Source organism: Myxococcus sp. CA056 (genome assembly GCF_013336715.1).
In the GTDB taxonomy this organism is placed as follows: Bacteria; Myxococcota; Myxococcia; order Myxococcales; family Myxococcaceae; genus Myxococcus; species Myxococcus llanfairpwllgwyngyllgogerychwyrndrobwllllantysiliogogogochensis.
In genome coordinates, this window is record NZ_JABUMT010000023.1 from 56,953 (window position 1) to 98,941 (window position 41,989).

Annotated in this window: 31 protein-coding genes and 1 pseudogene (1 of these 32 cut by a window edge); 17 read left to right on the top strand and 15 right to left on the bottom strand. The window is 69.2% G+C overall.

Annotated features, from left to right (window positions below):
* A pseudogene (locus tag HUA76_RS43340) lies at nt 1-839 on the top strand (response regulator) (it extends 39 nt beyond the left edge of the window).
* Nucleotides 840-954: 115 nt separating this feature from the next.
* Here HUA76_RS43340 and HUA76_RS43345 read toward each other — a convergent pair.
* A complete protein-coding gene (locus HUA76_RS43345) occupies nt 955-2,256 on the bottom strand; it encodes a radical SAM protein (protein WP_174456659.1) in 1,302 nt (433 codons plus the stop codon).
* A gap of 200 nt (nt 2,257-2,456) precedes the next feature.
* Here HUA76_RS43345 and ald point away from each other — a divergent pair, with 200 nt between their 5' ends.
* The 4 genes from ald to HUA76_RS43365 all read left to right on the top strand — a co-directional run bounded on the left by ald (nt 2,457) and on the right by HUA76_RS43365 (nt 7,351).
* Entirely contained in the window at nt 2,457-3,581 is a 1,125-nt protein-coding gene (gene ald, locus HUA76_RS43350) for an alanine dehydrogenase (protein WP_174464240.1), read from the top strand.
* 244 nt (nt 3,582-3,825) lie between these two features.
* The gene (locus HUA76_RS43355; RefSeq protein ID WP_174464241.1) at nt 3,826-4,467 is read left to right on the top strand and encodes a sigma-70 family RNA polymerase sigma factor; all 642 of its coding nucleotides are present in this window, start codon (nt 3,826-3,828) and stop codon (nt 4,465-4,467) included.
* A gap of 23 nt (nt 4,468-4,490) precedes the next feature.
* Complete coding sequence (locus HUA76_RS43360; protein ID WP_141648078.1) at nt 4,491-5,372, top strand: anti-sigma factor; 882 nt, start codon at nt 4,491-4,493, stop codon at nt 5,370-5,372.
* A gap of 212 nt (nt 5,373-5,584) precedes the next feature.
* Nucleotides 5,585-7,351, top strand: a complete 1,767-nt coding sequence (locus HUA76_RS43365) for a response regulator (RefSeq protein WP_174464242.1) — start codon at nt 5,585-5,587, stop codon at nt 7,349-7,351.
* A gap of 84 nt (nt 7,352-7,435) precedes the next feature.
* On the opposite strand, the gene HUA76_RS43370 is transcribed toward HUA76_RS43365, so the two are convergent.
* From HUA76_RS43370 to HUA76_RS43395, 6 genes are all read right to left on the bottom strand, one after another.
* Nucleotides 7,436-8,578, bottom strand: coding sequence for a hypothetical protein (locus tag HUA76_RS43370; protein ID WP_174464243.1), 1,143 nt, complete (start codon nt 8,576-8,578; stop codon nt 7,436-7,438).
* Entirely contained in the window at nt 8,575-9,345 is a 771-nt protein-coding gene (locus HUA76_RS43375) for a type III pantothenate kinase (protein WP_141648083.1), read from the bottom strand. Before HUA76_RS43375 ends, HUA76_RS43370 begins: the two co-directional genes overlap by 4 nt.
* Nucleotides 9,346-9,400: 55 nt before the next feature.
* Nucleotides 9,401-10,420 (bottom strand): biotin--[acetyl-CoA-carboxylase] ligase, encoded by a 1,020-nt coding sequence (locus tag HUA76_RS43380; protein WP_174464244.1) that lies wholly within the window; start codon nt 10,418-10,420, stop codon nt 9,401-9,403.
* Between the two features lie 98 nt (nt 10,421-10,518).
* On the bottom strand, nt 10,519-11,169 hold the full coding sequence (locus tag HUA76_RS43385; RefSeq protein ID WP_371745625.1) for a hypothetical protein: 651 nt from the start codon (nt 11,167-11,169) through the stop codon (nt 10,519-10,521).
* Nucleotides 11,147-12,061 carry a HEAT repeat domain-containing protein gene (locus HUA76_RS43390; RefSeq protein ID WP_141648073.1) on the bottom strand — a complete coding sequence of 305 codons (915 nt, stop codon included), beginning with the start codon at nt 12,059-12,061 and terminating at the stop codon, nt 11,147-11,149. The genes HUA76_RS43385 and HUA76_RS43390 overlap by 23 nt, the downstream gene beginning before the upstream one ends.
* Before the next feature lie 67 nt (nt 12,062-12,128).
* Nucleotides 12,129-14,297: an HTH domain-containing protein gene (locus HUA76_RS43395; RefSeq protein ID WP_254614878.1), complete on the bottom strand. Its 2,169-nt coding sequence runs from the start codon at nt 14,295-14,297 to the stop codon at nt 12,129-12,131.
* 98 nt (nt 14,298-14,395) lie between these two features.
* On the opposite strand from HUA76_RS43395, the gene HUA76_RS43400 reads away from it, so the two are divergent.
* Nucleotides 14,396-16,594, top strand: a complete 2,199-nt coding sequence (locus HUA76_RS43400; RefSeq protein WP_174464245.1) for a PQQ-binding-like beta-propeller repeat protein — start codon at nt 14,396-14,398, stop codon at nt 16,592-16,594.
* A gap of 40 nt (nt 16,595-16,634) precedes the next feature.
* Here HUA76_RS43400 and HUA76_RS43405 read toward each other — a convergent pair whose 3' ends face one another.
* Entirely contained in the window at nt 16,635-17,549 is a 915-nt protein-coding gene (locus HUA76_RS43405) for a hypothetical protein (RefSeq protein ID WP_174456665.1), read from the bottom strand.
* A 51-nt stretch (nt 17,550-17,600) separates the two neighbouring features.
* Here HUA76_RS43405 and HUA76_RS43410 point away from each other — a divergent pair, with 51 nt between their 5' ends.
* On the top strand, nt 17,601-18,635 hold the full coding sequence (locus tag HUA76_RS43410) for an alpha/beta fold hydrolase (RefSeq protein ID WP_174456666.1): 1,035 nt from the start codon (nt 17,601-17,603) through the stop codon (nt 18,633-18,635).
* Between the two features lie 13 nt (nt 18,636-18,648).
* On the opposite strand, the gene udk is transcribed toward HUA76_RS43410, so the two are convergent.
* From udk to HUA76_RS43430, 4 genes are read right to left on the bottom strand one after another with little or no spacing between them, the layout of a single operon-like run.
* On the bottom strand, nt 18,649-19,287 hold the full coding sequence (gene udk, locus HUA76_RS43415) for a uridine kinase (protein WP_141643739.1): 639 nt from the start codon (nt 19,285-19,287) through the stop codon (nt 18,649-18,651).
* An 11-nt stretch (nt 19,288-19,298) separates the two neighbouring features.
* Entirely contained in the window at nt 19,299-20,996 is a 1,698-nt protein-coding gene (locus HUA76_RS43420) for a DUF692 family multinuclear iron-containing protein (RefSeq protein WP_174464246.1), read from the bottom strand.
* Between the two features lie 22 nt (nt 20,997-21,018).
* Nucleotides 21,019-21,909 (bottom strand): protein tyrosine phosphatase, encoded by an 891-nt coding sequence (locus HUA76_RS43425; RefSeq protein ID WP_174464247.1) that lies wholly within the window; start codon nt 21,907-21,909, stop codon nt 21,019-21,021.
* Nucleotides 21,910-21,916: 7 nt separating this feature from the next.
* On the bottom strand, nt 21,917-24,004 hold the full coding sequence (locus HUA76_RS43430) for a hypothetical protein (protein WP_174464248.1): 2,088 nt from the start codon (nt 24,002-24,004) through the stop codon (nt 21,917-21,919).
* A gap of 648 nt (nt 24,005-24,652) precedes the next feature.
* Here HUA76_RS43430 and HUA76_RS43435 point away from each other — a divergent pair.
* Together HUA76_RS43435 and HUA76_RS43440 are read left to right on the top strand one after the other, a co-directional pair.
* Complete coding sequence (locus tag HUA76_RS43435) at nt 24,653-26,083, top strand: von Willebrand factor type A domain-containing protein (RefSeq protein WP_141643771.1); 1,431 nt, start codon at nt 24,653-24,655, stop codon at nt 26,081-26,083.
* Nucleotides 26,084-26,172: 89 nt separating this feature from the next.
* Nucleotides 26,173-26,988 carry a GNAT family N-acetyltransferase gene (locus HUA76_RS43440; RefSeq protein WP_174464249.1) on the top strand — a complete coding sequence of 272 codons (816 nt, stop codon included), beginning with the start codon at nt 26,173-26,175 and terminating at the stop codon, nt 26,986-26,988.
* Nucleotides 26,989-26,997: 9 nt separating this feature from the next.
* Here HUA76_RS43440 and HUA76_RS43445 read toward each other — a convergent pair whose 3' ends face one another.
* Nucleotides 26,998-27,669: an RNA polymerase sigma factor gene (locus HUA76_RS43445; protein WP_254614888.1), complete on the bottom strand. Its 672-nt coding sequence runs from the start codon at nt 27,667-27,669 to the stop codon at nt 26,998-27,000.
* A 66-nt stretch (nt 27,670-27,735) separates the two neighbouring features.
* The gene (locus tag HUA76_RS43450) at nt 27,736-31,782 is read right to left on the bottom strand and encodes a protein kinase (protein ID WP_174464250.1); all 4,047 of its coding nucleotides are present in this window, start codon (nt 31,780-31,782) and stop codon (nt 27,736-27,738) included.
* 195 nt (nt 31,783-31,977) lie between these two features.
* On the opposite strand from HUA76_RS43450, the gene HUA76_RS43455 reads away from it, so the two are divergent.
* From HUA76_RS43455 to HUA76_RS43475, 5 genes are all read left to right on the top strand, one after another.
* On the top strand, nt 31,978-33,564 hold the full coding sequence (locus HUA76_RS43455; protein ID WP_174464251.1) for a hypothetical protein: 1,587 nt from the start codon (nt 31,978-31,980) through the stop codon (nt 33,562-33,564).
* A gap of 13 nt (nt 33,565-33,577) precedes the next feature.
* Nucleotides 33,578-35,083 carry a Dyp-type peroxidase domain-containing protein gene (locus HUA76_RS43460; protein WP_174464252.1) on the top strand — a complete coding sequence of 502 codons (1,506 nt, stop codon included), beginning with the start codon at nt 33,578-33,580 and terminating at the stop codon, nt 35,081-35,083.
* 79 nt (nt 35,084-35,162) lie between these two features.
* Nucleotides 35,163-35,987, top strand: coding sequence for a hypothetical protein (locus HUA76_RS43465; RefSeq protein WP_174456674.1), 825 nt, complete (start codon nt 35,163-35,165; stop codon nt 35,985-35,987).
* 146 nt (nt 35,988-36,133) lie between these two features.
* Complete coding sequence (locus HUA76_RS43470) at nt 36,134-36,769, top strand: hypothetical protein (protein ID WP_254614879.1); 636 nt, start codon at nt 36,134-36,136, stop codon at nt 36,767-36,769.
* 32 nt (nt 36,770-36,801) lie between these two features.
* A complete protein-coding gene (locus HUA76_RS43475; RefSeq protein WP_174464254.1) occupies nt 36,802-36,978 on the top strand; it encodes a hypothetical protein in 177 nt (58 codons plus the stop codon).
* Between the two features lie 81 nt (nt 36,979-37,059).
* Here HUA76_RS43475 and HUA76_RS43480 read toward each other — a convergent pair whose 3' ends face one another.
* Nucleotides 37,060-38,070: an Ig-like domain-containing protein gene (locus HUA76_RS43480; protein WP_174464255.1), complete on the bottom strand. Its 1,011-nt coding sequence runs from the start codon at nt 38,068-38,070 to the stop codon at nt 37,060-37,062.
* Nucleotides 38,071-38,406: 336 nt separating this feature from the next.
* Here HUA76_RS43480 and HUA76_RS43485 point away from each other — a divergent pair, with 336 nt between their 5' ends.
* The 3 genes from HUA76_RS43485 to HUA76_RS43495 are packed head-to-tail and all read left to right on the top strand — an operon-like array spanning nt 38,407 to nt 41,866.
* Nucleotides 38,407-38,928, top strand: coding sequence for a hypothetical protein (locus HUA76_RS43485; RefSeq protein ID WP_141643750.1), 522 nt, complete (start codon nt 38,407-38,409; stop codon nt 38,926-38,928).
* Nucleotides 38,922-40,133 (top strand): hypothetical protein, encoded by a 1,212-nt coding sequence (locus HUA76_RS43490; RefSeq protein WP_174464256.1) that lies wholly within the window; start codon nt 38,922-38,924, stop codon nt 40,131-40,133. Before HUA76_RS43485 ends, HUA76_RS43490 begins: the two co-directional genes overlap by 7 nt.
* Nucleotides 40,134-40,177: 44 nt before the next feature.
* The gene (locus HUA76_RS43495; RefSeq protein WP_174464257.1) at nt 40,178-41,866 is read left to right on the top strand and encodes a hypothetical protein; all 1,689 of its coding nucleotides are present in this window, start codon (nt 40,178-40,180) and stop codon (nt 41,864-41,866) included.
* The last annotated feature ends 123 nt before the right edge of the window (nt 41,867-41,989 follow it).

Here is a 41,989-nt window from a genome sequence, read left to right on the forward strand (position 1 = left end):
GTGGAGCTCACCGTTCGGGCCCTCACCGCCGCCGGCTACCAGGCGAGCGGGGCCCAGGACCTGGCGAGCCTCGACCAGAAGCTCACCGAGGGACCGTTCGCGCTCATCCTCATGGACGTGAACATGCCGGAGATGTTTGGCGACGATGTCGTCGAATACCTGCGGCGTCAGAAGAAAGTCACCGCGAAGCTGGTCCTCTACTCCGACATCTCGGAAGCGGAGCTGGCCGGCAAGACGAAGGCGTCCGGCGCGGACGGCTACATCCTCAAGAGCGGTGGCCTGGAGGCCGTGCTCGGAGGAGTGATGGGGCTCATCGGGGCTCCGGCCCTGGGCGTCCCCGCCGCCGTCCCCCCTTCCCCGGCCACGTCGGATGCCCCCCAGGCAGCCGCCCCGGCCGCCGCCCCTGTCGCCTCGACGGGGCTCAAGGCCGCCCCCAGCACCGGTGGGCGCAAGCCGCGCATCCTCATTGTCGACGACAGCGAGATGACCGCCCGAATCATCGAGGCGGATCTGGTGGCGAAGGGCTTCGAGGTCCATGTCGCGGACACCGCCGACAAGGCCACGAAGATCATCCTCAAGAAGCAGACGCGTCCGGACCTGGTGCTGCTGGACGTGCGGATGCCCAACGTGAACGGCGAGCAGTTCTGCCGCTTCATCAAGAGCAACAGCCTCTTCAAGGGCATTTCAAGGGCATCAAGGTGCTCTTGTGCTCCGGCGAAAACGTCGAGGAGCTCCAGCGCATCTGTCGTGAGGCCGGCGCCGATGGCTACATCCCCAAGGATGCCGTCATGGGGAACCTGGTCGCCAAGGAGCTGATGCCGCCTGGCGGCGGCGAGTAGCCGACACGAGGGCCCCACCCGGCCCGCGCGCGTCCGTTCTCGACGAAGCCCGCCAGGAGACACACGGGCCCGCCTCACGCGGGCCCGTCCCGTCCCGTTCGGCGAGCTCCGGGCTTCACCGTCCCGCGGCGTTCTCCCGCTCTTCCAGCCCGCGCGCGAAGTTGCCGATGATGAGCCCCGGCCGCGCTGCCTTCAGGCGCTGGAGCAGCTCGCGGATGCCCACCGGCTCTCCGCCCGCGCCCACGTCCCGCGCCGCATCCAGGTACTGGAGCGGGTCGATGGCCAGCGAGCGCGTCTGCACCTGGTCCACCTTGTACTTCTTCACCAGTCGCTCCAGGGCCTTCACCTCGCCCTCGCGGTCGGTGACGCCGGGGAACAGGAGCAGGTTGAGCGCCAGGTACGCGCCGCGCTCGCGCGCGAGGGCAATCGACGCCTCGACGTCCTCCCAGCCGTACTTCACCGGCTTGTAATAGGCCTCGTACAGCCCCTTCGACGCCGCGTTGAGCGACACGCGCACCGCGTCCAGTCCCGCGTCGAGCAGGGCCTCCAGGCCGCGCGTGAGGCTCGCGTTGGTGTTGATGTTGATGGAGCCCTTGTCCGTGCGCGCGCGCATGTAGCGGATGGACTCCGCGATCTGCTTCCAGCGCGTGAGCGGCTCGCCCTCGCAGCCCTGGCCAAAGCTCACCATGGTGCGGCCGGGCGCGTTCTCCAGATGGAACAGGCCAATGGCGCCCATCTCCTCGGCGGTGGGGCCGTCATCCATCCGCTCGTGCGACGCGGGTGGGCCGCCCGCCGGCTGGTCGGAGATGCAGCCCACGCAGCGCGCGTTGCACATGACAGACGCGGGGATGGCCGCCTCGTCGCGGACATAGAAGGTGTTCTGCGACGTGAAGCACCGGTACAACATCGCGCACGTCTTCAGCTGCTTGAGCACGCGGTTGTCCGGGAAGCGCGCCAGGTGCTTGTCCACCAGCGCCTTCATGTCCGGCGTCGAGTAGCGCTCCGGATCCCAATGCGAGCGGCGGTCCGTGTGGATGGCCCACGCCACCGGTCCGTCCTTGCCCCACGCCGCCGCCGTATAGGCCCACTGCGGCAGCACCGGCCCGTTGCCCTTCACCTCGCCCGGCAAGAACGTGCGCGTGTAGCCCGGCGGCAGGAGCGCGCCCACCGCGTTGGGCGTGAACGTCTTGCCGCCCACGTTGATCTCCCGCACCAGCTCCAGCTCCCCCGTCCGGGGGTCCTGGCCCACGGGGAGCCTGCCCGGCAGGTGGACCAGCCGCCCGGCGGACGGCAGGGGGATGGGCTTGTCCTGCGGAGGAACGAGTTCCTCGCCGCTGCGCAGCGTGGCCAGCAGGTAGGGGTGCTCCATCACCTTCCCCTTGGGGTCGGCGAACAGCAGCTTGGGCGCGGACGTCATGTGACGCTAACTACCACCAGCCCCCCTTCTCTTTCGACGTCGAAGCGCGATGAGACGCGTTGCATTCAACGCCACGCGTCATCCCTCCGAGGTAACAAAGGCTCACCGGTGACATGTGTCCGGCTTCGGCGGATGCCTTGATTCCCTCGGGAGGGCTCGTTAGGGTCCGCGCGCTTTTTCAGTCCCTTTCGGAGGCAGTCGTGATCGTCGGAGTTCCCAAGGAGATCAAAACCCGTGAGTACCGCGTCGGCATGGTGCCTGCGGGCGTGCGCGCGCTCACGAGCGCGGGCCACACGGTGTTGGTCGAAACGAACGCCGGCGTCGGCTCAGGCATCCCCGACTCGGAGTACCAGCGCGTCGGCGCGCAGCTCATCGCCAGCGCGGACGAGGTGTGGAAGCGCGCGGAGATGATCGTCAAGGTGAAGGAGCCCATCGCGCCGGAGTACGAGCGCATCCAGCCCGGGCAGATCATCTACACGTACTTCCACCTGGCCGGCGTGGACCCGGAGCTGACCAAGACGCTGGTGAAGAAGAAGGCGGCGGCCGTCGCGTACGAGACGCTGCAGTTGGATGACGGCAGCCTGCCGCTGCTCAAGCCCATGAGCGAGGTGGCCGGAAAGATGGCCATCCAGGTCGGCGCGGCCTCGCTGGAGAAGGCCCACGGCGGCAAGGGCATCCTGCTGGGCGGCGTGCCCGGCGTGCGCCGCGGTCGCGTCACCATCATCGGCGGCGGCGTCGTCGGTCTGTGCGCCGCCAAGGTGGCGGTGGGCATGGGCGCCGAGGTCACCATCCTCGACGTCAACCTGGAGCGCCTCACCTACCTGGATGACGTGTTCCTCGGCCGCGTCAGCGTGCTGGCCTCCGACACGGAGAGCATCGCGACGTCCGTGCGCGAGGCGGACCTCGTCGTCGGCGCGGTCCTCATCCCCGGCGGCAAGGCCCCCAAGCTCGTCTCCGAGGCCCTCATCTCCGAGATGACCCCCGGCGCGGTCGTCGTCGACGTCGCCGTGGACCAGGGCGGCTGCATTGAAACGTGCAAGCCCACCACCCACGACAACCCCACGTTCGTCGTGCACGGCGTCGTCCACTACTGCGTCGCCAACATGCCCGGCGCGGTGCCCCAGACGTCCACCTACGCCCTCACCAACACCACCCGCCCCTACTCGCGGAAGATCGCCGACCTGGGCCTGGTGGAGGCCGTGAAGGCCGACCGCGCCCTCGCGCGTGCGATGAACACCTACAACGGCCACGTCACCTACGAGGCCGTCGCCAAGGACCTGGGGTACGACTACCGCCCCATCCTGGACGCGATCAGCGGCAAGTAGCCTGTAGAGCGGCCTGACAGTCAGGGCCCCACCCGGAGGGGAGGCGCGGATGGCGACATCCCGTCTCCCCTTCGTTATTGAAAGTGGGGAATAAAGTGCCCCGTCCGGAGTCTGGCGTACCCGAAGCGACCGGACGGGCGGGTGTGACTGGGAAGCCGTTGTTGCGACTTCTGTTCCCATGCATACATTGATGGGCAGGCGACAACTCATTCCCCAATTGTTTCGGGCCTTTGGAAGGCGGGACATGTTGGATTTCAGACAACCCAACCGGACGAAGCAGGAATTCGAGGAACTGGCGCTGGCCCACCTGGACCCGCTGTACTCGGCGGCCCTGCGCCTGACGAAGAACGAAAGGGATGCAGAGGACCTGGTTCAGGACACCTGCATGCGGGCCTACCGGTTCTTCGACAAGTTCGAGCGGGGCACCAACATCAAGGCCTGGCTCTTCAAGATCCTCACCAACACGTTCATCAACCGCTACCGGCGGAAGGTGAAGGAGCGCACGGTGGTGGAGGGCGTGGAGCGCGAGGCGGTCCATGAGCGCTTCGTCAGCCGGGACGCGACGGACTTCGCGGCCAACCCGGAGCAGTACTTCTTCGACAGGCTCCTGTCGGACGACGTGCTGCGCGCCATCGACTCGTTGCCCATCGACTTCCGACTGGTGGTCATCCTCGCGGACCTGCAGGAGTTCTCCTACAAGGAGATCGCCGAGATTCTCGAGTGCCCCGTGGGCACGGTGATGAGCCGGCTGTTCCGCGGCCGCAAGCTCCTGCAGAAGACGCTGCGCGAGTACGCGGTGGGCCAGGGTGTCTTCCGACACGAGGGCGATGGCACCGATACGCCGGCGAACCTCGAAGAGTATCGTCAAAGGAAGAAGACGGGGTAGAAACAGGTTCCTACCGCGCGCCCATGAACTGCCAGGAACTCGAACGGCTTCTGTACCCGTATCTCGACGGCGAATTTCAGCCGGAGGAGCGGGTCGACCTCGAATCCCACCTCACCACGTGCGCCGCTTGCCAGGGGCGCGTCGAGGATGAGCGGAACATGCAGTTGGCCCTTCGCAGGGCCGCCCGTCACTCCGTGAAGCAGATGCGAGCGCCGGACTCCCTGCGCGCGGGTATCGCCCGGGGGCTCCACCAGGAACACCGTCGCGCCCAGTACGGCGTCTGGTTGCGCGCGGGCGCCGTCGCGCTGGTGGTGGTGACGGTGACGGGGGGCTGGTCCACGTATCAAGCCGGGCAGCGGCAGCGGCAGGCCCGGGAAGAGATCATCAAGCGCCACTCGCGCGGACTTCCGTTTGAAATCGCCTCGTCCGCGCCCGAGCAGTTGGAGACCTGGTTCAAGGGCAAGGTGGACGCACGCGTCGCCCTTCCCCAGCTCCCCAAGGCGAAGCCCCTGGGTGGCCGCATCTCCATCCTCAACGGCCGGGAAGTCGCGTACATCAGTTACGAGACGCTCCCCGACGACGGCGAGCCCACGCGCCGGCTGGGCGTCTTCGTCCTCCCCGACGAGGACGGCCCCCGGCCCCAGGCGCTGCCCGCGGTGGAAGTCGACTCCGCGCAAGGCTTCAACATCGTCACCTGGCGGGACCACGAAATCGTCTACGAGATGGTCACCGACATGGACGAGCGCGACATCCTCCGCATGCTGGATGAGCGCGAGCACGGCACCACGGTGGCGAGCACGCCTCGGACGCTCGAATCCGCTGACGGGAATTACTCGTATCAAACACTCCCGCGGCCCCAGCGCTCCCGTCCCGCCGTCTCCGCCGAGCCCGCTTCGTATCCCTGAGCAGAAGCGCGCGGCATCCCCTCGTGTTCGAAGCGCCTCACGTGAGTCGCGCTGGAAGCGGCCGCCCGGCTGCCCGGCGAGCGGAATTCCGTGCGGCCCGAACATTTGACGGTCCCTGACATGGCCGATAGCCTCGATGGCACTTCTTTCCTCGCGTGCCACCGTCACTCGTGGCGCCCGCGCGCGCCGCACCCAGGTCGGGCCGTTCCTACATGTCCAAGAAAATCCTGATCGTCGAAAAGAGCGACACCGCCCTCGCCGCCACCCTGCGGCCCGTCCTGGAAGGACGGGGCTTCACGGTGGACGACACCGCCGACGGCAAGGGCAGCGTGGAGCAGATTCGCCGGGACCGGCCCGACCTCGTCGTGCTGGCCGTGGAGCTGTCCGCCGGGCAGAACGGCTACCTCATCTGCGGCAAGCTGAAGAAGGACGATGACCTCAAGAACGTCCCCATCGTCATCATCGGCAACCCGGATGGTTTCGCGCAGCACCGCAAGCTGAAGGCGCACGCGGACGAGTACGTGGCCATGCCGGTGGACGCGCAGCTCCTCACGGACCGCGTGGGTGCGCTGATTGGCTTCCCGGAGCTGCCCGTCTCCGAGGACGTCGTGGACGAGAGCCTCACCCTGGACGCGCTCGGCGATGAGCCGATGACGGCGGACTTCGGCGAGGAGATCTCCGTGGACACGGGCGAAGAGGAGCCCGCTGTCGCCGGCGAGGAGCTGGACCTGGACGCGGCCTTCAACGACATGTCCTCGCCCGAGCCGGAGCCCGCCGCGCTCGTGGAGGAGGAGCCCGTCGAGGCGCCTCCCGACGCCGTCGTGGAGGGCGTGGAGGAGGACTTCTCCACCCTGGACTCGCTCGGCTCGGACGCGGATGACGCCCTGGACGCGCTGGATGACTCGGAGAAGACGGTGGTGGGCTTCATGCCCGTCCCCGCCGCCGCGCCGCCGCCCCCGCTGAGGGTCATCGAGCCGGCCCGGCCCGCCACCCCGCCTCCCGCGCGCACCCCGCCGCCCGCGCCTTTCCGCCCCACCACTCCGCCCGTGGCCGCCACTCCGGCCGCCCCCGTCACGTCCGCCGCCGACGCCGTCGAGCTGCGCAACCTGCGCGCGAAGGTCGCCGAGCTCCAGGCGTCGCTCGAGGACTCGCGTGGCGTGGCCGCGCAGGCCGAGGACCGGGTGCGTGAGCTGGAGTCCGAGCTGGAAGGCAAGGCCACCGAGTTGGAGACCGCGCGCGCGTCCGTCGGGAAGAACGACAAGGACACCTTCGCCCTGCGCGACGCCGTCAACAAGCGCGACAAGGAAATCCTGCGCCTGAAGACGGAGCTGAACCAGAAGGACCAGGAGATCGTCGAGCTGAAGGACCAGCACCTGGAGCTGGAGCAGAAGTCCAGCACGGCCGAGTCGGAGATGGCCCGGCGCGACGCGCAGATCAAGACGCTCACCACGCGCGCGGACACGCTCGCCGCGGAGCGCAAGCGCGTGGACCAGCAGCTCGCCACCTCCAAGGACGAGGCACGCGGCGCCACCGCCAGGCTGGCCACCGTCCAGGAGGAGCTGGATCAGCAGGCCGCGCAGGTCGCCGGACTCAACGCGGAGCTGGAAGAGCTGCGCAACCGCACCGGCCAGCTCGAGGCGGATGTGCAGGCCGCGCACGAGGAGGCCGAGGGCCTTCGCGCCCAGGTGGACACGGCGCAGCGCGAGGCCGAGGAGCTGCGGGGCCAGTTGGAGCAGACCCAGTCCGAGCTGTCCGAGCAGGGCACCCGCGCGGCGGACGAGGCGGAGGAGCTGCGCAAGCGCATCTCCGAGCTGGAGGCCACCGCGGTCCGCAACGAGGAGCGCGTGACGAAGCTCTACGCGCGCATCAAGAACGACGAGAAGCTGCGCGAGAAGACGAAGAAGGCGCTCGTCATCGCCCAGCAGCTCCTGGAGGAGCCCGCCTCCGCCGTGGCCGACGCCGACGAAGCGGCGGCCTGAAGCAGCTGAACGCCCCGGGACCACCCGGGGCGGTTGAACCTCGGGGGTCGAGCCTCCCGTCTGGAAGGCTCCCCCACCCCGCGCCTACTTGTCCTCGGTCTTCTTGGGCGTGGTCTTCTTCTCCAAGAGCTTCTTGGCGAACGCCTGCACCGCCGCGGGCACGTTCTTGTCGCGGCTCAGGTCCTTGATTTCGTTGTCGCGCAGCGAGTTGAGGAACTTCATGGTGACGGTGAGCGGCACCTTGGGGTTCTTCACCAGGGCCAGCCGCACCTTCATGTTCTTCGTCCACTCGCGGTTGTTGTAGATGACGCGCAGGACGTCATCCATCATCGCGCGGTTGGCCGCGAAGGACAGCACCTCGCCGTCGGTGATGCGCGGGCTGCGGACGACGGCCACGGCCACCAGCTTGTTCGTCTCGCGGATGAGCGCCGTGCGGGCTTCCTTGTTGCCCAGCGTCGCCAGCTTGATCTTCTCCGCGATGGACATCTTCATCAGCCGCTGCGCCAGCGTCAGCCGCTTGCCCTCCTCCAGCGGCGCGGCGTTCTCGTCCGCCACCTCGCCCCCCATCTCCTGGAGGAGCTGATCCGCGGTGGGGCCCGGGTCCGGCGGAGCCTCGGCGGCCTCCGGGCCGAACAGGCGCACTCGCGCGGCCTTCATCTGCGGCACGTCCGCCAGCACCAGGCCACTGCGCACGGCGAAGTCACAGACGCTGTCGATGAGCGACACCTGCGCCTGCGCGTTGGAGCAGAGGCCTCGCAGGATGTCCTCGTGACGAAGCAAGCGAAGCTGGTTCTGGCCGATGATCTCCGCCAGCTTCGCGCCACAGTCGCGCGCCACCACCGCGACGGCGTCGTCGGGCGTGCTGGCGTTGAGGATGAGCATCTCCGCGTAGGCGGCCTTCTCCTTCAGGAGGCCCAGGAAGAAGCCCAGCACCTGCGGCTGCACCTCCTCGTCGCGCAGCGCGGAGCCGAGAATCCTGTCCGGAAGGCCCGCGGACGTCTTCGCCGCCGTCTCCCGCACGGCCTCGTCCGGGTCGAACGTCAGCATGAACAACGCGCCCAGCATGTCCGACGGGCTGAGCGGAACCAGCGACTTGGCGGCCATCATCCGCAGCGGCACCGGCGCGGCAGGGTCCACGTGCTTGCGCAGGTTGGGCGGCAGGAACTCCGCGTTGAAGGGGCAGCCCGGAGGCGGTGCTGGGATGCTGCTGGGGGCGGCGGTGGTCATGTCGCGTGGTTCCTTCCGTAGATGATGCGAAGGCCCTCGAGCGTGAGGAGCTCGTCCACTTCGTGGATGGCCTTGGATTCACTGGCCACCAGGGGAGCCAGGCCCCCGGTGGCGACGACCTTCACGGGCTGGCCCAGGTCGGCCTGCATGCGCGCGCAGATGCCGTCCACCAGCCCGACGTAGCCGTACACGAGGCCCGACTGCATGGAGTGCACCGTGTTGCGGCCAATGACGTGCGGCGGCCGGGCGAACTCCACGCGCGGCAGCTTGGAGGCGTTCTGGAACAGGGCCTCCATGGAGATGTTGATGCCGGGGCAGATGCAGCCGCCCAGGTACTCGCCCCGCGCCGACACCGCGTCGAACGTCGTGGCGGTGCCGAAGTCCACGACGATGACGGCGGAGCGGTGCTTCTCGTACGCGGCCACCGCGTTGACGATGCGGTCCGCGCCCACCTCGCGGGGGTTGTCGTAGAGGATGGGCATGCCCGTCTTCACGCCCGGCCCGACGAACATGGGCCGCATCCGGAAGTAGCGCTCGCTCATCTTCTCCATGCTGAACTGGAGCGGCGGCACCACGCTGGACACTGCCACCGCGCCGACCTTCGTCGCGTCGATGCCGCTGTGGGAGAAGAGCTGGCGCACCAGGATGCCGTACTCGTCCGAGGTGCGCCGGGTGCTCGTCTCCACGCGCCAGTGGTCGAGCAGCTTGCGGCCGTCGAACACGCCGAGGACGGTGTTGGTGTTACCCACGTCGATGGCCAGGAGAATCACGGCCCGCACTCTACTCCGAAGGTGACTTGTCGAGGACCGCCTTGCCCCGCGCCTACTTCGAGCGCGGCGACTGCCGGGGCCGCAGTTGCTCCACGTCGCCCGCCAGCACGCGCTCGACCTGCCCGGACTCCGTGCGCACCAGCAGCGCCCCCGACGGGTCGATGTCCACCGCCAGCCCCCGCAGCTCGTTGCGGTCCGTACGAACCAGCACGTCCTGCCCCAGGGTGGAGGACAGCTCCTTCCAGCGGGTCCGCACCGCGTCGAAGCCCGTCTCCAGATAGAGGTCCAGCCACTCCTCCATGCGCGTCCAGAGCCGGGCGGCGAACTGGGCGCGGTTCACCCGCTCTCCCCGGGCCAGCGACAGCGAGGTGGCCGTCTCCCGCAGCTCCTCCGGGAAGTGCTCGGACTGGCAGTTGAGGTTGACCCCCACCCCGACGATGACGAAGTGGACCCGCTCCGGCTCGGCCGACAGCTCGGTGAGGATGCCCGCGACCTTGCGCCCCGAAATCTGGACGTCGTTGGGCCACTTGATGGCGGCGTCGGTACCGGCCTCGCGCAGCGTCTCCGCCAGCGCCACGGCGGCCACCAGCGTCAGCTCCGGGGCCCGCTGGGGCGGCAGCTCCGGACGGAGGATGGCGGAGAAGTACAGGTTGAGCCCCGGCGGGGACACCCAGACCCGTCCCCGGCGGCCCTTGCCCGAGGTCTGCTGCTCGGCGACGACGACTTCGCCGTGCTCGGCCCCGTCCTGGGCCAGGCGGAAGGCCACCTCATTGGTGGAGCCCAGGACCGCGTGGTGGTGGAGGGTACGACCCAGGTCATGGGTCTCCAGCAGCGGCGCCACCTCCAGCGAGGTGAGTCGGTCTGGCACTTCCACCAACCGGTAGCCCCGGGCGGGGATGGCCTCGATGCGGTAGCCCTTGGTGCGAAGGGCTTCCACGCGTTTCCAGACGGCCGTGCGGGAAAGGCCCAGCTTGCCCGACAGGGCCTCGCCAGAGGTGTAGTCGTCACCACTCTCGGAGAGGAACCCCAGGATGAGTTCCTCTTGCGTCTGCTCAGTCGATTCCACGGGCACGGCGGCACCTCGCACGAGGCGCAAGGGTACGGACCGGCGGACGGGCTTTCAACTCGCCCGCCCCAACGCCTGCCCCTCCCTGTTCACCAGCCCGGCGGTCAGCCGGCGGGCGGGGTGCTCGCTCCAGAGGGACGGCTGCCCTCCAGTTCGTACTTCGTCAGCTCCAGGCGCGTCTGGGGGATGCGCTGGCTCGCCGTCTCAAGCGCGGTCTCCAGGAGCACCATGCCCACCCCCGGGGCGAACGTCATGGTGTTGATGAGCGTGGCCTGGGCATCCACCCGGTTGCGCCCCTCCACCTGGATGCAGGACGGGAAGCTGCCCGCGGGCGTGTCACACGAGCCCCCAGCCTGGACAATCTGGTAGCGCTCCGTGGAGGACACCGACACCACGTTCGTCCACGCGTGGCCCGTCTCCAGGGGCCCCCGCAGCAGGTAGCGCTTGGGGTCTCTCAGGCCATAGGCGTCCACGGCCAGCTGCCCACCCTGGTTGTCGTGGAAGTAACCCTCCTCCTGCTTGAGGATCTCCACGGTGACGAGCTTGTCGGCGCGACCGTTGACCCGGTACGTCCACCGGTTGCCCACCGCGAGCGGGTAGTAGTCCGAGACGTCGCCAGACGCGGACTGCTTCTCCGGCTCCGCCTCCACCCGCTTGGAGCAGCCGCTCCCCAGCATCAGGGCGGCCAGAAGGACGGCGCCACCCACTCCGAACGAACGCGTCATCTCGATGTCAGTCCGCGTGGTCCCGACCACGCGCCTCCGCGGTGATGTGCTTGCGTGATGCGTAGAGCGTCTCCAGGGCCTGCTGCGCCGCGGCTTGCACGGCGGGCGCGTCATGCCCCTGGGCCACCGTATACAGGTACGCCTCCGCCTCGGGGCCACCAATCTCCCCCACGGCGAAGACCAGCTCCTGCACGAAGCCGTTGTCGCGCCCCCGCGCCAGGTCAATCAGCGCCGGCACGGCGACGCGCGCCTTCATCTCCACCAGCGCGCCAATCGTCTTGCGCAGGACGTCCCCGTCGGAGGACTCCTTCAGCCGATCCATGAGCAGCGGCGCGGCGGCGGGGTGCTGACGCTCGGCCAGCGTGCGCAGGGCGAACTCGCGCACGCGCGTGTCATCCGCGCGCAGCTCCTGCACCAGCACCTCATCGGTGCGATCCAGCGCGGACAGCTGCATCACCGCCGAGTCCGTCACCTGCCGCAGCACGGACTCCAGCGCGGTGCGCATGGCGGCCTGTCGTCCGGAGGGAGAGTCCTCCAGCACCGGCGCCTCGCCCAGGCCCACCACTTCGTAGTGCTGCGGCAGCTCACCGCCGAAGCGCTCCAGCACGAGGTTGGCGCCCACCTCCGCGTAGCTGCGAGGGTCCCCGTCCTTCAGCACCTCGCGCGTGAAGGGGACATCCAGCGTCAGGCGCCAGGGACGCACCTCGCGGGGCCCCTCCTCGCCCTTCAGCTCGAAGCGACGGGAGGACCTCAACGCCTGGGTGAACAACGTCGCGACACCCTCGGGCGCGAGTCCCAGCAGGGCGTTGTCCCGCACCGTGGCGCCGGACACATCCACCGGCGCCACCGGGTAGCTTGGCGCCTGCGACCGGCAGGCGCCAAGGAGGACGACGCAGATGGCGAGCATCAAGGCCGGCTTCATCGCTCCCCCAGGCTAACACCCGGGGACAGCCCGTGCCGGCCAATCCCACCCTCCGCGACGAACCGTGTCAGCCCTCTCCCCCTTCGGACGGACTCCGAGCCGGAAGAGGCGCAGCCTCTCGCACCTCGTGCGACTCACCCGCCTGCGTCGACTCGGTGGCCGGCGGGGGCGGAGGAACATCCCGATGAGACTCCGTGGGCGAGGCCTCGGCGGCGGGAGCAATGCGCCCCTCCTCCGTGGACTCGACGCCAACCTGGGGCGCGGCGACAGCCTCCTCTTCGGAGACCCGCGCCGGAGCGGCGACGGTCTCGCCCTGGGTGTCGGCTCCCGCCTCGCCCTGAGGCGCGGCGGTGGCTTCGCCCGAAGGCGCGGCCTCGCCCGGAGCGACGGCCCCTGCTTCGCCCTGGGGCGCGGCACCGGCCTCACCCGTAGGCGCGGCACCGGCCTCACCCGTAGGCGTGGCACCCGCCTCGGTGCCCCGATTGCCACGGCCGCGGCGACCCCGACGACGGCGGCGGCGGCGCTTGCGGTCACCCTGCGAGGCATCGCCGCCTTCCGCGGCTCCGCCCTCGGGACGCGCACCCACGAAGGCGCTCGCGGCCTCGAGGTCGTCGTCCTCGTCGTCATCCCCGTCATCGCCCTCCTCGTCCTCGGCCCCCGTGGACTGCGGCGGGGACACGGGCGCGGCGGGGAAGCTCTCACGGCCCTCGGCGGCGGACTCTCCGCCTCCGCGTGCCTCGGCTCCCTCGGAGGAGACCTCGACCTCGTCACTCGGGCGGGCCTCGCGCTGCTTGTCGCGGTCTCGCTCGCGCTCCCGGCGACGCTTCTCGCGGGGAGGACGCTCCGGCCGCTCCGACGAAGCAGCGGCGGCGGCGACCTCCGGGGACTCGTCGTCGCGCGTCTGCTTCTCGCGCTGACGCTCCTCGCGGCGCTTCTGGGCCTCCTCGGCGTCCAGCTTCGCGGCCTCGAAGAAGGTCTCGTCGACCTCGTACAGCTCCACCCGGGTGATGGTGACGGCGGTCTCGGCCTCCAGGAACTTCTCACCCAGCGCGTCGCCACACCACAACATCACCAGCGAGCCGCTGGCCTGGGCCTCCGTGCGCGCATCCCCGCGCACGTCACCCGCGCTCACCAGCAGACCCACCTGCGCCGAGTAGTGGCTCAGGTCGCGACGCAGCTCCTGCACCGACTTGCGGTCGATGGCGGGCGCGCCCTTCAGCATGCGCACCGCGTAGCGAAGCTCCACGCTGCCCTCGCGCTTGCGCGCCGTGAGCAGGGGGCCTTCCTTGGAGCGCTTGGCCACCTTCAGCTCGCGGAAGCCCAGCCCGTGCATCATCTTCACCACGGACTTCTCGAAGGTGCCCACGTCCGCTTCGCCCAGGCGCTTGCGCAGCCCGCGCGCCACGGCACGGCGTGCATCCTTGAGCGACGTGCGCAGCGTGGCGAGCAGCGCGGCGTCGACCACCGGCTCTCCCGCCGCCGCCGTGGCCGCCGTACGGGCCAGCACCGGACGCCCGGCCTCCAGGGGAATGCCCAGCGCCTGCGCGAACGCGGCCTGCAGCTCCAGCGACGGAGCCTCGCTCGGCGAACCCGCGCGCTCCAGCGTCACCTCTCCGGAGTCCTTGTTGAACGCGTACTGCGGACGCCGACCCGCGTCGATGCGACGCTGGTTGTCCTCCAACAGCGCCGTGAGCACCGCCTCCACCGTGAGGTCCTCGGCGCACAGCTCCTTGCTCCGAGCGCGCTCGATGATGACCTCCGTGCGCAGCCCGGCTTCGGCGTCGCTGAGGATTTCGAACACCACCTCGGGCAGCGGCGGGAAGCGCTTGCGCTTTCCACCCCGCTCCTCGTCCTCGTCCCTCCGGCGCTTGCGCTCGCTGCCTCTGCCCGCCGCACGCACATTGTCCGTGCGCGGCTCCGGATGCCGCTCCGCTGGACGCAGCGGCGGCAAGTCCTCTTCCGGATTCGGCTCGATTACGCCAGTCTGCGCCAGGGCCTCCACATCCTCGGGAATCGACCAATCCACCAGCGCGAAGGTGTCCTTCGCGGTCACAATCACCTTGCGGTCCCTCGTGCGACGCGCCATGGCGGCGAGACGCGAGAGCATCGTCACCTCAGGCGTCTTGCCGACGTGGGAGAGCAGGCTTTGTTGGATGGACTTCTCGGTGATTTCAAGGAAGTGGAGGGGACGACCTTCGCTCTCCAGGATTCGGAGCGCGGCCTCGTAAAATGTCATCGAGTATTCCCCAAGAATTCCGAACGGTTACAAAAATGTAGGTCCGTATGGGCGGCGGATGCTAGCCATCGGTAAACTGGCTTGTCAACGAACCGAAGATGACCCGCATACGCATCGGACAGCGTTGGAAACGCGAACCCTCGGCCTCCCCGCTGGATTCCATCGCACTGGAACTGGATGGAGTGGACCTGCTGTCCGGCGCGGTGGAGGAGTCCTTAGCAGAAGTCGTTCCCGCTTTGGTGCGCGCCGTGGCCTCCTTGCATACAGGGGGGCGTGGGCTGGCCCAGGTTTCCCTGGCGGAGGCCCACCTGGAGCTGGTGCTCCGGAGGGTCGGCGCGGAGGTGGAGCTCCTCGTGGCGAGCCTCGCCCGCCCCGCCCGGCTGATGCGCCCCCCCGTGCGGGTGGACGCCGAGGAGCTGACGGAGGCGGTCCGGGGCACCGGCGCGCGATTCCTGTCGGACGTCACCCGGGTGGCGCCCCGAGCAGTGTCCGGGCCCCTGGCCCAGGCCCTGGCGGAGCCCCTGAAACAGCTCGGTCGCCCGGCGAGGCCCCCGGAGGAAGAGCCCGCCCGCCCGTCGGTGAAGCGGGTGGAGCCGCCTGAAACACCCGGTTTCGGCTTCGAGCTGAAGGACGCCGGCGCGCGAGCCAGTCGCGAGGGCGGCAAGCGGGGCGCATCCGGAACCCTGGCCTCCCTGTTGGGCGCTGGTGAGGTGTGGCTGGCGCTGCCCGGCCGGCCGGACGCGTGGAAGGTGCAGGCCCCGCCGTTCCTCACCGTGCTGGAGCTGTCGCGGCAGGCGGTGGAGCTGACCCGGGCGGTGGAGCTGGGGGAGGCGCGCTTCGAATTGGAGCCCGCGGGCGCCCGGACTCCACTGTTTCTGGACCTTCAAACGGGCAAGGCCCGGACGGGGCGCACCGGAGCGCCCTTCGCGCTCACCGGCGGCACCCTGGCCACCGCCCTCTTCCACCTGGGTGAGGCGCTCGCCGCCGCGTTCGCGGAGGAAGACCGCGCACAGGTGAGCAACCCCTATCTGGTGGAGCTGGCGGACCGGTGCCGGGAGGGCCTGTCCCACCTGCGCGGCGCGGTGGAGCCCCCGGAGCAGACCGGCGCGGCCCGCGAGAAGCGGACGAGGACGGCGGAGAGCGTGTCGAAGCCACTCAAGGTGCCCGGTCGACTGCGGCGGCTGCGGTTCGACCGCTTGTGGGAACAGCGCGGGCTGGAGGACGCGGAGGAGTCCCGCCTGTTGCTGGGGCGTCATGGGCCCGTGTGCTGCGCGCCCCAGGCGGCGGTGGCCTTCTCGCGCAAGGACGGCTCGCGACTGTGGAAGCGGGCGGCGGCGCTGGGCGTGGCCGCGTCGGCGGATGGGCACGCGGTGGCGGCGGACCTGTCGCGCGTGTACGGCTTCACGGGCCGGGGCACGGGTGCGCGCTGGCTACATGACCACGACGGCATCCCCCTGGGGCCGTTGCTGCTGCGCAAGGATGGGCTGCTGCTCACCCTCTCCGAGGACCGCACCGTGGTGGCCTTCGCGGAGGCGACCGGACGCGAGGTGTGGCGGCTGGCGCCTCCCCGCACGCAGCGAAGCTGGCTGACGACACAGGGACACCGGGCCCTGGTGACGACGGACTCCGGCTACGTCTACGGGTTGGATTTGGAGGACGGCCAGGTGCGCTACCGCATGCGCGCGCCCATGCCCTTCCATGGCGCCCCCGTGCCGTGGGGACGGCGCTTCCTGGCGCTGCTGGGACGCGGCTCGCACTGGGCCCTGCTGCTGGCGGACGCGCACACGGGCGAGGCGGCGTGGACGCACGAGCCCAACCTCACCCACCCCTCCGCGCCGCTGCCCGTGGGCTCGCGGGTGTTCATCGCGGGAGAGCGCGAGCGCGAGGGCATGTTGCTGTGCCTGGACGCCAAGGGACAGCGGGTGTGGGAACGGCCGCTGAACCTGGGGCCGGGCCCCTATGCGCTGTCACCCCTGCCGCGCGCGGTGGTGGTGACGAGCGCCTCTGGCGCGGCGGCACGGGTGGCCGCGTCGGGCACGGTGGACTGGCGCGTGGGGGCCGCGGGAGAGCCCCTCATCGGCGCGCTGCCGGCACGCACCGCGCGAGGCGTCACGCTCTTGGCCGGCGAGAAGGTGCGCGCGGTGGACCCTCGCGGGGGCCAGGTGCTGGCGGAGGTCCGCGCCGGGCTGGGGCTCGTCGCGCTCCAGGCGGACGTGCGCCTCAACCTCTACTTCCTGGACGACACCGGCACGCTGTCCGCGTACCGGCTCGGCTCCCACTTCACCGTCGTGGAGTGAGGGCGCGAAGTCCCACCGCGCCCCCTCCTCCCCAAGGCCGCTAGTTCGCGGCGGCCTTCTTGCTCGGGTCGATCTCGTCCTCGGGGCGCTCTTCCTGCGTGGCGCCTTCCCACGTCTCGCCCGCACCCAGCTTCCACTCGGAGGGCACGTCCAGCTTCCACACGTAGGAGGCCGTGGCGTCACCGCCCGAGGCCGCGCGCGAGGAGATGTTGATGGTCATGTCCATCTTCGCCACCTCGATGGGCATCAGGTCCAGGTCGTAGTGGCCCAGCACCATCTGCGGAGGGAACTCCGCGATGAAGCGCTCCGGGTGGTCGACCTTCATCGACGGGTCGCTCCCGCGCATCTCGCCCAGGAGCTTCCCCTTCGCGTCGGTCAGCTTCCACACCGTGTCGAACGAGGCGCTGGTGATCATCTTCCGCACCTTGCCCTCGTCCTTCAGCGTCCGCTGCGCGCCCCACAGCGCGAGCTGCAAGCGCACCTGGGGCTTGCCCATCACCATGATGACGTCCGAGGACACGACATCCAGCCGCATGCCCTTGTCCGTGGCCGTCCACACCGGGCGGTAGCGCCCCTCGCGCAGACTGTCGAAGACCTTGCGCGTGTAGTCGTAGAACGCCTTGCGATCTCCGGCGCGCTCGTCCTTGCCGCTGTCGGCGCGCTTCTCCAGCTCCTGCAGGTAGTTGTCGAAGTTCTTGTTGCCGTTGAACGCCTTCAGGTGGTCGTCCACCTGCTCAAAGTAGCTCTTGAAGAAGGGCTTCAACTCCTCGCGATACGCGTTGTCGTCAGGGTTGACCCGTATCCAGGAGACGCGCTCCAGATAGTCGGCGTGGATGCGCTGGATGTCCGCCTCACGCTGCGCCTCCTTGGTGCGGGCACTGGCGCTGCGGTAGCTCATGATGGCGCCCAGCAGCACACCAGCGACGAGGACAATGACTCCGAAATAGCGCTTCAAGCGGCAGTCTCCTGTGCGGTGGAGCAGGCAGTGATATGAAAATTCCCCAACGTGATCCAGGCCACCGGCACCCACCTGTTCAACTCGCTGCTTCCTCTGGAGGAGGGAGAGCTGTTGCGCAACCCCCAGGTGGCTTGGGAGGCCTACGGGGAACCGTGCGACGGCAAAGCGGTGGTGCTGCTGCACGACTTATCTCACTCGCACCGGGCGCTCGGGCCCGTGGAGGACTCCGCGTACCAGTCGTCGGGATGGGCGCGGGAGGTGGTGGGGCCGGGGCGGCCGTTGGACCCGGGCATCATGCCCATCGTCGTCCCGGGGCTCCTGGGCAGTCCCTTCGGGAGCACGTCACCGGCGACGGTGGACGTGGAGACGGGCGAGCGGCTGGGGCTCAACCTGCCGCCGCTCACCGTGCTCGACATGGCGCGCGGGGTGTCCGCGCTCTTGAGGGCCCGCGGGCTGAACCGCGTCCGGGGCCTGGTGGGCGTGGGGCTGGGAGGCCAGGTAGCGCTGCGACTGGCGGCCCTGTTCCCAGAGCTGTCGGACTCGGTGGTCGTCATCGGCGCGGCGCGGGCGCTGCCCGAGGGCGTGCGCGAGAAGCTGGGGCTGGCGTGGCAGTTGCTCCGCGCGGACCCGGACTTCCGCGAGGGCCTGTACGAGCCGGACGCTCAGCCTCGCAAGACGATGCGGCGACTGCGGCTGGACTTCCAGAAGCTGCTGTACGGACGGGAGTACCTGTCCCGCACCTTCCCTGACGTCGACACGGCGAAAGCCGCCCTGGACGCGGAGGCGGAGGACTTCGCCGACCGCTTCGATGCCACGTCGTGGGCCACGCTGTGCTCGGCCTACGCGGGCTGCGACGTGGCGGACTGCTTCTCGCAGATTCGCGCGCGGGTGCTGCTGCTGGCGGGGAGCTCGGACGTGCTGGCGCCGGTGAACCGGGTGCGGGACACGTACCATCTGCTGAGCGCCGCGGGCGTGAGCGCGCGGATGGTGGAGCTGCCCGGCCCCGGAGACCATGGGGCCCTGCTGACGGAGCCGGAGCGACTGCACGCGCCGCTGGGGGATTTCCTCCGGCGCGTGGGCTGAAGACGGCCCTCCGCTACTCGCGGGGCTGCGGCGCGGAGAGCTTCCCGCGCAACGCGCCCACCAGCATGCTGATGGCGATCTCGTTGTTGCCGCCGTGCGGAATGATGATGTCCGCGAAGTGCTTGGACGGCTCCACGAAGCCCATGTGCATGGGGCGCACGTGGCGCAGGTACTGGCTGACGACGTGGTCGAAGTCGCGGCCCCGGTCCTTGATGTCGCGGGTGAGGCGCCGGAGGATGCGCAGGTCATCGTCCGCGTCGACGTAGATCTTCACGTCCATCTCGTCGCGCACTTCCTTCATGTGCAGGACGAGGATGCCCTCGATGAGGATGATGTCCCCCGGGTCCACGCCCATGGTGCGGGGCTGACGCGACGAGGTGACGAAGTCATAGACGGGCTTCTGGATGGGGCGTCCGGCCTTCAGCTCCCGGAGGTGCTTGACCAGCAGGTCCGTGTCGAACGCGTCCGGGTGGTCGAAGTTCACCTCCCGGCGGTCCGCGATGGGGAGGTCCTTCAGGTCCCGGTAGTACGAGTCCTGATCGATGAAGGCCACGCGGCAGTCGGCAAGCGCCTCACGGACCTTTCGGGCGACGGTGGTCTTGCCGGACGCGGTGCCACCCGCGATGCCGATAACCAGGGGTGACGACGTCATTGCGGCGCGACCTACCCTACCGGACGGGCAGGTGCAAGGGTTCGGTCCACTCCGGGGGTGTCACCCAGGCGGATCAGCCGGTGATGGAGCCCCTCCGCCAGCAGGGCCGGGGGCACCGACTCCACCGCCCGGGGACGGGCGGACAGCTCCCGGAGCAGCTCCGCCAGCCCCCGCGACACGCTCAACAGCTCATGTCCCGGGGACTTGCGTCGCACCGCGAAGGTCCACGGCGAGGCTCCCGGGCGCCGCGCCACCTGCGCCAGGGCCTCCAGCCCGGACAGCTCCAGCTCCCCACATGCCCACGCACGGGAGGTGAGGTGCCGGCGCACGGCCCGAGCCGCGAAGAGCAGCTCGGACAGGTCCGCCGGAAAGCTCCCGGGCCGGACCTCGTCCACCATGCCCACCTGCCCCGCCCCCGGTGCGGGCACCGCCTTCATGAACGCGGTAGGCGCCATCATCTCCAGGCTCAGCGCGGCGGAAGCCCCGTCATCGGGCCGCTCGCGCAGCCGCCGCATCGCCCAGGTGGAGAAGGATTGCGGCAGCGAGCGCCCTCCCCCCTCGAAGAGGTTTCGGTACTCGCGCGAGCTGGTGAAGGCCACCAGGTCCTCGCGTGTTCCCGCCAGGAGCAGGCGCGACAGCGGCCAGTCCTTGTCCAGCAGCTCCGCCACCACGGCCAGCCGGAAGTCCTGGTCCGCCAGCGTGCCCTCGGGGTCCTCCGTCGCACCCGTGGGGACCAGGCCGTGGCCCGCCTCGAACAGCTCCCAGGGGCGGCTGTCACCCGTCAGCGGGGTCGGCGTGCGAGCCTCGGGAGCGCGCAGGCGCAGCGGAGGCCGCTCTCCCGAAGGAATCATCGCGCGCAGGCGACGCAGTGACACCTGCGCCACCTCGGCGGGGTGACCATCGCCCTCGAAGGTGACGGCGCGCAGGGAAGGACAACGCGGTAGCAAGGACTCCAACAGTTTGAACAGCTCCTCGCGCACCGGCTGCGTGTGGTCATCGACGTAGAAGCCGCGAGCCCCGCGGCGCGTCACCACACCGCCCGCGATGTGGATTTCGACGACCTGCTCCAGGGGGAACCCATCCAGTCCGGCTTCCAGCGGGAGACCGGACGCGAGCTGGTGACTGAAGAGGTGCCCCAGGTCGAGCAGCAGCGGCAGGCCCGTACGCGCGTGCAGCTTCGCGAGGAAGTCGAGCACGTGCCACTCGCCCCGCCGCGCCAGCACCGCGGGGTTCTCCAGCACCAGGGGCATGGAGAGGTGGGCCTGGACATGGAGCGCATGCGCCACGCAGTCGCTGAGCCCCGCCTCGTTGAAGGGAGGCGTGATGTAGAGGTAGCCCGGAAACGGCTGGCCCCCCACGTGCCACCAGCCCACGTCGTTGCCCACCCACGGGCTGCCCACGGCGCGCGCGTGCGCGTCCAGGTCCTTCAGCACGGAGACAGGCTCCAGCTCCGGCCCCCAGAGGTTCAGATGCACGGGGTGAAAGAGCACAGGCACATCCGAGCGGCGGCTCCACATCTCGGGGAACAGCGACGCCTGGGCGCGCGCTTCGTCCAGGGACAGGGGCGCGCTGTACTCGACGAAGTCGAAGAGGCCCGGTGACGCGTCGAGCAGCCGGTAGGGCTGCGGGATGTCCGCCGCGCCCAGGTTGCTGCTCAGCCCCAGGCCCCGCCAGGGCAACGTCCATGCGTCCGAAACAGCCTGCGTCATGCGGCGGACCCTAGACCACCGCTCATGCTTTGTGTTCGGGGTTCATGGGCTGCCGAGCAAGCCACGCCAACCATCCGAGCGGCGCACCGCCGGGGTTCTCCCGCGCATAGGCGTAGAACCGCTCCAGGAAGGCCCGGCGCTCGGCGATGTACGGGGCCTTTCGGCTGGTGGGGTCCGCCTCCTTGCGAAGGTCATAGCCACCGAGCCGCGTCTGGCGCGTGAGCAGCGCGTCCAGCGAGAGCCTCTCTGCATTGCGCAGCATGTCCAGCAGGCACATGAACGTGGCGGTGCGCCCCTTGCCTCCCCGACAGTGCAGGTGCACGTGCGCCCCCTCGTCCAGCGAACGCACCTTCTGGATGAAGCGCTCCACCGTCTCGTCGCGAGGCCGGGTGTGGTCGGTGACGGGCAGTCGCACGTAGCGCTCCGGCGGAAGCTCGAAGGCCCGTGCCTCATCGCGGACGTCGCGACACTCCCACTCGGTGGAGACCAGGGGCTCACGGCGCTTCACCGTGCCGGCATCGCCCACCCTCGCCGTCCGCGAGCGCGCGAGCAGCCACAGCCGTCCGGCCTCCAGCCCCAGCGCCTCCTCGTCGGAAAGGCCCGCCGCGCCCCAGTTGGACTCGGCGTACCAGCTCACCGCGACGCCGTTCAGGAAGCCATGTGACTCCTGGCGCAGGTCGAACACGTGCAGCGCTTCAGCGCTCACGCCCTCGAGTCGCCGCACCAGGTCGCGAAAGCCCGCCACGGAGAGCTGGGCACTCCCCGAGCACCGCAGCTCCGAGAGACCGTGCGTGTCCAACCCCACCATGTCCGGCGGCCGCGTCGTCGTGCGCAGCAGGCGCGCCTCGTCGCCCCCGTCGTCGAGAACGAGCACCGCGGACGTCGCATCGGGAGCAAGAGGAGGTATGCGCATGGGCCTATCAGACGTGCCCTTCATCCGTGATGGGAGGAAGCCCCAGATTCGGGCCGGCAATCGCCAAGACAGGCCCGGCATTCCCCTGGGTGAGCTTATCGAACATCGAGCGGATTCTCTGAACCTCGTCGTCGCGCTTCCTCTTCTCCTCCTCGTCGGTCGTCTTGTCGGAGGAATGCGTGACCAGCCATTTGTGGAAGAGCTTCTTCATCTGGGGGTCGCCCAGGTAGTTCTGCGCGCCAATCGCGGCGGCGATATCCGCCTGGAGGGTCAACCGCTGTGCGGGCTGGAGGCTGGGCGCCTGTTCCTGGTGCAGCATGAGTGCGCCCATCGACCCATCCAACAGGGGCCGAGGCACGGACTCGCCCCGGACCAGGCGCTGCCACGCCGCGTACTCGCGAAGGACCTCCTGGTTCTTGTCACCAGCCCACACATCCACCTCGGTGCCCGTGCGGTCCACGTCGCCCGTCGTGCTCCACCGGGGAATGACCGAGCCCGGGCAGGCCGCGAGCACCTGCTCACGCGCCTGGGCCGTCGCCGCCTTGAGCTCCCGGCCAAGGTTCGCGCCCGTCTTCTTGTAGAGGTCGACGCAGTCCTGCCAGAACGACCGCACCTGCGTCTGTCCACCCGGTGAACGGTTCAACACGGCATTCCACACGTCGTCCCCATCGACGCGCGGAATGGCGCTCAAATCACGGACCGTCGCGTCGGCGTGCGAGCCCTGGAAGGTCTCGAACATCGTGTGGAAGCCACTCACCCGCTTGTCGTAATACAAGCGCCAGAGCACGGCGTAGCCGGCGGAGATGACGAGCCCCAAGGGGATGTTGGCGAGCGCGGGCACCGTCGGCACGAGCGCGAGCCACGCCAGGATGCGCCCCTGGTTGTGGCCCGACGTGCCCGCGTAGAGCGGCGCGAGCATGAGTCTCGACGAGACGACGTTGGGACAGAACTCGTTGCGACTCCACCCCGTCGCGAACGGAAAGGGATTGGCCGCCGGGTTTCCGTAGCCGGGGTCATGCGGTGTCGCGCTCTGATGGACGCGCATCGTCACCGGCCACCCGCCGCATCCCGCGACGTTGCCGGGGAGTCCTCCCAGCGTGGCATGGTCGAACTCCACCCGGATGTGAGCGCTGTGCGCCTTGCCACCCGGCAGGATGCGCGCCAGGTCGCTGATCATCACCTGGTACCTCGCCACCGGTGGCAACATCCGCCAACGGCGGTACTCCTTGCCGCCGTCGAGCCCCTGGAAGTCAGCGATGTGTTGCGCGTTCGCTCGGGCACGCGTCGCCGGGGAGTCGTTCAGGCAGTCATGCAGCGCTCCGAGCACGCGAGTCGCCACCTGGAGCGCGGTCAGGGCCTGACCCGGGCCCGACTTCTCCAGCGCGATGCCTCGAAGATAGTACGGCAGGTATTCCCACATCGCGGGAGTGGCCGTGGGCGCGGCGACCGCGGCGGCCACCGCGTCGAGCATCTGCAGCTGGAGCGCGGCCAGTCCCCTGCTGCGCAGCAGTGACAACACCGAGATCTTCTCGATGGTGCGCGAGGGCCAGGAGGTGACTTCGCCGACGATGGCGCGGGCCGCTTCCGTGACGTTGCGATAGATCTGGATGCGATCCCGGCGACCCGCGACATTCAGCTCACTGAAGAAGGGCAGGTTCGCCAGGTTGTTCAGCGTCGCCTGATTGAGCCCGTGTTTGCTCCACAGCCGGTTGTATTGCTCGTCCACGGTGGAGCGGTGCGCATCGCGACTGCCCAGGTTGCCCGACAGCGGGCTCAGCCAGACCTTGAGCAGCTTCAGGTACTGCTTCTGGACCGCCTCGGTGACGAACGCCCCCGCGTTGATGGAGAAATCCAGCCCCCAGACGGTGGTGGCGCGTGCGACGAGCGCGCGGCACACGGGGTCCGCCGCCGCCACGGTGAGCAGCCGCCTTCCGAACACCTGGGGATCCGCGTCGATGGAGTACCAGGGGACGACGCGGGTGGCGTTGTTCAGCTTGGGGTAGGTCCCGGTGTAGTTCGCGATGAGGATGGCCGGATTGGCCGTGGTGATGGCGGTGTCATTACCGTCGGCGGTGTTTCTCAAGAAGATCATCATGGCGGCGTCACCCTTTTGACGTCGCCTTGAGCAAGGAGCGTACCGACACGGGAGCATGTCCCGTGCGGGCAAGGGTCCCTGACGACCGCGCCCCTGGCGTTCCAACGTGACGCGACTGCGTCTGACGGGAACGCGCGGAACCTTTCGCGCCCGCCTGCTGTCGGAGGTTCCGGCGATTCCAAGACACGGAGGCAGCAAATGAGGCGGAACCCCAGGGCCGTCATGGGTGTCGTGTGCGCACTCGCGGTGGGCAGCATGATGTTCGCGTGCCGTTCGAGCGAGGAGGGCGCCAACGCCCCGGCAAAGGCACAGGGCGACACGGACGGAGCCCCCGTCTTCGCCGACAAGGCAGGGCTGATCGTGACGCCCGAGCCCTCGAAGCAAGCGCCAGAGCCCGCGTCCGCATCGGCTCCAGCACCAGCACCCTCCTCGGCCCCGCCCACTGCGAAGCGCAGCCACCTCGGTTCGCAAGGTCTTGGAGTGTTCGGCACCGGCGCGGGCGGCGGCGGCCTGGGGAGCAGGCTGGGCCCGGGCATCGGATCCATGGGAACGGGTTCCATCGGAACGAAGGGCCGCGGCGGAAGCAGCTCGAGCTACGGCTCCGCCAAGGCCCCGTCGGGCTCCAACGGCGCCCACCGAGTGCACCCCATGGCCGTCCTGGCCGGGAAACTGAACACGACGCCCGAGGAAGATCCTGCCGCCGCACAGCGCGCGGAGGCCGCACTCGACACGGTGGTGAATCCCTTCGTGACGACGCAGGAAGACCGGCTCTCCACCTTCGCGGTGGACGTGGACACGGCCTCGTACACGATGACGCGACGGGCGCTGATGGAAGGCTCGCTTCCACCGCGTGACGCCGTGCGCGTGGAGGAGCTGCTCAACTACTTCCGCTACACGTATCCGGACCCTCGGCCGAGCGACGGCCCCTTCGCCGTGCACATGGACGCCGCGCCGTCACCCTTCACCCCGAAGCGACACCTGCTGCGCGTGGGAGTCCAGGGCAAGCGACTGAGCATCTCCGAGCGGAAGCCCGCGCACCTCACCTTCCTCGTGGACGTCTCCGGGTCGATGAGCTCACCGGACCGCCTGCCGCTGGCCCAGCGCGCCCTGCGCATGCTGGTGGACAACCTGCGTGACGGCGACACGGTGGCGCTCGTCACCTACGCGGGGAACGTGCGCCGGGTGCTCGGCCCCACGGGCATGGAGCGCAAGGCCCTCATCCACTCCGCCATCGAGGACCTCACCGCCGGAGGCTCCACCGCGATGGGCTCGGGCATCGAGCTCGCGTACCAGGAAGCGATGAAGACCCTGGATGGGACCTCCTTCTCGCGCGTCATCATCCTCTCGGACGGCGACGCCAACGTGGGCAGGACGTCGCACGAGGACATCCTGAAGACCATCCAGGGCCACGTGAAGGAAGGCATCACCCTCACCACCGTGGGCTTCGGCATGGGGAACTACAAGGACACCACGATGGAGCAGCTCGCGAACAAGGGGAACGGCAACTACTTCTACGTGGACTCACTGATGGCCGCGCGCCGCATCTTCCAGGAGCAGCTCGGCGGCACGCTGGAGGTCATCGCGCAGGACGTGAAGCTCCAGGTGGACTTCGACCCTGCGCAGGTCGCCCGCTATCGGCTCGTGGGCTACGAGAACCGGAACATCGCGGACCGCGACTTTCGCGACGACAGGGTGGACGCGGGCGAGCTGGGCTCCGGCCACACCGTCACCGCGCTGTACGAGCTGGAGCTGAAGCCCGGCGCGGGCGAGGCACTTGCCACCGTGCGAGTGCGCGCGAAGCAGCCGCGCGCGGTGAACGCCACCGAGCGCGCGTACCCGTTCCAGGCCCACGCACTCGCGAGCACGTTCAAGGAGGCCAGCGTCGATCTGCGCTTCGCGACGGCGGTGATGGGCGCGGCGGAGCTGCTGCGCAAGAGCCCACACGCGGAGAACTGGAGCCTGGAGACGATGCGCGACATCGCACGCGCGGCGTCACCCGCGGGCAACGCGGAGCGCGAGGAGTTCCTCACGCTGCTGGAGAAGGCTCGGCCGCTGCTGCGCGGTGTCGCCGCGCGCTGAACAGAAGCGGATGGATTCCGGAGCCCCGCGTTTCCAGGCGGGGCTCGTGGGGTAGACTCGCGGGTCCACCCCTACCCTGGAGCCCCTCCATGCACTCCGCGACGCAGGCAGAGATCGACGAGTCCCATGCGCAATTTCGAGGCGCGTGGAGGAGGATGGCGCTGGCGGGACGCGCGGGTGAGGTTGTCGAGCGTCCCGAAATCTACATCGCCGCGAGCCACGTCTCGTGGGCCCTGATGAACGCATCCTTCCTGCGCGCCCCCGCGGAGACGGAGCAGGCCCTGGCGACCTCCGTCGCCTCCGCGGCGCGCTACTTCTCCACGGGCAAGCACGCTTGGACGTTCGTCGTGTCCGACGACTGGCTCGCGCCCCAGGTGCGTGAGCGGGCTGAGTCCATCCTCGCCTGGTATAAGCTCAAGCCACTCGCCGTCATCACCGGCATGGTGGCGGACGGGCTCGCGGAGCCCACGCATCCCCTGCCCTCTCTCGAGTTCCGCCCCGTGCAAGACACCTGGGGCCGACAGGCCGTGGCGGACATCAACGCCCAGTCATACGACGCGTCTCGCGAGACGGGCCGTGAGGCGTTCGACATGGAGGCCCTCTACGGGCCGGACTCCCGAGGCTTCGTGGCCTGCCGAGGCGACGCCCCCGCCAGCAGCACCGTGGTGATGCGCGTGGACGACGTCGCATACATCGCGCTCGTGGCGACGTCGCCCGAGCACCGCCGGGTCGGCGCGGCCGAAGTCGTCATGCGACGCGCGCTTCAGGAGGCTCGCGACGCCTGGGGCATCCAGCGCACCGTGCTCCACGCCACCGAGGCAGGCCTGCCGCTCTACCTCCGCATGGGTTATCGGCCCGTGACGCGCTTCCGCGTCTACAAGGCCCCGCCTCCCGGGACGACCTGAAGCCGCGACTCACTCCGCCGACTCGACCGTCTCCGCGGAGATGACGCCCTGTTCGATGGCGAGCGCCCGCAGCCGCGCCTTCACGCGCTGGAACTGCTGGCGCAGCGCCGCGGCCCGCCGGTTCAGCGCCTCGCGCGTCAGCGGCTCGTCGGACTCCACCATGACACGCGCGATCTCCGTCCAGGGCTGACGCTGGTCCACGCGCAGCATCAACAACATCCGCTCCTGCGGCTCCAGTTGTTCCCGCAGCGCGCGGAAGCGCTCCTTCACGGCGGTGCGCTGCCAGGGGTGCGTGTCCGTGCGGTGCCGCTGGGGCTCGTTCGCCGCGGGCTCGCTCACCGGCTGTTCCCGCAGCGACGGCGAGTGGAGCTGGTGGTAGCAGGCATTGCGCGCCAGCCGGTATGCCCATGTCCGGAAGGAGCTCTCCCAACGAAAGCCCGGCAACCCCTTGACCAGGTTCTCGCTGAACAGCCCGAACGCGTCCTTCGCCAGCTCGGGGTGATGCAGTACGGACGCCATCAATCGTCGCAGCTCTGGCCCATACGTGCGCATGGCCAGCTCCACCGCCTTGCCGTACTCGCCGCGAGTGCAGAGCACGTGGAGCACCTCCTCCGCCTGCTCACGGGGCACCGCCACCTCCGCGCCCGAGACTCCCCCTGGCTCGACGTTCATGGACATCATCACGTCACGCTCCTGCTGTGGACCTGCCGGGAGGAGTCACCCCCTCGGTCCTGTGACGACGTCGTCTCACGGCCCAGGCGCGGGCTCCTCCGCTTGAAGGTCCCGCAGGGGAGGAAGCTCCAGGAGCGGATGGCCCAGCCTTCTCTCCCGCACCAGCCGTCCGTACCCCAGCGCCCCCTGCGTCTCCGCGACGCGCAACGCGTGCGCCCGAGCGAGCAGGGCCTCGTCCTCGCGCCCCATCATGGACAGCGCCTCCGCTTCCAGGCCCCGCAGCACCACCTCGTAGGAGCGCTCGCCCGTCGACCCCGCCTCCCCCAACGCCTCGTGCAGTGAGTCGAGCGCCTGGCGCTTCTGACCGAGGAGCAGCTGGATTTCAGCCAGCATCCCCAGGTTGTGGGGCAGCCCCGCCTTGAAGCCAGAGCGTCGCCAGTGCCCGAGCGCCGCCTGCATCAGCGCCAGTCCTTCACGCGCATTGCCCAGGAGCGCCTGCGCCCAGGCGCGGATGAGCGTGGACCAGCCCAACCACAGCCGGAAGTGGTGCTCGCGGGAGAGCGCGATGTTCCTGTCACACAGCTCCAGGGCCTCGCGCGGCTCGCGGCGAAGCTGGGCCGCCAGGGCCGCGTACAACAACGCGAACGCGGAGGTGTTCGCATGGCCGATGTCCATCGCCAGCCGCAGCCCCTGTCGCGCGTGCTCGCGGGAAGCGTCGGGGGCGTCCATCACCGCGTGCAGCACCGCCGCGTAGGCCAGCGCCGCCACGCGCGGATTGACCCAGTGCTTCACGGCCAGCATCTGATGCCGCTCCAGCTCGAAGTCCGAGAACGTCAGCGCCAGCTCCACATTCTCCAGCGCTGAAGCCAGCCGCCCCCACGTGAAGAAGTCCGTGGCTCGCATCCGGTAACCCAGGGCCAGCAACTCTCGCTGCCCATGCCGTTTGCCCAGGCGCACCAGTCGCTCCGCGACCTCGTGGGCCTCGTCCCAGTGCGCCCGCGCGAAGGCGTGCGCGAAGGCCACCCAGTGCGGCGGTTCCAGTCGCGGCAGGTCATCCTCCAGCTCGCGCATCAGGAAGCGGACCCGCGCATGGACGGACTCGACCTCCGGCGACGAGTACCCCTGCACCTGGACCAGTGACAGCGCGAGGCCGAGCAGCAGCCGCAGCTCCTCGCCATCCAGCGTGCGCGACGGGCGCTGCGCGCGAAGCAGCGACAGGGCCTGCCGCAAGTGGCTGATGGCCTCCACGTTGGCCATGCGCCGGCTCGCCATCTCTCCGGCTCGCGCCCACCACCGGATGGCCGCCTCGGCCTGACCCGACTCGGTGTAGTGCCACGCCAACAGCTCCGGCTGGGCCTCGGTCACCTCCGGGAACTGCTCCGCCAGCACGCGGGCCACGCGACGGTGATACTGCCGCCGCGCCTTCCGCGGCAGCGAATCCGCCGCCGCGTCCTGGATGAGCGCGTGCCGGAATCCGTAGCTCGGCTCCACTGTCTCGGCCGGCTGCAACAGCCCCTCGGCCACCAGCCCGGAGAGGTCCGCGCGAAGCGAGGTCTCCGTCCGTCCCGACAGCGCCGCCAGCAACGCATGGGAGAAGCTGCGCCCCACCACCGCGCAGAGCTGCGCCAGCTCCTTCTGCGAACCGGGCAGCCTGTCCAATCGTGTGAGGAGCAGCTCGCGCAGCGACACGGGCACCTCCACCGATGCGGACTCGCCCCCTCGGGGCTCCTCCACCACCCGACGCGTCAGCTCCTCGGTGAAGAGGGGGATGCCGTCGGTGCGGCGCACCAGTTGGGCGACGAGCTCCGACGAGAGCGGCCTGTCCCCCGCGGCCTTCCGCACCAGCTCGCCCGCAACCGGGGGCGGCAGCCGCTCCAGGGCCAGGCGTTGGACCCTCGCATCGTCGCCCCAGGGCGGAGGCAGCGCGACACGCGACGTGAGCAACATGCAGACGCGCAGCTCCGGCAGCCGCTCCAGAAGGAAGCCCAGCAATTGCAACGAGGACGGGTCCGCCCAGTGCAGGTCCTCGACCTCGAGCAACACCGGGCGTTGCTCGGCCAGTCGCGCCAGCAGGTGCGCCAGTGCATCCAGCGTCTCCTGCTTGAGTCGCTCGGGGGCGTAGCGCAGGTGCGGCGCGCCCTCGTCACCTGAGAGCCCCACCAGCCCCGACAACAACTGCGTGCGCCCAGCGCCCAACCCGAGCACGCCCAGGCCCGCCTCCAGCTTCGCCCGGTGCTCCTTCGGCGTGCCCTCGGCGTCGAGTTGGAGCATGCGGCGCAACAAGTCGATGACCGGCGCGAACGCACTGGTGGTCGACTGGGGCCAGCACTGGCCCCGGAGCAGGTGGGCCATGAAGGGCGGCACGCGCTCGCGCACCTCGCGCACCAGGCGGGACTTGCCAATGCCCGCCTCTCCCGTGACGAGCACACACGACCCTCGGCCCGCTCGCGCCTCCTCCCATTGCTCCAGGAGGAACTGGAGCTCTCCCTTGCGTCCCACCAGCGGTGTGAGGGAGCGCGACACGAGTCCCCGGTCGAAACGACTGGTGACGCGCCGAGGCTGCACCAGCCGATACGGCGTCACATCTCGCACGCCCGACAGCCCGGTGAATCGCAGCGGCGGCATGGCTTGCGTCACGAAGGCCCCGCGCGTCAGCGCATCCGTCGAGTCGCTGATCCACACCGTCCCCGGCGTGGCCTGTCGCGCCAGCCAGGCGGCCACGCGGGGCGCCTCACCCTGGATGGAAGCGTCGTCCAGCACCACCGTGTCCGTGTGCACGCCCACCGTCACGGTCAGCTTCCGCTCCGGGAGCGACGCCAGGGACTCCTGGAGCGTCGGCGCCACGGTGGCGGCGAGTCGCAGCGCCGCGCGCAGGGCCCGCTCGGAGTCGTCCTCTCTCGCCACGGGATGACCAAAGCAACCCAGCACCTCTTCCCCGACGCACAGCACGACCGTGCCCCCCTGCTGCCTCAGCACCTCCGAGCAGCTCCTATGGAAGGCAGCCTCCAACTCGCCCAGGTCCTCCGCGTCCAGCCGCCCGGCCAGCCCGGCCAGGTCCGCGAGGCGACAAGCGACCAGCGTCACCTGTCGTCGCTGCGGGGCCCGGACTCGCCTCGGCTCGCGTCGCGGAGCCAGGCCCTCTTCCACCTCGCGCAGCCGCTCGCGCAGCTCCGTCGCCGAGCGGAGCCGGGCCTCGGGCGCCTTGGCCAGCAGCTCGGCCAGGAGCCCCTCCACCGGCTCCGGCACATCGGGCTCTCGCTCACGCACCGCCGGCACCGGGCCCTGCGACGTCACCCGCTCGCGAATCGATTCGGGGGTGCCCAGGAAGGGTGGCTCACCGGCGAGCATCTCGTAGAGCAGCACGCCGGCGGCCCATAAATCCGTCCGGGAATCCTGCGCCTCGCCGCGCCATTGCTCGGGCGCCATGTACGGCGGCGTGCCGGCGGTGGAGAGCGTCACGTCGGGCGCGGCGCTCGCGGCCACCAGCCAGGACAAGCCGAAGTCGAGGATCTTCACCACGCCCGAGCGCGTGATGAACACGTTGCTCGGCTTGAGGTCGCGGTGGACGATGTGCCGCTCGTGCGCGTGAGCCAGCCCCGAGGCCACCGCGTCCAGGATCTCCATCGCCCGCCGGTGCCCCGGACGACCGCGCCGCAACAGGGAGGACAGGGACTCGCCCTCCAGGCACTCCATGACCAGGAAGGGAACCGGCGGCTCCGTCGGCCCACTGCTCCAGAGGTCCACGTTGAAGATGCGGACGATGTGCTCGTGGTCCAGCTGCGCGATGGCCCTCCCCTCCTGACGGAGCAGGGAGATCATCGGCGCCTCCGCGATGGACTCGTGCGGGACGAGGAACTTCAGGGCCACGGGCCGCTGGAGTTCCGAGTCGAGCGCGCGGAAGACCTGCCCCATGGCGCCGCCCCCCAGCTCCTCCAGCACCTCGTAGCGCTTCCCATCCCGGTCGCCGACTCGCATCCCAGGGACAGGCAGCCGAGGGGGCACGGACGCCCGCGCCACCTCCCGGAGAAAGGCGTCGTCGAAGTCCCCGTCCTCGATTGCGTCCGGCCCGTGCTCCAGCACGGAATCAGTACATCGCTCCTCGTCCTGGCCGCTCTCAGGCATCACCGAGTCCCCCGGATGTCTCCGCGCCCGTTGTCCTCTCCTGCCCCCAAACCCCAGGCGTGCCACGCGGCTCCTGCCTGCCCATGAACCGTCGGGTGGGACAAGCGGGCGCAGCCCCTGGTCCCACTCTGGTTCCCACCCGCCCGGGCCAGCGTCACCTCATCGGAAGCAGCCCACGCAACGGGGAAGGTGTGAATGCACCATGGCACATCGACCGTCATCACCCGCGTCCTCCAAGGCAAGCGCGAGGCACTGGATGACTTGCTGAGCTCGGCCGCCAACGCGCGGCGTGAGCTCTTCGCGGGAGTGCCCGGTCTGCACTTCGCGCGCTGGGCCCTCATTGACCTGGGGCCTCGGACCTCCGGAATGGGCCCCGCCGACCCCAGGCTCATCTTCGGCGCGGATGCCGTCCTCGACACGCGAGCCACGAAGCCGGACGCGCTGGACCGCGAGTTGCTCCATGCCCTGGTCCGCTGGTTGACGACGCTCCACGAGCGCGGCGCCGACGCCGCCCACCTGTTCGACGCCATCTACCGGAACTGCGCGGGTTATCCCGAGGCGGGACTGGCCGAGCCCGAGGCCGTGGAGGACTACCTCGTGGGCCACCGCGCGCCCGCCGTCACCCGGCACGTGGACTTCGCCTACCGCTTCCAATCTCCCGAGGACCTGCGGGCCTCCGTGGATGCCCTGCGCGCGGTGAACACGCACCTGGACACGCGGGCACCGCTGCTCGCGGAGACGCCCTGGCGAGGACGCCCCCGGGACATGCCGGACCTGCACCACGAACTGAGGGACGTCGCACACGCCGCCGCGACGAACCTGGATGACCCGGGCTGGCGGGAGCGCCTGGCCACCGCGCGCGAATCGGCGGCGGTGTCCACGCTGGGCTACGCCTTCTATCGCTACGCCTGGGCGCTTCCCGGCATCTATCTGCTCAAGCTGCGAATGTGGCTGAGCGCGAGGAACCGGCCCGAGAGCGCGACCTCTTCGCAGGCGCATGCTTCGGAGTCCGCGCCCCCCATCCCTCCCATGAGCGACGCCATGGTGCAGAACCCCATGGTGCATGTCGCGCGCATCGTCGATGACCCGGGCGCGCTGGCCCTGGCGAGACTGGCGCTTCGCAGCGTGAACCTGCGCCTGCGACGGTACGTGGTGGGCCTCAACCACGTTCAGACCATCCACTGCGCGCGCTGGCTGGTGTACAGCGACGAGGACGGTCGGGGCCCGCACCACCTCATCTTCTTCAGCAACTACGACGACACCTGGGAGTCGTACATCGACGCGTTCGTCGACCACGCGGACGTGCGTGGCTTCCTGGAGCTCATCTGGAGTCGGACCGAAGGGTTCCCCGCGAAGTCGCGGGGCATCGACCCGACGATGCCCAAGCCGCGTCTGCCCGTGGAGCCGTTCAAGGCCTGGCTGCGCGCGCACGAGGTCCCCACGCGAGTCTGGTACAGCGCCGCGCTCGACGGGACTCCACGCCAACGTCACTCCGTCCTGCTGCTGCACAACGCGCTCCGCCTGCGTGAACTGCTCACGCGCGAGCGAATGGACCAACCCGTGAAGGACAGAGGCGCTCGCCGCGCCCTGGCCGCGTTCCTGTCCAGGGGCGCGTGCGACCCCGGCCGTCCGCTGCTGCGCCCCATGGCCCTCGCCATCCACTCGATGTCCGCGCTGCTCGCCTCGCTTCGACACGGGCGGCGAGAGCCCCGGAGGAAACACCATGAGAACTTCCGAGCCGAGCCTTCCCACGTCACCCCCATGGAGCACGCCCCCGCCTGAGCTTTCGACGCAGGTGGACCTTCATGATGTGCAGGGCGTGCTGCTGCATGGCTACCGGCACATGGGGGAACTCACCCTGCTCTTCCTTCGCATCGACGACGCTGACGGCTGTCGAAGGTGGCTGCGTGAGCTGACGAGCGATGGGACGCTGACCCAGGCGGACCGCACCGAGCACCCGAGCGACTCCACGCGTGACAAGACGCGCGTCAACGTGGCCCTGTCCCATGCGGGGCTCGTGGCGCTCGAAGTGCAGGAAGACGTCCTCGGCTCCTTTCCCCATGAGCTGCGCGAAGGCATGGCCCTCAGGGCCCGGGAGCACCTGCGCGACGTGGAGGAGAATGACCCGGACCGCTGGACACTCGGGGGGACGCGGCACGAAGGCGCGCTGCATGTCCTGCTGCTGCTCTATGCGTCGGACGCCGCGAACATGGAGCCGCTGCTTCGTGAACACCGCGAGCGGGCACAGCGCCACGGGCTGCGCGAAGTCTTCGCCCAGCGAGGCCAGCGACGCGCTCGCGAGGGAGATCCTCCGGGGTATTTCCGCGACCACTTCGGCTTCCTGGATGGCGTGTCGCAACCTCGTCTGGAGGGACTCGATGGCCCCACGGCGCACCCTCGCGACTACGACCGCCCCGTGAAGCGGGGAGAGTTCCTCCTGGGCCACGCCAATGAATACGGCGAGTGGCCCTTGTCACCGCACGTCGCGGAGCACCTGCCTGGCGCCAGCGCACTGCCTCCCGTCCCGGGCCTTCCGGGCCGAAGGGACCTGGGACACAACGGGACCTTCCTCGTCCTGCGCAAGCTGGAGCAGGACGTGCCGGCCTTCGAGTCCTTCCTGGACGAACAGGCCTCGCTCGCACCGGAAGGAAGCCCCGAGGAGCGACGGGAGTGGGTGGCCTCGAAGCTGGTGGGGCGAAAGCGCGACGGTGCTCCTCTCGCCGCGCCGCGACGACATCGATTGCTGCGCAGACTGCTTCCCTTCCTGTTCCAGAAGGACGGCACACCCGCGCGCGCGAGCGGCACTGGACGGCCCCAGCCCGACAACGACTTCCTCTATGCGCGGGATGATCCTCACGGGTACGGCTGCCCCATCACCGCTCACACGCGGCGATGCAACCCTCGCGACGCACTGCCTCCCTCGCCTCACGTGTCGAGCGACGTCACGCGGCGCCATCGACTCCTGCGGCGCGGATTCAACTACGAGGACCCGGAGGGCAAGGGACTCCTGTTCATCGCCCTCAACGCGCACGTGGGCCGTCAGTTCGAACTTGTCCAGCGAAGCTGGGTGCACTTCGAACAGCTCGGAGGCATTGAGGGCGTTGAGGACCCACTCGCCGGAGACGGCGGCGGACGCCTGGTCATCCCCGCGGAGCCAGTCCGGCAATGCGCGACATCTCTGCGAAAATTCGTGACTACCCGGGGAGGCGGGTACTTTTTTCTGCCGAGCCTGAAAGCGCTCTCGTTCCTGGGCATGAAAGAGCGCGCGGCGGATGACGGAAGAGGGGTCCCCCGCTCGTGAAACCGCGTGGCTGTGGCAGACTTGTTCCTCAGGGGGTTCGACGGATCCATGAGGCGCGGCAGCACACGGGAGTCCGCAAATGGCGACGTGGAATGACCTCATCCAGGCGACGCCCCGGCAGGTGGGCGGCAAGTTCCAGGATGAAGGTTCGGTGGCGCTGCTGGAGGCGCTGCTGGGGACGGAGGGGGAGCAGTTGGTCCTCTTGGGCCATCTGCATCGGGAACCGCATCTGCTGAGGGAGGGGGCTTTTCACCAAGGCCGGATCCACCTGGAGACAGCGACGCGGCCCGAGTGCACCCGCGAGGCGCAGCTCGAGCTGCTCAAGTCCGCGAGTCACTGCTTCACGGAGGCGCTGGGCGCCGAGCGGGACACCGCGCGCGTCTCGTTGATCTCCCTGCACCTGGGGGTCTGCCGGTTGCTGCTGGGCAGTCCGAAGGACGCCAGGGAGTGGGCGGCGATGGCGAACCAGGCGGCGGTGGAGACGCTGAAGGACATCCTCACGGAGGCGACGGGTGAGCAGGGCTTCACGCGCAACCGCTACCTCGGGGGCGTGCTGAACTTCGTCATCTTCTTCACCAGCTCGGCGACGTTGGGCGCGGGCTACCTCGTCTGGGACCGCGTGATGAGCAAGCGGGCCGACAAGGTGCTGCGCCGGGCGCTGGCGCGCATGGAGCCGCTGGCTGGCTACATCGACTCGATTCGGGAGATGCGGCTGCGGCTGGGCGAGGCGGCCTCCAACGTGCCGCGCTATGTGGTGACGCACGCCGTGGACGACAGCCAATGCCTGTCACGCATCACCATCCGCGCCCTGGTGGGTGAAGGCGAGTCCGTGGACTTCAACGGACGAGAGACACGGCGGGTGTCGCGCACGGGGTCTGAGCGGATCACGACGGTCATCCGCTGAGCGTCGGGCGTCGCATGCATCGGTTGTGATGTGAACCGGTGCGACAGAACGAAGCATGGAACGTTGGAGAGGTACGGGACGTACCAATCCTACCCGCTCGAGGAATCTCCATGCCCGCTCACCGTGCTCCCCTCCTTTCCGCTCTATTGCTCGTCGCGATCTCCGGCTGTGTCCCTGGCCTCGCGACCTCCAACCCGACCTACTTCACCGGAGGGAAATGGAGCGCGCTGGACAAACCCTACGCGCTCACACCGCTGCTCGCGTGTGCCGAGTCGGCGGACAACAACGACAAGGTCATCCAAAACATCGAGGACTACGTCGCACCGGCGCTCTGGAGCGCCTACGGCCAGGACGTCTCCACCGCGAAGGTGAAGCGCTTGAAGGGGGACAGCGAGTGGTGCGAGGCCCTCCCGAACATCGCCACCGACAAGTTCACCGTCCCGCCGAGGATGAAGCAGGACCTTGCCCGGTACGTGAAGGAGGCCGGCGCCAAGGGCATCATCATCCCGGTCGCGACCCTCTATCGCTCCCCCATCCAACGGGAGCTCCGGACCGAGGACGGGACGCCGTTCGCGAGCGTGGATACGGATCGCTTCATCGCCGACGGCACCGCGCTCTTCTATGTGCACTACATCAACGAGAGCGGAGAGCTGCTCCACACCGAGCGCGCGGGCAGCGGCGGCGACGGAGACTTCAATGATCGGCTCAAGTACATGCGTGACAGCGCGGCGGCGGTCGCCAAGAGGCTGACGCAGGGAGCGCCGCCGGTCGACTTCCAGTAGCGCCAAGCCTGGTCAATGCCACGGAATCGTCGATGAGCCGTGCCGAGACCATCATAGACAAGCGCTCAAGGCAGACCACTCCGGCCGCACCGTGCGAACTGTTCGACGTGCTGCTGGAGTTCGCCATCTCGCGCGGCATCTCGCCCAGGGCGAATAGCCAGACACTCGCGCGCGGGGACGCGTTCGTCAGCGAGAGCTCCTCGGATTGAAACGACGGGCCGAGCATGGCGTTCCTCATCCACGAGGACACCGCACCCGGCCCCACGGCGAATCCCCCCTCGCGCGCTCGACTACGGCGCGGGAGTGGACACCACGCACAGATGATACGAACCCGAGCGAACGCCACCCTTGAGGTCTCGCGCCGTCATCGTGACACTGCAGTTGTTGCAAGCGCCTGTGGGGACCGCCGACGGCGTGAAGTTCGACGACTGGCCCGTGGGCGAAGAGAACGTCCCCGCGCAGGACGACGTCCACTGATACAGCACCGTCCCCAGGTCCGGGTCATGGACGTTGGCGCTCACCGCCGTGCTCTGGCCCAGCACCACCCTGCCCTCGCTCGCGGTCACCAAGAGGATGAGCGGCGGCGTGTTGAAGCTCACCTGGATGGTGGCGCTGCCGCCCACCTCCAGCTCCTCCGTGACCTCCACCGTCACTCGAGCCCGGCTGATGCCGTTGCGCTGATCTCTCACCGTCAGCGTCAGCGTGACGGTCTGCGCGGACGAGGGCGCCGTCCACGTGGGGTTCGCGATGGTCGCGCTGCTCAGCGTTCCCGCGGAAGCGCTCCAGGAATACGACACCAGGTCGTTCGGTACCGGGTCATGCGCCGTCGCGCCCAGGGTGAGCTGCCCACCGGCCTCCACCGTCGTGCCTGACACCGTCACCGAGTCGATGATGGGCGCATCGTTGTCCGTGTAGTGCCCCAACGTCATGTCATGGAGCGTGACGGCCACGAGCGCCGTCTCGCCTTCCACGATGGTGACCTCCGTCGCCTGCCCCTGGTACTGGAGCGAGTTGTTCGAGGCGTAGGCGGAGACCACGACGACCCGATTCGTCCCAGCGGGAATGCCAGCGATGGTGCCGCCCCAGGTGCTGCCCGTCTTCACCAGGTCCTGCTGGATGTCGGAAATGCCCAGGCCGGAGATGACCACCTGGATGCGAGTGACGCTGGACTCGCTCGCCGCGAACTCCTGCGTCCCGATGACCATCTGTACCGCCCCCGAGCCCGAGGGCAACTCCTCACCACAGCCAGCGACGAGCGCCAGCAACAACCCGACGACGGGAAGACGATTCAAAAGGTGCATGACTGTTCCCCTCTCGCGCGAAAGCGAAGATTCGCTGATGTGGCGCGAGGACTTCGGGGCCCATCAAATATAAGACAACCCATACATCCAACTGGGGCAGGTCCGACACCTTCGCGAAGGGTTTGCGCCCTTCGGGTGACTCAGAAAGCTGCATTCCCTAGGCACCGAGCGGGTCATTCCAGAGGCCCCGGAGTGCCCGAGCCATCACCTCCCGGTGTTTCACGCGCCCGGCAAACCACGGGATTCCTGTCCGTGGACATACACACAGGGAGTGCGCCGGCACCCACCCTCGTGCTAGAGACATCGGCCGAACCGTCCACCTGGGAGTCTCTCTCCATGACCTCGGCTGTCCGAAACGTCCTCGCCCTCGCCCTGTTCTTCGCCTCCACGTCCGCCGTCGCCATCGAGCAGTGGGCCGACGGCCGCGCGGTGCTCCACTCCTGTGTCTACGCCAGCTCCTATGAGGCGGAGATCCGGATGTCGTACCGGAACTACACGCTGCCCTGGGGCACGTCCGTGTATCTCATCCACGGCTGGGGCGGGCTCGACAACGGCGTCGCCATCGAGTGGGACAACACGCAGACGGTCGCCGCCCCCGCGTCCGCCCCGTGGACGTGGACCGTGACGGTCCGGAACACCATCTCCAACCGCACCACCCCCAAGTGGTACGAGCACTTCGACTACGTCTGGAAGGTCGTCCTCCCGAACGGCACCGAGTTCTACGAGAAGGGCAACGGCTCCACCTACGGCTATTACTCCGCCAACCTCCTGGACATCACCAACCGCCCCTGCACGTCGAACGGCACGTTCATCGGCACTCCGTTCGCGCTGACCATCACTTCCATCGAGAAGTGGTAGTCCGTCTGGCTTCGCCGCGACACCTCCGGGCACGGCTGCTGTTGTGGGCCGCCGTGCTCGGCTGTACCTCGAAGCCCCCGCCGTATGCGCTGGATTGCGCGCTACCCACCGGGGACGTCGAGTCCCACTGCACCCGCCTCGTCGAGCATCAGCAAGTCAATCGGCTCGAACTCACGGGCGCGCGCGAGCTGGTGCTCACCGCTCTGTCCGCGACGCGCACCACCACGCACCTGGTGGTGGATGCGACGCTCCAGGGTGGCTTTCGCAACCCCGCGGACCAGAACCTCTACCTGTTCCTGGGCGAGCCCACCGACGGCGCCCCCACGACGTATTCGCTGACGGCGGACCCGCAGTACGCCGCGGACCTGGGCTACCCGGTGCGCACCGCGCTGGAGCTGCCCCATCGACTGGACGTGCGCGTGGGCCTGATGGCGCCGCGCACGCAGGGCTATACGCCCCAGGTCTACGTGCGCGACACGGTCCGCGCGGACGCTGTGGGCCCCGACGCGGAGGTGCTCGTGCAGGTGGATGGCGCCCGGGTCCACGTGGAGGTGCCCCTGGAGCGCTACTACGCCCTCAAGGGTGTTCCCGTTCCTGACGCCCTCTCCGTCACCCTCGCCACCGCCCGCGACTACGTGGGCTTCGTGGACCATCTCACCGTCCCCTCCGTGGCCCCGGGTGACATGAGACTCGCCGCGACTCGCACCACGGAGCCCGTGCTCTACCCTTCGCTCAACGCGCGCGCCCACCGTTTCAAAGCTGTGACATTGCGCCGGGACGAGGCCGTCACCAGCGTCGAGCTGGAGATGGCTGCCCCCATCACCGACTGGGCCCAGACAAACCTCCAGTTCTTCTTCATCCCCCTGCCACCCACCGCACCACGCCAGGTCCTCCAGGACGCCGCGCACGCGGTGGACCTGCCCTATGCCTGGTCCTGGTATTGCGCCGTGTATTCCCCCCGCCGCGTCTTTTGCCGAGCCTCCGGGGGGCTCGACTTCTCCTACGACACCGCCTACGCCGAGCGCACCGAGCTGCCCACGCTCACCGGCGTCCGCTTCCGCGAGACGGCCCCGGGCCGCTACATCCTGGAGTCCCCCAACACCTCCGTGGGCGCGGGTCCCGAGGGCTTCGCGGTAATGCTGGCGGCGGGGCGAGATGGCTTCGCCCCCACCGCGTTCTACGGCAAGCCTCCACCCGCCAGATGACAGACAATCTCACGAGCTGAGTCCAAGCCACGTCCCCGGTATCCATGAAGCAAACACTCACCTCGCGCCCTGTCCTGTTCGTCGCGCTCGCCCTGGCGGCGCTTTACGGGGCGGTGCTCATCGTGACCCGGCTGGATGTCTTCAGCATCGACGTCGCCGGACATCTCGCCAGTGGAATGGCGGTGCGCCGAGGGTACTTCCACCAGTTCAACGACAGCGCCTTCCTGGGCTACGTCCAGAACCTCTTCTACCCGCCGCTCGAGGACCTGCTGTTGGGGGCGCTGCTCTGGCTTCCGCTGGAGCCCATCACCACCTTCAAGCTGTTCCTGTCACTGCTGGTGGCGGGCTACTTCGCGGGCGTGGGCGCCCTGGCGCTCCGCTTCGAGCGGCCAGCGGTCCGCTCGCTCTTCGTCCTCGCCTCGGTGCTGCTCTTCTACACGCACAAGGCGGAGGGCTTCGCGCAGGGACTCTGCTTCCTGGACCTGTTCCGGGTGGGCATCACCAGTCAGTTCCTCGGCGCGGTGTTCTTCTTCGCGGTGACCGCCGAGCTGTACGGAACGCCGCGCCCACTCCGAATGGCGTTGCTCCTGGCCGGAGTGGTCCTGTCACACCTCATCATGGGCCTGGCCGCGGGAGTGCTCGTGATCCTGTCGCTGCCTCGGATTGTCCGGGTGCCTCGGCTCATGGGGGCGCTGGTGCTCGGCGCGGGACTGAGCGCGTTCTTCTGGCTGCCCTTCCTCGCCTACCGGGGGTTGATGGTCAGCAACCGCGTCATGGTCGAACAGACGGGCTGGAGCGTCGCGCTCGCGTGCCTGCCCGTGGCGCTGTTCGGCTGGACGCGCGGCATGCGCCTGCTCGCGGCCGGCACCGTGACGCTGCTCCTGCCCTCCCTCTTCGCGCGTGTCTTCGAGGACGCCGCGTGGCTGCCCTCGCTCCACTACTACCGCTTCGACATCTGCGGCCTCGTGCTGGTCCCCGCCGTCGCGGCGGCGGTGCTGGACGCCCTGCCCGCGACGACGTCCCCGTGGAGAACCCGACTGGTGCGCAGCGCCGCGCTCGCGGCCCTGGGGCTCGTGACCTGGCTCTTTCCGCTGCGCTCGGGCCTCACGCTGCCGGACAGGATCGCGCAAGGAACTCGCTTCGAGCAGGAGGCCGCGCCCATTCCGGATGAGCGCTTCGGACGCCACTTCGTTCTGGAGTACCGACGGGCCTTCGACTTCGCGGTGGAGAGCTACCTGGGGGCGATGGACGAGGAGTTCAAAGGTCCCAAGGGCCTCTTCTGGGAGAGCAACACCGCCAACCACCTGGTCAGCTCGTACATGGCCACGCTCGTGGGGCGGCCCGTCATCCTCGACCACTTCTACTTCGGCAGCTTCACGTGCCCCTTCCAGCAGTGCGTGCTGGACCACTTCCTCGCGGACTTCAACGTCACCCGCTTCTCGGTGGACGCCCGGGTGCTGGCCGCGCGTCCCGTGGAACCGGGCACGCCGCTGGAGGCCATCACCGCCCGCGCCGCCTGCTACACGCGGACGCTCGAGCTGGGTGGGACCTCGCGCTTCCGGCTCGTGCCCGAGCCCTCGTTCTCGGTGAATGGCGCGCCCTTCCGCACCCTGCGAGTCGAACCTCGTGAAGACATCCCGGGCGGCCCCGCCCTCAACTCCGCCGTGGAAGTGTTTGCTCCGTCCGAGCTGATGCCCTTTGAGCGAGAGGAGCGGTTCTTCTACAACGCTTAGAGCCTCTATCAAATGTGAGGATAGAGGCTTCGGAAGAGCATGACGCAGCAGCCGAGGACGAGGAAGCCGAAGTGGACGTCGTCCCTGCGCTCGTCACGGACACGGAGCCGACGAAGTTGATTT

What these genes read in the sequence shown, in the direction of transcription:
- HUA76_RS43425 (WP_174464247.1), bottom strand. Translation starts at nt 21,909, where the DNA reads ATGCGCATACCTCCTCTTGCTCCCGATGCGACGTCCGCGGTGCTCGTT.
- HUA76_RS43495 (WP_174464257.1), top strand. Translation starts at nt 40,178, where the DNA reads ATGAAGCAAACACTCACCTCGCGCCCTGTCCTGTTCGTCGCGCTCGCC.
- HUA76_RS43370 (WP_174464243.1), bottom strand. Translation starts at nt 8,578, where the DNA reads ATGACCACCGCCGCCCCCAGCAGCATCCCAGCACCGCCTCCGGGCTGC.
- HUA76_RS43440 (WP_174464249.1), top strand. Translation starts at nt 26,173, where the DNA reads ATGCACTCCGCGACGCAGGCAGAGATCGACGAGTCCCATGCGCAATTT.
- HUA76_RS43435 (WP_141643771.1), top strand. Translation starts at nt 24,653, where the DNA reads ATGGCCGTCCTGGCCGGGAAACTGAACACGACGCCCGAGGAAGATCCT.
- HUA76_RS43430 (WP_174464248.1), bottom strand. Translation starts at nt 24,004, where the DNA reads ATGATGATCTTCTTGAGAAACACCGCCGACGGTAATGACACCGCCATC.
- HUA76_RS43360 (WP_141648078.1), top strand. Translation starts at nt 4,491, where the DNA reads ATGAACTGCCAGGAACTCGAACGGCTTCTGTACCCGTATCTCGACGGC.
- HUA76_RS43365 (WP_174464242.1), top strand. Translation starts at nt 5,585, where the DNA reads ATGTCCAAGAAAATCCTGATCGTCGAAAAGAGCGACACCGCCCTCGCC.
- udk (WP_141643739.1), bottom strand. Translation starts at nt 19,287, where the DNA reads ATGACGTCGTCACCCCTGGTTATCGGCATCGCGGGTGGCACCGCGTCC.
- HUA76_RS43465 (WP_174456674.1), top strand. Translation starts at nt 35,163, where the DNA reads ATGGCGACGTGGAATGACCTCATCCAGGCGACGCCCCGGCAGGTGGGC.
- HUA76_RS43480 (WP_174464255.1), bottom strand. Translation starts at nt 38,070, where the DNA reads ATGCACCTTTTGAATCGTCTTCCCGTCGTCGGGTTGTTGCTGGCGCTC.
- HUA76_RS43355 (WP_174464241.1), top strand. Translation starts at nt 3,826, where the DNA reads ATGTTGGATTTCAGACAACCCAACCGGACGAAGCAGGAATTCGAGGAA.
- HUA76_RS43485 (WP_141643750.1), top strand. Translation starts at nt 38,407, where the DNA reads ATGACCTCGGCTGTCCGAAACGTCCTCGCCCTCGCCCTGTTCTTCGCC.
- HUA76_RS43345 (WP_174456659.1), bottom strand. Translation starts at nt 2,256, where the DNA reads ATGACGTCCGCGCCCAAGCTGCTGTTCGCCGACCCCAAGGGGAAGGTG.
- HUA76_RS43450 (WP_174464250.1), bottom strand. Translation starts at nt 31,782, where the DNA reads ATGCCTGAGAGCGGCCAGGACGAGGAGCGATGTACTGATTCCGTGCTG.
- HUA76_RS43455 (WP_174464251.1), top strand. Translation starts at nt 31,978, where the DNA reads ATGCACCATGGCACATCGACCGTCATCACCCGCGTCCTCCAAGGCAAG.
- HUA76_RS43420 (WP_174464246.1), bottom strand. Translation starts at nt 20,996, where the DNA reads ATGACGCAGGCTGTTTCGGACGCATGGACGTTGCCCTGGCGGGGCCTG.
- HUA76_RS43395 (WP_254614878.1), bottom strand. Translation starts at nt 14,297, where the DNA reads ATGACATTTTACGAGGCCGCGCTCCGAATCCTGGAGAGCGAAGGTCGT.
- HUA76_RS43445 (WP_254614888.1), bottom strand. Translation starts at nt 27,669, where the DNA reads ATGATGTCCATGAACGTCGAGCCAGGGGGAGTCTCGGGCGCGGAGGTG.
- HUA76_RS43475 (WP_174464254.1), top strand. Translation starts at nt 36,802, where the DNA reads ATGAGCCGTGCCGAGACCATCATAGACAAGCGCTCAAGGCAGACCACT.
- HUA76_RS43390 (WP_141648073.1), bottom strand. Translation starts at nt 12,061, where the DNA reads ATGAAGCCGGCCTTGATGCTCGCCATCTGCGTCGTCCTCCTTGGCGCC.
- HUA76_RS43400 (WP_174464245.1), top strand. Translation starts at nt 14,396, where the DNA reads ATGACCCGCATACGCATCGGACAGCGTTGGAAACGCGAACCCTCGGCC.